Here is a 52,787-nt window from a genome sequence, read left to right on the forward strand (position 1 = left end):
AAAGCCTCATGCGAAAGCATGGGGCTTTTTTGCTATTGGAGATCTGACAAAAAGAAAATTTAAAAAGAATCGCCGCTGACGCGGCGCTGTCTGTTTCATGACTTCTGTTGTTTTAGCCACTGCTCGATAAAATCTGCAATTTGCTCGGTCTTATTAATATCTAATTGCGGAATATCACAATCAACATCCCCATCACTTGCTAACACCAGAACATGCTTATCAATGATGCCTGCAAATGGTTTTCCTACCGATGCTCGGTAGAGTGCAATCTTAGAGATTGCTTCATGCTTGAAGCCCTCAACTAAAATCAAATCACAGCGTTTAGGATCGATCTTTGATGCAAGAAATTGCAGGTCTAGAGGCTCTTGCTCAGGCGTTTCAGTCATTAGCGCCCAACGCTTATCGCTTGCTACTAGCGTTTGTTCTGCTCCGGCCTTACGCAATTCGTAGCTGTCTTTTCCTGGTGTATCAACATCCATATCATGGTGGGTATGCTTAATTAGCGCGATTCTAATCCCTCTAGCATTCAGCTGCGGTATCAACTTCTTTAAAAGCGTGGTCTTTCCCGTTCCGCTATAGGCAGCGATTCCAAGTAAAGGTATCTGCGTTTTCATTCTTGTTCCTTTAGCTTCTGCTCACAACGCTGACATTCTTCATGAGTATTAAAATTAATAAAGCAATCTTGAGCAAGGTAAGTGACCTGCTGTGCGTTACATTGTTCTAAAAATATCATTAATTTGCGTTCACCTTGCTCAAGATATTTCATCAATGGCGAAATAAGTGCACGATTTAATAATGCGATAGTTGGATGAGCCCTATTGCCATCATGTATATATGCGGCCTTATGACCGGCTCTGTGTATCCAAAGATATTGCACTATATCTGATGGGATAAAGGGGACATCACAGGGCGCAAACATAACCCATTCATGCTTGCTTTGCTGCAAACCACTTAGCATCCCTGCTAATGGGCCAGGATAGTCTCTGAGCGTATCAGAGAAAACCTTTAGCCCCGATTGCTGATAGATGGGTAAATTACGGTTTGCGCTGATTGAGAGTGTTTTGACTTGGGGCTTAAGTGTTTCTAAGACATATTGGTAAAGGGGCTTCCCGTTAAGCATGACTAGCCCTTTATCATCTCCCCCCATTCGAGAGGCTCTTCCTCCTGCCAGTATTACGCCTTCAATATCATGCATGTGGGCCTCCTTTTGTTACTTATATACTGTATTGTAACGCGGGGATGCTGCACTTTCCCATGCGTGTAATAGTTTGTAAAAAGTGAATGTTATACGAGCTAGGACTATCTTTGGTAAATTAAGCCTGATAATTTGTCAGCCCATTAAGCATCAGGGAGAAATAAAATGAAATGCCATCGCGTTAATGAACTAATTGAATTAATCCATCCAGCTTGGCAGCAAGAGCCTGATTTGAATTTGGTGCAGTTTTTACAGAAGTTGGCCGATGAGGCCGGATTTAAAGGTAATTTAGGTGAGTTGACCGACGATATCCTTATTTATCACCTTAAGATGCGTAATAGCTCAAGTACAGAGGCTATTCCCGGTTTGAAGAAAGACTATGAAGAAGACTTCAAAACCGCGATCCTGCGTGCTAGAGGCGTAATTAAAGATTAATTTCAGACACGATAGTGCACAAACAGCGCAATAGGTCGATTTGATAGTGCTATTATCTCGGTTTATTGCGTGAGTCTTGGCCTGACTATGACTAATCCAGCTTTCAGTTTTCAAACACTTACTCCCGATCTCATTCTTGATGCTATCGAGAGTACAGGAATTCGCATTGATTCAGGTTTAACAGAGCTTAACAGCTATGAGAACCGCGTCTTCCAGTTAATGGACGAAGATCGACAACGTTATGTTGTGAAATTTTATCGTCCTGAGAGATGGACTGATGGCCAAATTGATGAAGAGCATGTTTTTGCTCGCGAATTGACCAACGCTGAAATTCCTGTTGTGGCACCGTTGTCTCTGCATGGACAAACCCTCCATCACTTTGCTGGATATGCGTTTACTCTGTTTCCCAGTGTTGGGGGGCGGCAATACGAAATAGACAACGACGACCAGCTTGAATGGGTCGGGCGCTATATGGCCCGAATCCACCAAGTGGGTAAACAACAGCTTTTCTCTGAGCGGCCAACGATTAGCTTGGATGAATATCTTTATCAGCCAAGAGACGTTTTAGAAAGAACACCATTACTGCCAGCGAAACTAAGGCCTGCCTTTCTGGCTGCGTTAGACTCGTTGATTGTAGAGGTTGAGCAATATTGGACGACAGATTGGGCTCCCGTGCGCTTGCATGGTGACTGTCATCCAGGGAATATCCTATGGCGGGATGGCCCATTATTTGTCGATCTGGATGATGCGCGCAATGGTCCGGTTGTTCAGGATCTTTGGATGTTGTTGCACGGTGAACGCCAAGAACAGCTGATCCAGCTGGATATTCTGCTTGAGGCATATGGCGAATTTGCTGATTTCGATACTCAACAGCTAAAGCTTATTGAGCCGCTACGTGCGATGCGTATGGTGCATTATTTGGCATGGGTTGCTCGTCGCTGGCAAGACCCTGCCTTTCCAAAGAGTTTTCCGTGGATGGTTGATGAAAGTTTCTGGTTGAGACAAACATCAGCTTTCATGGAGCAGGTTAAGCTGTTACAAGCACCACCGTTGCAGCTAATGCCGATGTATTAAATCAAAAACTTAAGACGATGGAGAAGTTCGCATGAAAAAGATTTTGTTGGCGTTAGTTGGGATCGCAATGGCATTTGGTGCCTCTGCGGCTCAATTCTCTGAAGGCGATCAGTACGTTAAGCTTGATAAAAGCATAACTGGAGAACCACAGGTATTAGAGTTTTTCTCTTTCTACTGCCCACACTGCTATGAGTTCGAAGAGGTTTACCACGTTTCTGATGCAGTGCGTAAAGGTCTGCCTGAAGGCGTCAAGATGACCAAATACCATGTTGAGTTCTTGGGACCGTTGGGTAAACAACTGACTCAGGCTTGGGCTGTTGCGATGGCGTTAGGTGTTGAGGATAAAATTACTCAGCCAATGTTTGAGGCCGTGCAGAAAACTCAGAGCGTTCAGAGCCCAGAAGATATCCGCAACGTCTTTATTAAAGCGGGTGTTAGTGCAGCAGACTATGATGGTGCCTTGAACAGCTTTGTCGTGAAATCTCTGGTTGTTCAGCAAGAGAAAGCTGCTGAAGATCTTCAATTGCGTGGTGTTCCAGCAATCTTCGTTAACGGCAAATATATGGTCAAAAATGATGGTTTGGATACCAGCTCAATGGACTCCTACGTTCAGCAGTTCTCTAACGTAGTCAACTTCCTGCTGAAACAGAAATAATCCATTTCCGTCTCATAAAAAAACCGGGTTTTAGCCCGGTTTTTTATTTATTTGGCGAAACATAAACCTTTTTCAAATGATCGATAAGCTGATCTTTTTGCTGCCACAGATTGTTCAGCCATAGCTGAAACTTTCTTTTGAAAGCCTTATCGTTAAAGTAGTCCCCACGCATTTCGGAGCTCACTGCTAGGGTTTCCACGTGTACAACAATTCGTTTCATTCTTCCACAAAGTAAATCGAGAAAAGGACTACGGCTATTGTCTGGATACACTAGCGTGACATTTAATACGCGATCAAATTGCTGACCTAGTGCGCTCAACGTGAATGCAATTCCAGCGGCTTTGGGAGGAAGTAAATTGCGATAAGGAGAGTGTGATTTTATGCGTTTTTCTTTAGTGCTCCGAGTACCTTCAACGAAGTTAACAATGGTCGTAGGGCGTATGCGGAATTTCTCACAGGAACGACGAGTGGTTTCAATATCTTTACCGCGCAGTTCAGGGTGCTTAAGCAAATGACTTCGAGAATAGCGTTTCATAAATGGCATATCTAATGCCCAACATGCCAAGCCAACGAACGGAACCCAAGCGAGCTGTTGCTTTAGAAAATACTTATTCATTGGAATATGATTACGTAACAAAACGCAAAGAACGACGATATCTGTCCAGCTTTTGTGGTTACTGATAACTAAATACCAATTCTCTTTGCTTAGGTCTTCTAGGCCGTAAACTTCCCACTTCAAGCTGTAATTAAGCTTCATCAGAATAGATAATCCTTCACACCAGCACCACATCATGAAGTCGGCGAAGCTTGCGATATAGCGCCAAACGATAGGGATGGGGAGCAGTAGCTTAAGGACCCCGGCAAGCGTAATCGGCACAGAACATAAAATCGTTACCATTACCGTTAACACCGTGGTTAACACAAATATGATAGGGGATAGGACCAAGGCAATTAAGGTAGGCATTAGCTTGTTCGCGCAATCGCAACCGAATTGTTAAAGTGCGATTTTATCAGAAGGTTCATTGAACGACAGCATTTCCAAAAATATATGAAAGATAAGCGGCAAAGCAGTGGCGTTGTTGATAATTTAGGCTAATCTGTATGAGGTTGCCTGCAGGTATACAAAATTTTTGGTAAGTGATTGAAATATTATCCACATCATTAGCTGCTTGATGTTTTTATGCACACATATGTGTTTTTCTATATAACTCATTTAAATTACTAACAAAATTACTAATAAGTTCTCAGCGAGAACCCTTGTTATTAAATTTATGATCTTTTGTTCACAAACTTATCCACAATTTGATCAACAAGATCTGAATACTTGATCGCATTCCTCATCAAATCTCCCGCTAAAATTCGTCTCTTGTCTCGAGGTATGGCATCCTTACCTCTAAGTCCACCATCACGATAAAGACATACTATGGCCGAAATACCTGAAAACCCTCTGATCCTAGTTGATGGATCTTCATACCTGTATCGCGCATACCACGCTTTTCCTCCACTAACTAACCGTGCGGGTGAGCCTACAGGGGCAATGTATGGCGTGTTGAACATGCTGCGCAGCTTGATGCTGCAATATCAACCTAGCCACGTAGCCGTGGTATTTGACGCCAAAGGAAAGACTTTCCGTGATGAGCTGTTTGCTGAGTATAAATCTCATCGCCCGCCAATGCCTGACGATTTACGCGAGCAAATAGAACCGTTACATAAGATGGTGCAAGCGGTAGGATTGCCGCTGCTGGCTGTATCGGGCGTTGAAGCCGATGACGTCATCGGAACGCTGGCGCAGGCTGCTGAAAAAGCAGGTCGCCATGTGCTGATCAGTACCGGCGATAAAGATATGGCTCAGTTGGTTACGCCGAATATTACGCTGATCAATACCATGAATAATACGATTCTGGGGCCTCAGGAAGTATGTGATAAATATGGTGTACCGCCAGAGTTGATCATTGATTTCCTTGCGCTGATGGGCGACTCCTCGGATAACATTCCAGGTGTGCCTGGAGTCGGTGAAAAAACGGCTCAGGCATTATTGCAGGGAATTGGTAGCCTAAAGCAGATCTACAGCGATCTGGATAAAGTCGCGACGCTGAGTTTCCGTGGTGCTAAAACCATGGGTGCCAAGCTTGAATTGAATAAAGATCAGGCCGATCTCTCATACCTATTGGCGACGATTAAAACTGACGTTGAGCTGGACGTTACCTGTGATGATCTCAAGCTTAAACCCATGGATACAGCTCAGTTGCATGAGTTGTTTAGTCGGTATGAATTTAAACGTTGGCTCGAAGATGCTGAAACTGGCTCTTGGTTAAGCGGTGAGAAAAAAGCGCCGGCGGCGCGAAAATCGGCAAAAGATGATACTGACACTGCGGTTGTCGCCGTTGAAGAAACTACGGCGATTCTGTCGCAAGAAAACTACCTCACTGTCCTGGATGATGCAGCGCTTGATAGCCTCATCGCCAGTTTGAAAGCGGCCAAGATTTTTGCCTTCGATACAGAGACAGACTCTCTGGATGTATTGACTACCAATCTGGTTGGTCTGTCATTTGCCACTGCGCCAGGCGTAGCGGCATATATTCCGGTTGGCCATGATTATCTGGATGCACCCGATCAACTGGATCGTGACGATGTATTAGCTAAGCTAAAACCCGTGCTGGAAGATGCTAATTTGCTGAAGGTGGGGCAGAATCTTAAGTACGATCAGGGGGTGATGGCTCGCTATGGTATTGAGCTTCAGGGGATTGCCTTTGACACTATGCTTGAATCCTACGATCTCGATAGCGTCGCTGGCCGCCATGATATGGATAGCTTAGCAGAACGTCATCTGAATCATAAAACGATCACATTTGAAGAAATTGCGGGTAAGGGGAAATCTCAGCTCACGTTTAATCAAATCGCTTTAGAACAGGCCGCACCTTACGCAGCCGAAGATGCTGATGTTACATTGCAGCTGCATCTCAAACTTTGGCCACTGTTGGAAAAAGAAGCCGGTCTGAAGAAAGTTTTCACCGATATTGATATGCCGTTGGTTCCTGTGCTTTCTCGTATGGAACGTACCGGGGTGCTGATCGATAGCAATATTCTGGGTAAACACTCGCAAGAGTTAGCTATTCGTTTAGATGAGCTTGAGAAAAAGGCGCATGAAGCTGCGGGTGAGCCGTTTAATCTCTCTTCTCCAAAACAGCTACAAGCCATTCTGTTTGAAAAACAGAAACTGCCAGTTGTGAAGAAAACGCCGGGCGGCGCACCTTCTACTAACGAAGAGGTGTTAGCTGAGCTGGCGGAACAAGGTTTTGAACTGCCAACCATCATTTTGGAACATCGTGGCTTAGCGAAGCTAAAGAGCACCTATACCGATAAACTTCCGCAGATGATTAACCCTGCTACTGGTCGTGTGCATACCTCCTATCATCAGGCGGTTACTGCGACAGGACGCCTCTCATCTAGCGATCCAAACCTGCAAAATATCCCAGTGCGTAACGACGAAGGTCGAAGGATCCGTCAGGCTTTTATCGCACCGAAAGGCTATAAGATTGTCGCCGCCGACTATTCGCAGATTGAACTCCGCATCATGGCACATTTGTCTGGTGATAAAGGTTTACTGACTGCGTTTGCTGCAGGTAAAGATATTCACCGCGCAACGGCGGCTGAGGTGTTTGGGCTGAAATTAGAAGATGTGACGAGTGAACAGCGCCGTAGCGCAAAAGCTATCAACTTTGGTCTGATTTACGGTATGAGCGCATTTGGTTTAGCTCGCCAGTTGAATATCGCTCGTGGCGAAGCACAACGCTATATGGACCTCTATTTTGAGCGCTACCCTGGTGTGCTTGAGTATATGGAGCGTACCCGTCAGCAGGCCGCTGAGCAGGGCTATGTTGAGACGCTAGACGGTCGCCGCCTGTATCTACCAGAGATCCATTCTCGTAACGGTATGCGTCGTAAGGGGGCTGAGCGTGCGGCAATCAATGCTCCTATGCAGGGAACTGCGGCCGATATCATCAAGCGCGCCATGATTTCTGTTGATGCATGGCTGCTGCAGCAAAAAGAACCATTGGTCCGCATGATTATGCAGGTGCACGATGAATTGGTGTTTGAAGTGCATGAATCAGTGATTGAGCAAACCGTAGAAAAAGTCCGCGAATTGATGGAGCAAAGCCTAGAATTGGCGGTTCCGCTGAAAGTGGATGTCGGTACGGGTGAAAATTGGGATCAAGCTCACTAGATGATGGTTAATTAAGCTATTTATGTAATTTAACTACATAAAACAGCGCTTAAAACCAAGAATATGCCGCTAAATTGAACGCATTTGTGTAAGTAAGCTACAAAAAAGGTTTTACCCTGCCTTAAAATGTTGTAGAGTTACAGACGTAGGGTACAGAGGTAAGATGTTCTATCTTTCAGACCTTTTACTTCACGTAATCGGATTTGGCTGAATATTAGCCGCCCCAGTCTTTTATGACTGGGGCGTTTTTTTTGTCTAAACAAAAAAAAACGCCGCCAGAGCGACCCTATTTATCTGGAATCCAGCAGTTATTCCCCGCTTTCTTCCTCTTCTTCAGACAGAGTTTCTGGTTCGATCTCGCTAAACCATGTATTCAGTTTTTCACTCAGTTTATCTACCCCAAATTTTTTCAGGGAAGAGAATGTTTCAACCTGAATATCGCCCATAAATGGTAGTACGGCTTCACGCACCATATTCAATTGAGCTTTACGTGCGCCAGACGCCAATTTATCGGCCTTGGTTAGCAGCAACATGACTGGCAGGTTAACGTCAACGGCCCATTGAATCATCTGCTGATCGAGATCTTTCAGCGGATGGCGGATATCCATCAACACCACTAATCCTTTCAGGCAATTACGTTTTTGCAGGTATTCACCCAACGCTTTCTGCCATTTACGCTTCATCTCTTCCGGCACTTCGGCATAACCATAACCCGGCAAGTCAACGAGGCGTACACCGTCGGTGACTTCAAACAAGTTGATCAACTGAGTACGACCAGGTGTTTTACTGGTACGTGCCAAGCCTTTTTGGTTCGTCAGAGTATTCAGAGCACTGGATTTGCCTGCGTTAGAGCGGCCAGCAAATGCTACTTCGATGCCAATATCAGCAGGTAATGCGCGAATATCAGGGGCACTGGTGACGAAGTGAGTCACATGATAATTATAAGTTTTACGGTTCAAAACGTTCGTCTCCATTAAAACATGGCGGTATCTGGTGGGGATTATAACTGCAACAGCCGCAAAGAGCGCATAAAACCGCTGTTTATCTGATGTAAGCTCGCGGCTTACAGCCTTGTGAGACATTGGCTATTGATCTTTCGGGCAATGACGTTTTCAGTTATGAGCCTGAATTTATTAAATTAATAGAATCATACGATTACAAAATTACGTGATCTTGCTCACGCTGTAACTTGGGCTGTAGTCCCTTGTTTAGATCAGCCATTTCTTTAAAGTGTCTATCAACGCAAAGGATGGCGGTACGGGAAACTTCGTCAGGAAGACGAATCTCAGGGAGCGCAGGATTGCGTAGTGAGCGAAAGGATTCACGCTAAAGGATTTAGCGAAGATATATAGGATATATATCAGAATGGATCACACCAACTCAGGAAGAGTTTAGCGCTAGGATTGGCGCAATAAGGACAAGAGCCTCAGGAAGAGGGTGCAAGGAGCAAAACGGCAAAGGGAAAAACCGGGACGTTGAGTGCATTCAGGGATTGAGATGCGTGAATATCCTTCATTTGAAGGCTAGAATTAAGGCGACAGTTTAGGCTGTCGCCTTTTTTCTTTGCGTTCTTTCTGGTAGGGTGTGCGCACTGTCCGCCCCCCAGTTTAAACGCCTGTTTTTCGGGTGTCGGAGACCGGCGTTTCAGGAGTTAACCTGAGCTCGCTAATATTTCTCTACTCGATTTATCTCTCTGTGAGTACACGCTAATGAGTCCTGCCAATAAAACGCCGAAAGCTAAAACTTCAGCGCCAAAACAAAAAAGAAAAACCCGTGTTGAGCTTGATCTGGAAGCCCGCGCGCGCAAGCGCCAGAAGAAGCACCGCGGTAACAAATCTGGTGGTCGTGCAAATCCTGAAGCTGCAAACAAGAAGACCACTGATTCTGCAAAGGCTATCGATCCGCGTATTGGTAGCAAAGTACCAGTGCCGCTGGTGGCAACTGAAGTGAAAAAGCCAAAGGCAAAAGCACCTAAGCCTGAAGTGAAAAAACAGCTTTCACCAGAAGAAGAGCTGACCCAGTTAGAAAACGATCCGCGTTTGGACGCGCTTCTGATCCGCTTGGATGATGGCGAAGAGCTGAATAAAGAAGAGCAGACCTACGTCGATAACATGCTGGATCGCATTGATGCCTTGATGGAAGAATTAGGCATCGAGCTTGGCGACGAAGATGACGAAGTCGATGAAGAAGAGCCGAAAGAAGACATCGTCAAACTGCTCAAACGCGGTAACCCGAAAGACGTATTTTAATCGCCAATGTGGCTAATACTGATAATAGCCTTACTGCTTACGTGTTATCTGTTGTGGTTATTAGGTAAACTATGGTGGCTGTCGCGGCGTAAACAACGCTGGCGGCAAGCTGCCATGACCCGCCAGTTTTCACGACTTCCTCGTCACCGGTCTGGCAGGCGAAATCATCGGAAGGAGTAAGCATGTCGGAACAGGCGATAGTCTGGGATCTGGCCCTGATTCAAAAATATAACTATTCTGGGCCGCGTTACACCTCATATCCTACAGCATTAGAATTCAGCGAAAGCTTTACTGAGGCTGAGTTTGCTCATGCTGTAGCTCGTTATCCTGAACGTGCGCTCTCGCTTTACGTTCATATCCCTTTTTGCCACAAGCTGTGTTACTTCTGTGGCTGTAATAAAATCGTTACCCGCCAAACACACAAAGCAGATGAATATCTCGATAAACTGGCATTAGAAATCAGCCAGCGTGCGCCGATGTTTGCTGGTCGTAAAGTTTCTCAACTGCATTGGGGCGGTGGCACTCCAACCTATTTAGATAAAACTCAGATTACTCGCCTCATGCGCATGTTGCGCGATGCTTTCGATTTTCAACCGGATGCTGAGATTTCCATTGAGGTTGATCCGCGAGAAATTGAGCTGGATGTCCTCGACCACCTACGCCAAGAGGGTTTTAATCGTCTGAGCATGGGGGTGCAGGACTTCAATAAAGAGGTTCAGAAGCTGGTTAACCGCGAGCAGGACGAGCAATTTATTTTCGATCTGATCAACCGAGCTAAAGCGATTGGTTTCACATCGACAAATATTGACCTCATATATGGCTTACCAAAACAGACGCCAGAAAGCTTTAGCTACACGCTACAAAAAGTAGCTGAGCTTAACCCCGATCGCCTAAGCGTATTTAACTATGCGCATATGCCGAAGCTGTTTGCAGCCCAGCGCAAAATCAAAGATGAAGACTTACCGTCAGCAGACAGTAAGCTGTCCATCCTACAAGAAACTATCGCGATGCTAACCGATTCCGGTTATCAGTTTATTGGTATGGATCACTTTGCTCATGCCAACGATGAGCTAGCCATTGCTCAGAGAGAGGGAAAATTGCATCGCAATTTCCAAGGCTACACTACGCAGGGTGATAGTGACCTGCTGGGGCTGGGCGTTTCCGCGATAAGCATGATCGGGGATAGTTATGCGCAGAACCGCAAAGTGCTAAAAGAGTATTACGCTGATGTGCAAGACCATGGTCATGCCCTATGGCGTGGTATCTCCATGACTGAAGACGATTGTTTGCGCCGTGATGTGATCAAAAATCTTATCTGTAATTTCCGTTTGGACTATTCCCTCGTAGAAAGGCAATACGGGATCGTCTTTGCTGATTACTTTGCTGATGATTTAAAACTGCTAGCGCCTCTGGTTGACGATGGGCTGGTGGATGTTACATCAACCCGCATTGACGTCACTCCGCGCGGTCGCCTGCTGATCCGTAATATCTGTATGTGTTTTGATATCTACTTACGTAAGCAAGCGAGAATGCAGCAGTTTTCACGAGTGATTTAAGTTCTGCGAACTATCAAGATCGCTTTCGTGAGATGACGTCTGCGCTCGATTTTGTATTGACCATCCATGGTCGCCCCAAGCACCACGCCAACGTTCTGTTGGCGTGGCTCACCCAGAGTTAAAGCGCTGCGTGATTACGCTAGTAAATGGGCATTAACGCTATTTTCCGTCACTTTTCCTGTTAACGCTGTAATCAAGTTATCTACTGCGCAGGCTGCCATGTTATAGCGAGTTTCTTCCGTTGCTGATCCAATGTGAGGCAGTGCGACAACGTTAGGTAACTGCAGCAACTCTGAATCAACAGGCAAAGGCTCTACTTCAAATACATCGAGGCCAGCAGCGCGGATCGTGCTGTTTTTCAACGCCTTAATTAAAGCGGTTTGATCGACAATTTTACCGCGTGCACCGTTGATCAGAATGGCACTTGGTTTCATCTTTGCTAAGCGCTCAGTATTGATAAGTTTGTGTGTTTGTTCGCTGTAGGGCAGCGTGATACACACGAAATCAGATTTCGCGAGCAGTTCATCCAGTTCACAGCGACGCGCGTTAAACTCCAGCTCGACCTGCGTATTGGGGCGATCGTTCCAGTACAGAACGTTCATGCCAAAACCGGCGTGCGCACGGCGCGCTAATGCTGATCCGATGCGCCCCATGCCAAGAATACCTATGGTTTTATGGTGAACGTCGACGCCATAGCTATCAACGCCGATGCTGCGTGTCCATTTACCTGCTTTCACCATTTCGGCCATTTCCAACGCACGGCGAGCGGTCATCAGAATTAGCGTAAATACTGTATCTGCCGTGGTTTCAGTCAGAACAGTAGGGGTATGCATTAATACGATTTTACGCCGCGTTAGATCTTCTACGTCAAACTGATCGTAACCTACCGAAATAGTAGAAATTGCTTTTAGCTTTGGCGCATGGTCTAACAAATCCGTGCATACCGGCACACTGGCTCCGATCATGCCATCGGCGCTTTCTAGCGCTCTTATCACCTCCGCGCGATTGGCATTGTTGATTCCATCAAAGAATCGGACATCAAAATGCTCCTCTAGACGTAGCTGTAGATCAGAGGGTATTTTTTTATACAGAACAACAGATTGCTTCATCATTTATTTCCCCTGAGAAACGGCTGGAGCTGATTTAACGGCAACTTTTTTTTGAGCGTCTGAAGGTTTCACGATGAGCGTTAGCCAAACAGCAACTAATAACGCACCAGCCATGAATACGTAAGATGCGGCTGGCGATCCGGTTGAGCCATTCAGATAACCGACGAACCATGATCCGAAGAAAGAGCCCAGCGCGCCCATGCTGTTAATTAATGCCATTGCACCACCTGAAACGTTGCGTGGTAGCATTTCTGGAATGATGGCGAAGAACGGGCCATAAGGCGCATACATCGCGGCTCCGGCAATGACCAGCAGCGTATAAGACCACCAGAAATGGTTAGCACCTACCAGGTAAGAACCGATAAATGCCAATGCGCCAATGAGCAGTAAAGGCCATACGAAGAGTTTGCGGTTTTGCATTTTGTCAGATGCCCAAGACACCACGATCATTGCAATCGTTGCCGCTAAATAAGGCACTGCAGAGAGCCATCCCGCTTCAACCATTCCCATGTCAGAACCGTGGCGCAGAATTGACGGTAACCACAGAACAAACCCGTACACGCCGATGCTCCAGGCAAAATATTGAGCACACAGGATAATGACGTTCCGCGAACGGAAAGCTTCGCCATAGTTACGTACGGCCTTAATGCCTTGCTGTTCTTCTAACAATTTAGCCTGCAGAGCGGCTTTTTCTGATTCACTCAGCCAGCCCACTTGCTCTGGTTTATCTTTAACCAATACCCACCAGCAGAATGCCCAAATTACCGCTGGGAATCCTTCAAATATGAACATTTCGCGCCAGCCATAGGCATGGATTAGATAGCCAGATACTACTGACATCCACAAAACGGTGACCGGATTGCCTAAAATGAGGAAGGTGTTTGCTCTTGAACGTTCGGCTTTGGTAAACCAGTTACTGATATAGATAAGCATGGCTGGCATGACCGCCGCCTCGACGACGCCGAGGGTAAAACGAATTGCGGCCAGTGCCGGAATATTACTGACCAGACCGGTTAAGGTGGCGCACATCCCCCACAGAATTAAGCACCAAAACACCAGTTTGCGCACGCTGCGGCGTTCGGCGTAGATTGCGCCAGGTATTTGAAAGAAAAAGTAGCCGAGGAAGAACAGCGCACCCAGCAGGGAGGCCATTCCTTTGGTGATACCGAGGTCTTCGTTAATTCCTGCGGCAGAGGCAAAGCTGAAGTTCGCGCGATCAAGATAAGCCATGCTGTAAGTGATAAAAATCACCGGCATGATGTACCACCAGCGCTTCGGGGCAATCGTTGATTTGCTCATGGTTATAATCCTTCAGTATAGTTCAGATACATCCTTGGGATGTAGGGCCCAGAGGTGGATGTGTTATTCGTTATTCGTTATTTGTTATTCGCCGAGCTGCGCTCGGGTTGGTAAACCTTCGCTATCACCAATGGCCTGTACGGCCAGTGCCCCAATTTTATTGCCGCGCATAACGGCCTCTGGTAGGGCTTTACCTTCTAACAGCGCACTGATCACTCCAACGGCAAAACCGTCACCTGCGCCGACGGTATCAATGACGTTCTCAACGCGAACAGCGGCTACGTGCTGCTGGTGGCCGTCGGCGGTTTTAAACCATGCGCCATCTGGCCCTAATTTGATGATGACGGCTTTGACGCCGCGGCTAAGATAGAAATCAGCAATGTCTTCTGGTGTCTGTTTCCCCGTCAGAATTTGCCCTTCTTTCAGCCCAGGCAAAACCCAATCTGCTTGAAATGCTAACGCGTTGAGCTTTTCACACATCACCTGCTGACTCGGCCATAGCACTGGACGTAAGTTTGGGTCAAAGGAGATAGTTTTGCCCATTGCGCGCATCTCTTTGGCGGCGTGATTCGCCAGTTCTAACGAGTCAGTTGAAAGCGCTGCCGCTACGCCGCTGAGGTGCAAATGGCGGGCTTGAGAAAAGTAAGTGCGATCGAAGTCATGAACCGAAAGATGGCTAGCCGCAGAGCCTTTGCGGAAGTATTCCACTTTGGGATCGGTTCCATTTTCTGCTTTAGATTTCAGTTGAAAACCGGTTGGGAAGCGCTGATCGACGGTAACGCACTGGTGGTTGATCCCCTCTTGTTCCAGCGTAGCTAGAGTAAAGCGACCAAAGGAGTCATCCCCCACGCGGCTCACCCAGCCGACATTCATGCCAAGACGAGATAAACCAATGGAGACATTTAGCTCCGCTCCTGCGATACGCTTAGTAAACTGCATCGCCTGATCAAGCTCACCGGTCTCATTGGCGACGAACATTGTCATTGCTTCGCCATAGGTGATCACGTCTAGCTGTGAAGTTTTCATATCAGTTCACTCTCAATAAATTAACGTAGTGGCGAGTGACTGCAGTCAAATCCTCGCCTTCTAATGGGAATTCAATACCGCGCATGACTTGATTAGGAAGCTGTGACAGCAGAGGTTTCCAGCGGCCATCGCTATTATCCAATTCGACCGCGCACCAGCCTTGGGCCCGTTTTTCAGCCGCTTTTACATGCACGTAGTGCACCATGTGCGCCAGTTTTTGCGCAGCGATATCGGCATCTTCATTCACCCAATCCCAGTTGGCCATATCAAAGGTCATGCGTATCGGTGAGTGGCTGTCTTGTACGGCGGCAAAGAAAGCATTCAGCGGTGAAAGAGTGCCGCAGTCTGCCGTTTGGTCATTTTCAACGACCAGCGGGACATCATATTTTTTGAGTAAGGCGTTTAGCGCGGTGAAGTCATAGCCGGGCTGATAGTGCCCAAGGGAGAATTTGACCAAACGGGCATTTAGCTCGATGGCTTCATGAAGTCGTTGCTCAAGAGCAGGATTCAGCGAACCGTCTGGAGCAAAAAGACCTTCAGGCACGGAGTACACTGCAAAGAGTTGCTGACGAGCAATTTGCTTCGCCAGCTCACCTAACGTTTGCAACTCTGCCTGCGATAATAGTTCACGACGGATTTCTACGCCGTCTGCGCCTGACTGCGCAATAATTGGCAATAGATTAGCCTGCCCGCCCAGCTCATTGACTTTGTCCCAGCCGTAAGCGGCAGTGACCACGACGATTTCTCTTTTCATATTCACTCCAATGACGATTAATTCATCATCAATTCAATAACGCCAAGATATTTGGAACCGGTTCCATAAAAAAGTGGAAAAATGAGGATGTATGACTGTGGTCACATATTGGTTCGGGGTGAGTTCAGAAGTGTGATCGATGTGGGATTGTCATTGCAAAATGTAAGGAGACTTCGTTTGTCAACGCAGAGGTGTCGCTGTTTTTACGCACTTTGGCTTTGGAAAGCGTTTTAAACACATAAAAAAGCCCACCGCAGAATGGGTAGGCTTCTTAATGGAAGGGGGGGAAATTATTCGCCAGGGAATAGGAAAGGATTGACGCTACTGCGTCCGAAACCTTCTTCTTCCATTTTTGCGTCGAGTACTAACGTTGCTAAGTCATCGGCAACGGGCTCTACTTTCGGATCTTTTTCCTGATAGACCATCTTCAGGTAAGTACCACAGTCACCGCAGCTTTCTGCTTTCACTGCCGCATTTTCACTGTCCAGCGACCAGTAATTTAAGTCACGGGTCTGTTCGCAGTTGGTGCACTTCACGCGAACCACGTGCCATTCGCTTTCGCACAGGTTGCAATGCAGATAGCGCAGTCCGTTAGTTGTACCCATGTGGATAACGCTGGCAACGGGCATACTGCCGCACACGGGGCAGAATTGACGATGTTCGCCATATTCTGCCTTGGCTTTGCCTGGCATTTGTGTCGCCATCTGTGCCCAATACAGCGACAGTGCCGCCCAGATAAACGGAGCTTTGTCGCTACCGACAACGCCGTAATTACCAGCAAACAGATCTTTTGCCATGATTTCTAATTCGGAATCAGACGTCTTGGCCAAGTTTTCTAGTACGGGCTGAATATGCTCCGGAGAATCAGGCATCAACTCGGCAATCAGCGCCTGTAGCAGCGTATGCCAGTGATGGGAACGCGGGAAAATCGTGGTATCCAGCGGTGGCTTGCCCAACGCGGCGGCATTGGTCAGCGTTTGGGTGAGATCGAGCGTTAGCGGATTGTCGTGTAGCGCTTTTTGCTGCGCTTCAGCAATCGCTGCCGCAAAATTAAGGTAATCGCCCAGAGGATTATTTTCCGCGAGCTGACGCAAACGTTCTGCGCGGCGGGAATAGAGGCTTTTCAGGTTAGCGAAAAGTACGGGTGGAATATTATCCAAACCACCTGTCTTTTCACGCTCTGCGCCTAGCTGTTCTTTTGGGACGATTTTAATGCTCATTGATGAAATCCAGTGTTGAGTTAGTCGCTCTAGTAACCGATGAGTCGTTTTTTTATTAGGGGTTAAGTAAGGCTTCGCTCGCCTGTCAGTCACGGCTTTCATATGCCGATTTAGCTGAAGGTGTTCGAAAAGGGGCTCCCGTGTGAGCCCTAAACTCCACGCAGACGTCCTGTCTGCGTGGCTTTCCTAACCGATAGTAAAAAACGTGAACGTCATGATGTCAGAAATAGAGGTTCATTTCCGCTCTTGTTCTTTAGCTCGTACTTCTCGATACCAGCGCGGATGGTGTTTTTTGGCCCACGCAGCAGGCACCCAGCCTTCGACCATCGCAGTGATCGTGCCTTTCACCCACAGCGCTGCATAGATGTGAACCATAATAACAATAATCAGCAGCACTGCGGCGAATGAATGCACCATCAGCGCCACGCGGATCACTGGAATGGAGAACGCATCGGCGAAATAAGGACGCCAAATCACTACGCCGCTGGCCAAAAGTAGAATCAGGCTGCCGATGGCGGCCCAAAACACGCACTTCTGTCCAAAGTTATAGCGACCGGTATCACCGACTTCTTCATTCATCGCAATCTTATGAATGTTTTTCGCCCACGTGATGTCTTCACGGTTGATGAGATTATGCTTCCAATAGCGGAAGAACATGATCAGGAACGAAGCAAACATCACTACACCAAAGAACGGATGTAGGATACGCGCGAGCTGCGGTGTGCCCATAATGTACATCAGCCAGTTAAACGACGGGAAAAAGAACCCGAGGCCGCTGATGGACACGACAATAAAGCAGAACGCCACAATCCAGTGGTTAATACGCTCTGGCGCTGAGTAACGCTGAATCGGCTTTTCCTTCCTCATTTGCGCTCCTCCTTCTCATGCTGGTCGACTTCTGGTTTGATATCATCCACCTTGCCGTCGATCTCTCCCTCTTCTTCGTCGTGTACGCGGTTTGGACCCACGCCGACGTAGTGGAAGATACTCGCCGCGAAAGTGGCAGCAAAACCGACGGCAGCCAATGGTTTCCAGATGCCTTTCCAGAACTGAACCGTTGGGCTGATGGTCGGGTCTTTCGGCAAGCCGTGATACAGTTCCGGTTTGTCAGCATGATGCAGAACGTACATGACGTGAGTACCACCGACGCCGGCAGGATCGTATAGACCAGCGTTGGCGAAGCCACGGGTATGCAGTTCGTTGATACGCCCTGCCGCCAGCTCTTTCATTGCTTCTTTGGTACCGAAATGAATCGCGCCTGTTGGACAGGTTTTCACGCAGGCGGGTTCTTGACCAACGGCAACGCGGTCAACGCATAGGGTACATTTGTATACCCGGTTGTCTTCCTTGTTCATGCGCGGTACGTCAAAGGGGCAGCCAGCGATACAGTAGCCACAGCCAATGCAGTGCTCTGACTGGAAATCGACGATGCCGTTAGCGTACTGGATAATGGCACCTTCAGACGGGCAGGCTTTCAGACAGCCCGGATCCGCGCAGTGCATACAGCCATCCTTACGAATGAGCCATTCCAGCTTGCCGTTTTCCTCAACTTCAGAAAAACGCATCACCGTCCACGATTTAGCGGTTAAATCGGCGGGGTTATCGTACACGCCGACGTTATGACCCACTTCATCGCGAATATCGTTCCACTCTGAGCAACCCACCTGACAGGCTTTACAGCCGATGCAGGTGGTAACGTCAATCAGCTTCGCCACTTCTTCCTGATGATTACGCGCCTCGGGAGGCGGCGTCAGGGAATTGGTGGCAGAGCGCCGGATTATGTCCTGAGATTGATAAGCCATAATGCGTCTCCGTTACACCTTTTCCACATTAACCAGGAACGCCTTGAATTCAGGCGTTTGCGTATTGGCATCACCGACAAACGGCGTCAAGGTGTTGGCGATAAAGCCCTTCTTCGCTACGCCTTGATAGCCCCAGTGGATTGGAATACCGATAGTATCGATGTCTTTGCCATCCACCTTCAGCGTGCGGATACGCTTCGTCACCACGGCCTTGGCCTTAATGTAGCCGCGGTTAGAGCTGACCTTCACCGTATCGCCATGCTTGATGCCTTTCTTCTCTGCCAGTTTTTCACCAATTTCAACGAACTGCTCTGGTTGAAGAATGGCATTCAGCAGAGCGTGTTTGGTCCAGTAGTGGAAATGCTCCGTCAGACGATAGGTTGTGCCCACGTATGGGAATTTATCAGCTTTCCCCATGGCGGCCAGATCGTCTTTAAACACGCGTGCAGCAGGGTTAGACACCACGTTTGGATGCAGTGGGTTAGTTCCCAACGGTGTTTCGAACGGCTCATAGTGTTCAGGGAATGGACCTTCAGCCATTTTATCAATGGCAAATAGGCGTCCCATCCCTTCAGGCTGCATGATGAATGGGCCAACGCCGCTGTTGGGGGCTGCGGTACTGTAGTCAGGAATATCAATACCAGACCACTTCGCACCATCCCACTCCAGCAACTGGCGTTTTGGATCCCACGGTTTACCCGATGGATCTGCCGACGCGCGGTTATACAGAATGCGGCGGTTAAGTGGCCATGCCCACGCCCAGCCTAAAGTATTACCTAAACCGGACGGATCGCTATTATCACGACGCGCCATCTGGTTACCCTCTGGCGTCCAGCTACCGGCAAAGATCCAGCAACCACTTGACGTGGTGCCGTCGTCGCGTAACTGAGCAAAGGAGCTAAGCTGCTGGCCTTTTTTCACCAGAACGGTGCCGGTGGTTGGGTCAACCAAATCGGCTAAGGCTTTACCGTTGCTTTCTCTCGCCACTTCTTCTGGTGCTGGATTTTCTGGCGTGAGGTAATCCCACGTCATATTCAGCACTTGCTCTGGTAAAGCACCGCCTTCTTTGGCGTACATTTCTCGCAGGCGTAGGAAGATACCCGCCAGAATTTCACCATCGTTCAGGGCTTCCCCTGGGGCATCCGCGCCTTTCCAGTGCCATTGCAGCCAACGACCGGAGTTAACGATAGAACCGTTTTCTTCAGCAAAGCAGGTCGATGGCAGGCGGAAGACTTCTGTTTGAATCTGCGACGGATCAACGTCGTTAAATTCGTCGTGGTTCTGCCAGAAGGTTGATGTTTCTGTATTCAGCGGATCGATCGTCACCAAGAATTTCAGCTTGGAAAGCGATTTCACCACTTTGTTTTTATTAGGGAACGAGGCAACGGGGTTAAAGCCCTGACATAGATAGCCATTTACTTTACCTTGCGACATCATTTCGAAGTACTGAAGTACGTCGTAGCCTTTATCCCACTTCGGTAACCAGTCAAAGCCCCAGTTATTTTCTTTCTGCGCTTTATCACCATAGAAAGATTTCATCAGGCTGACGAAGAACTTAGGCGTATTACCCCAGTAGTTCACCTGACCCGGTAGCGTTGGTTTTGGCGTGGTGGCAGCCAGATAGGTTTCCAGATCGGCCTGTTTTTCAGACGGCAGATTCAGATATCCCGGTAAGCTGGTGGACAGCAGACCTAAGTCGGTTAGACCCTGAATGTTGGAGTGTCCGCGTAGCGCGTTAACGCCACCGCCGGCCATACCCATGTTGCCGAGCAGGAGCTGGATCATCGCCATAGTACGGATGTTCTGTGCGCCTACAGAGTGTTGCGTCCAGCCCAAGGCATACAGGAACGACGCGGTTTTATCCACGGCGCTGGTTTCAGCAATATATTCACAGACTGTTAGGAAATCGGCTTTAGGCGTCCCACAGATATTCTCGACGACTTCCGGTGTGTAACGGCTGACGTGCTCGCGCAACATATTCCACACGCAGCGTGGATCTTGCAGAGTGTCATCACGTTTAGCGAAACCATTCTCGTCGAGCTGGTAGTTCCACGTTGTTTTATCGTAGGTACGTTTTTCTTCGTTATAGCCGCTGAATAAACCGTCGTCGAAGGCATAGTCTTCACGAACTAGCAGGCTAGCGTTGGTGTAGTTTTTAACGTACTCAGCGTTGATCTTGTTGTTGCTGATCAGATACAGCAAGACACCCGACAGGAATGCAATGTCGGTACCGGAGCGGATCGGCGTGTAGAAGTCAGCCACCGAAGCGGTTCGGGTAAAGCGTGGATCGATAACGATCAGCTTGGCTTTATTGTGGATCTTGGCTTCCATCGCCCAGCGGAATCCGACGGGATGCGCTTCGGCGGCGTTACCACCCATGACCACAATCAGGTTGGCATTTTTAATATCCACCCAATGGTTTGTCATCGCACCGCGACCAAATGTTGGAGCAAGACTTGCTACCGTTGGTCCGTGTCAGACACGCGCTTGGTTATCCACGGCAAGCATGCCGAGGGCGCGACTAAATTTTTGGGTTAAATAACCTGTTTCGTTGCTCGAAGCTGATGCACACAACATGCCGGTAGAGAGCCAACGGTTAACCGTCGTACCTTGCTCGTTGGTTGGAATGAAGTTGGCATCGCGGTCTTCTTTCATCAGCTTGGCGATGCGATCAAAAGCATCGTCCCAAGTGAGGCGCTGCCATTTATCTGAGCCAGGAGCGCGATATTCTGGGTATTTCAGACGCGATTCACTGTGGATGAAGTCCACCAGACCGGCGCCTTTAGGGCACAAGGCTCCACGGTTTACCGGATGATCAGGGTCACCTTCAATGTGGAAAATACTTTCTTTTGCGTTCTTTGCGCCGTCACCGAGGCTGTACATCAACAACCCACAGCCGACAGAACAGTATGTACAGGTATTACGGGTTTCGCGTGCGCGTAGCAGTTTATACTGCCGAGTTTCCGCGAGTGCTACCGCTGGAGCAAAGCCCAACGCAGCGGCCGTGGTGCCTGCCATACCGCCAGCGCAGATCTTAAAGAACTGTCTTCTGCTGACCTGCATGGAGATCTCCTTACGTATCTACCCTTTACCTTCCAAGCTACCGGCAAGATGGGTATGGCTTGAAAGCTATCGAGTATCACATTGCTTCAAAAAGTTTGTTTTCTTGGTTTGTTTACAAATAAATCGTTAAACCCGAGGCTCCATGGCTTGCGCAGAGGTTTCTCGGTATGACTTTTTAGGGTCGAACGTTGCTAACTTGCTCACTCTTGGCGGCGTGCGAAGTTACTTTGTGCTTAAATACTACCACATGAATCCTGTGGTTGTTACAGGTAGGTATCAAAGACGTGAATAAGATGAGTTTCTTAAATAATAATCCGGTTAATGGTGTTCGCCAGACAATGGTGCAACAACGTGGGCAACTGCACACTTCGCAGCCTGATTGGGTTGCAGAAGAGGTACCGGTAGCGCTGGTTTATAACGGTATATCCCACGTAGTGATGATGGCATCACCGAAGGATTTTGAGGCGTTCGCTCTAGGCTTTTCACTTTCTGAAGGGATTATCCGCACGCCACAGGATATTTACGGTATGGATGTTGTTCCAGCATGTAACGGCGTTGAAGTGCAGATCGAACTCTCTAGTCGCTGTTTTATGGCGCTAAAAGAGCGTCGGCGTTCGATGGCGGGGCGCACTGGCTGCGGAGTGTGCGGCGTGGAACAGATTACCGACGTGGTTCGTCCGCTAGAACCGTTGCCGTTTACCCAAACTTTTGACCTACAAAATTTGGATAACGCTTTACGCCAGTTGCGCAGCGTGCAGCAAATTGGTGATTTAACAGGCTGTACTCACGCCGCTGCGTGGATCGATCCGCTCGGTGAGTTACAGGGCGGTTGTGAAGATATTGGTCGTCATGTGGCGTTAGATAAACTGCTGGGCATCCGAGCCAAGCAGCCGTGGACGCAAGGGGCTGTATTGGTTTCGAGCCGTGCCAGCTATGAGATGGTGCAAAAAGCAGCGATGTGCGGTGTGGAGATTCTGTTTGCTGTCTCTGCGGCAACGACTCTGGCAATTGATGTCGCCGATAAATGCAATTTAACGCTGGTGGGATTCAGTAAACTGGGACGTGGAACGGTGTTCACGCATCCGCAAAGATTACGGTAGGTTTATTGCAGGGGAATATCCCCCCGCCATGCCTCAAGTTGACTTTTTGTTGGCTGCGTTCACTTACCTGAATCACTTGCCGCCTCAATGCCACTCGAACTATCTAGGGGATAAGTGATGATAGGGCGTCTTTAACCGTCGGCGGGTAAGTGATTATCTTACCCGCCAAGTTATTTTATTTTTTTTTGCCGGAAATTGCTTTCCATAATCCACCTACGGCGGCGAGGATTACAACAAAGAACTTCTTCAAAAATATTATAATTAAGCCAATTAGACCCGCTTTTTTCGCTGTGACCGCAGCGCCGCCTGCAACTAATGCAGCAAGAGAATAAGAGGATGTTGTGTCCCAAAAATGATGGTCTTCATAACGGTTTCCCTCAGTAAATGAGGCTACTTTTAATAAGTCTGGCGCTGACTTTTTCACTGTGGGTAAATCTTTTCCGTCGGCGATAATGTTAATATTAAATACGCCATTGCGACCAAGGTTTCTGATGAAGTAGTTTACAGACTCATCATGAGTAGTGGGATCGGGGCTATTACTTAAGCGTTTTGCCCAATAAATAATATGCGAACTTTGATCATAATGAGGTGTTTCTGCCCATCCTAATAGATATAGCGGATCATAGCCCTGATGTTGCCGCTCTATATTATTAGCAGAGATTTGCTGCTTCATATCTAGGAGTATTTTATTATAATCAATGGTCTTGGCATCGTCGTCGGAGATGTAGGCATCATCCTCAAATGAGAGTTCAGCGCCCCAGCCGCTATCTTCAAGTGGAGATAAATCGGCGGGAACTAGCATACCTAGTCCTAGTTCATCGCTAGGCGGGTTTCCCCAACCATCCACTAAAACTTTTTCACTATCTTGAGGTGATAGATAACGAAATTTATCACCTGTATTAATTACGACACTTCCATTTAGTAATTTTATGGTACCTTGCTGATAGTGTAATTGTCTTTCAAGATTTTTGAGATCAGGGGTTAGCTCTGCATGAGCACAAGTAGATAATAGCCCAATGATTAAGGCAATTTTAGTTAATGTCTTAGAATACTTCCTTGATAGTACATAGGCCATTTTTAGTCCGTTAATTTTGAGCTGTTGATAATAGATATGCTATAAATCTTATAGATTAAAATATATCACTCATACTATCTCGATAAAATTAAGCTGTGGCGCAATCATATTTTAATGACGCTTAATGGATTTTTTTATATTGATATTCATAAGCGCTATGAATTTTTTGAAAATGTTTATTATTTTCACGGCGGTAAGACGAATTTTTATCATGCTAGATATTAAATCAGCTCTTCTTGAAAATGGTTTTAAAGAAAACTAGATTCATTATTTTCAGTAGGATCACATTTTCGCTTTGTGTGCTTATGAGTCGCAGGAGTACGCACTGGATTTTTATGCGCTAGTGACAATTACAACAATTGGCAAAAACAATGAATAAAAAACCTGACCTCAAAATGAGGCTGAAAACCGCGCTACCACTGAAGTGACGCAAGCTTAAGACATCGATTTTTCAAAACCCACACCGCCAACAGGTAATTGATAATCATTTTCAATATCATTTAATCAACTATAATGACCAGACTGCTTAACCGGAGCGGATGTTTTGCTCCTTTGAAATCTGGAGAAGATGAATATGAGCTATACCCTGCCATCCCTACCGTACGCCTATGATGCACTAGAGCCTCACTTCGATAAGCAAACGATGGAAATCCATCACAGCAAACACCATCAGGCTTACGTTAATAACGCCAATGCTGCACTGGAATCGTTGCCTGAATTGGCAAAACTGACCGCCGAAGAGTTGATTGCTCAGCTTGACAAAGTGCCAACTGAAAAACGCACTGCGTTACGCAATAACGCGGGTGGCCACGCTAACCACAGTTTCTTCTGGAAAGGACTGAAACTTGGTACTGAGCTGAAAGGCGATTTGAAAGCGGCTATCGAACGCGATTTTGGCAGCGTGGATAAATTTAAAGAAGAATTTGAGAAAGCAGCAGCAACTCGTTTTGGCTCCGGCTGGGCGTGGCTGGTGTTAAAAGATGACGGTAAACTGGCTGTGGTTTCTACTGCGAATCAAGACAGTCCGCTGATGGGCGAAGCCGTTTCTGGTGCTTCTGGTTACCCAATTGCGGGTCTGGACGTATGGGAACATGCTTATTACCTGAAATATCAAAACCGCCGTCCTGATTACATCAAAGCTTTCTGGAGCGTAGTGAACTGGGATGAAGCGGCAAAACGCTTCGCTGAAGCGAAAAAATAAGAGCCAGTTAAAGACAGTCACTATCAGAGCGTGGGGAAACCCACGCTTTTTTGTTTTTAAACTTGAGTAGCACGGTATAGTAATGCCATAGCCATTTTCTCAATAGAATCTGCTTTGGGAGCTCTACATGCACTATCCAACTATTTATGTCGGCACCATCGTTCCTTATGAGGGCAGTAAGCCCAGCGCGATAGGCAAACGTCAGATCACAGGCGGCGTGATGCTTCACCGGCTGGGGTTAGAGGGCGATGAGCAGGCAGAGAAAAAAGTGCATGGCGGGCCCGATCGCGCGTTGTGCCACTATCCGCGCGAACATTATCATTTCTGGCGTCAGCAGTATCCGCAACAGGCAGAGCAGTTTTGCGCTCCAGCATTAGGGGAAAATATCTCCACTGAAGGCATGACTGAAGAAAACGTGTTTATCGGCGATATTTATCGCTGGGGCGATGCATTTATTCAGGTCACTCAGCCACGTTCTCCTTGCTACAAACTCAATTATCACATGGATATTGAGGAGTTTTCCGTGCAGATGCAGAAGACGGGGCGCTGTGGTTGGCTGTATCGCATTGTGGGCGAAGGGGTTGTAAGTGAAGATCAGCCGCTAGAGTTGGTATCGCGTAATAGTGGTATTAGCGTGGCAGAAGCGATTTCCATCTGCTTCCATATGCCTTTTGACGAGGAAGAGTACCGCCGCCTCATGTGTGCTGCGGGTATCTCCGCAAGCTGGAGCAAAACGCTACAAATGCGAGTGCTTAGCGGCAAGATTGAAGATATGAATCGGCGACTGCTAGGGGCTTAACCCTCGTTGGCTTCAGCCATGATTTTAAGCCACTGAATGAAAGCATTAATTTTTGGCCACTGGCGTTCTGAAAGCGTTGAAATGTAGTAGCGTTGCTCGCACTGCATTTCAAACTCAGGGAAGGGAGTGATGAGCTCTTTTGTCGCCAGTCTCTTATTGACCAGTTTTTTGCGTCCCATCGCAATCCCCACATGATTTATTGCGGCGATTACGGCCAAATCAGAGCGATCGAATCCCATACTGCGCTGATCTTCGGCGATATCAACCTTAAAATGCTGTGCCCAAGAGTGCCATTCACTTTGATCAGAATCGTAACTCCATGCCTGACGATCGTGTAATAGCGTGCACTGCCGCAGATTGAAAGGTTTACCGACCAGATCGTGGCGCTCAGCATATTCAGGGCTACAAACCGGAACCATCGACTCATTCATGAGGTGCTGGCATGCCAGCTTTTCGGGTGGTTTATCGTCGAAATAAATCGCGAGATCGATGCCTGCACCGCTGAAGTTCACCATTTCGTTGCCGGTCAATATATTTAAGCTAATCGCCGGATATTTCTTTGCAAAATCAGCCAGTTTGGGAACTAACCAGCACTGTGCAATTGAGGGGCGCGAATAGACTGTCAGCGTGCCTGATAATTCCTGACTTTTGATCTCTAAAATTTCTTGATTGAGATAGCTGAGTGACGATTTTAATGCCCAGAATACGCGTTCACCCTCAGGCGTAAGCGCAATTCGGCGATGAAACCGTTGAAACAGCTTGAACCCGAGCTCTTCTTCTAACTGATTGATCCGGTGGCTAACGGCACTCGGACTAATGGAAAGTTCTTCGGCCGCTAATGCAAAAGACTCGTGCCGTGCAGCGACTTCAAACGTGTAGAGTTTTGATAGTTGGTAGCCGTTTAGTAGTTTGTTACGTGTGATGTATTTTTGGCCGATATTCATAACTACCCCCTATTTTTAAGGGTTATAGCATATCTAATTTTAGGGACGAAAGAGCGTCTATGGATGATCTAATGTGACCCAAACCAAATATTAATAGCCTAACTTGAGCTATATCACTGCTTTGATTCAATCTGGTTCATGTGAATGATGATTTTCATCGTTTGTCAGGCGTGTTCACTTCTTATCCAATAGAGAGGAGATTTATTACAGGGTGAGGTTGGAAATGGACTCGCAAATTTGGGTTGTCGGAACGCTATTAACAAGCATCATTATAATAATATTAACCATCGTTAAGTTTAAAATTCACCCCTTCCTCGCATTATTACTGGCCAGTTTTTACGTTGGCGTATTAATGGGAATGAATCCGCTGGAAATGGTTAACGCCATTGAAGGTGGAATTGGAGGCACGTTAGGATTTCTGGCCGCCGTCATCGGTCTGGGGACAATTCTCGGCAAGATGATGGAGGTTTCAGGAGCCGCTGAGCGTATCGGTATTACGCTCCAGAAATGCCGCTGGCTATCACCTGACGTTATTATGGTTTTAGTGGGTCTGGTATGCGGTATTACGCTGTTTGTCGAAGTGGGCGTGGTGTTACTGATTCCTCTGGCATTTTCTATCGCGAAAAAGACGAATACTTCGCTGCTGAAATTGGCTATTCCGTTGTGTACCGCGTTGATGGCAGTACATTGCGTTGTGCCTCCGCATCCGGCAGCGCTATACGTCACTAATGCTTTAGGCGCAGATATAGGCACTGTCATTGTGTATGGCCTATTTGTTGGGTTGGTCGCATCACTGATTGGTGGGCCACTATTCCTGAAGTTTCTCGGCCATCGTCTGCCGTTTAAAGCAGTTCCTGCCGCGTTTTCCGAGTTGGAAGTGCGCAAAGAGGAAGATTTACCCTCACTCGGCGCAACGCTGTTTACTGTGCTGTTGCCCATTGTGTTGATGCTGATAAAAACGGCTGCTGAATTAAATATGGCGAAAGGTTCTGCGCTGTATAATTTCTTTGAGTTTATCGGTAATCCAATTACCGCGATGTTCATTGCCGCATTTGTTGCATATTACGTGTTGGGCATTCGCCAGCATATGAGCATGAGCAAGCTGCTGAGTAAGACCGAAGATGGTTTCTCCTCCATCGCCAATATTTTGCTCATTATCGGCGCGGGTGGTGCCTTTAACGGCATCCTCAAAGCGAGCGGGTTAGCGGATACGCTGGCAGTGCTGCTCTCCAATATGCATATGCATCCGATCCTTTTAGCTTGGCTGGTCGCCATCATTTTGCATGCGGCGGTGGGGTCGGCTACGGTTGCGATGATGGGAGCCACTGCAATTGTTGCTCCGGTGTTGCCGCTTTATCCCGACGTGAGTCCTGAGATCATCACTCTAGCGATTGGCTCTGGTGCCATTGGTTGCACGATTGTCACCGACTCACTGTTTTGGCTGGTTAAGCAATACTGTGGGGCTACGCTCAGTGAGACATTCAAATATTACACGGTGGCGACATTCATCGCGTCACTGATCGCATTAGCAACGACTTTCCTGCTCTCTTATATCGTTTAATCGAGAATATTTATGAATACGTTTGAAATTGAAAATTTGGTTGAACAATATCCATTGGTAAAACAGCTGATTAATTTAGATGAAGTGACATGGTTTAACCCAAAAACGATCACGCTAGCGGAGGGGCTCCCTTATGTTGGCTTAACGCAAGACGATGTGGCACAGGCCGAAGCCCGGCTTAAACGATTTGCGCCTTATCTGTGCCTAGCGTTTCCTGAAACGCAAAAAACGCAGGGTATTATTGAGTCTGATGTTGTGGCGATTCCTGCGATGCAACAAGCGTTAGAACAGCGTTACCAGCAGAAAATTGCGGGCCAACTCATGTTGAAAAAGGACAGCCATCTACCGATTTCTGGCTCGATAAAGGCTCGTGGTGGAATTTATGAGGTGCTTACTCATGCCGAAAAATTGGCAATTGAGGCAGGAATGCTCTCTGAAACGGATGACTACAGCGTGCTGTACTCCGATAAGTTCCGCCAATTCTTTAGCCAGTACAGCATTGCCGTTGGATCGACGGGTAATCTAGGTATGTCGATTGGCATCATGAGCGCTAAATTGGGCTTTAGCGTTAGTGTTCATATGTCTGCGGATGCACGGGCGTGGAAAAAGCAAAAGCTACGCGATCACGGTGTTAACGTTGTGGAATATGCGCAGGATTACGGTGTCGCGGTAGCTCAAGGTCGCAAAGAAGCTGAGTCAGATCCGCGCTGTTTCTTCATCGATGATGAAAATTCCCGCACGTTATTTTTAGGCTATGCCGTAGCGGGTGGACGCTTACGCCAGCAGTTTACCGAGATGGGCATTCGGGTTGATGCAGAGCATCCATTGTTTGTTTATCTTCCTTGTGGTGTCGGCGGTGGACCTGGCGGCGTTGCATTTGGCTTGAAACTAGCATTTGGTGACCATGTGCACTGTTTCTTCGCAGAGCCGACACATTCGCCGTGTATGTTGCTGGGTATCCATACCGGTTTACACGACGAAATTTCGGTACAGGATATCGGCATCGATAATATCACGGCCGCTGATGGTCTGGCCGTAGGCCGTGCATCTGGTTTTGTTGGCCGTGCGATGGAGCGCTTGCTCGACGGTTTCTACACCTTAAGCGATCAAGAAATGTATAACTTGCTGGGACTTCTGAATCAACAGCAAGGTATTCAGCTTGAGCCATCAGCGCTAGCGGGGATGCCGGGAGCGGTACGGGTTTGCGGTAGCGCTGAGTACCTGAACGCTCATGAATTGGATAAGCAAAAAATGCAAAATGCGACCCATCTCGTATGGGCCACCGGTGGTGGCATGGTGCCTGCCGAAGAAATGGCGAAGTACCTTGCGGCGGCAAAAATCTAGTTCTTAGTTCGATATAAAAACAACGGGGCATTCTTGCCCCGTTTTTGTGTTTTTAATGATTTTACAAATACAGCGAACGTACAATCAGGAAATGCCCGCCAAAATAGCTGGCAGCGATGATGGCGTCGGCAGCACGGAAGGAGAAACGGTAGCGGTTAATGAGCCACACCACGTTTGACAGCAACAGCAATGAAGCACCTACCAACAGTGAGAAGCCAAAGTCAGTACCGCGAGCAAAGTATTGATCTCCCGCCATCCAAACCATCAACAGCGTCATCGCGATATAAGTCACCACCGGCCAGCGCATATCTTCTAGGCGTGTCCAGATAGTTGCCGTTAGCGCTAGCCCGATAATGATGAGTACCGCCAGCATCGGTAGATAAAAAGATACGGTTAATGCGCTGGCAAAGCTGATGGTGTACAGCAGGTGGGACAGAAAAAAAGCGCCAATGGCGTAGAGCACGCGTTCCCGAGGCAGCAATAGCAAGGCATCAGCCGCCAGAGTCGCTAGCAAACCGAGCAGTATCAGATAGCCATTTGCCTGAATATTTGGGGCGCTCCAAGCTAGCAACAGCAGCAGAAGTAAGGTGACCGGTTTAAATACCCAGCGTTGCCAGCGGGGGCCACGGTAGCTGGCATCGACAAAAAGCCAACCAGAAAAGAAGACAGCGAGAAATGCCCAACTCATCATTTATCCTTTTTAATTAGCTAGTTAAATTATATGACGCTCTACGTGTTTAGTTGCATGAAGTATAAAATCAAATAAATCGTCACTTATCATCTGAGTGTATGGGATCACGACTGGCAGCGACAATCCCTTTAGTTGAAGGCTGTGCGGATGAAGTGTAAACAACTTCATGTTATTTTAAGCCGCTGTACTGATGACGTTATACACGGTATTGCGTCATCGGTTTTTACGTTGATGAAGTTTTAAAACGAGAATTGCCCACTGGCAGTGATGAGGAACGTCATGTCTGGTCAACAGCCCTTATACCGTATTCAATTTATGAATAACGGTAAAAATTATCAGCTTTATGTGCGTGAAATTGTACAAAGCAATCTTTTCGGATTTATCGAAATCGCTGATTTTGTTTTTGATACTCAAAGCGCCGTATTGGTCGATCCTTCAGAAGAAAAGCTGAAAAGCGAGTTTTCTGGCGTTTCACGCAGTTTTATCCCCGTTCAAGCGGTTATTCGTATTGATGCCGTCACAGAGCGTGGTAGCGCTCGGATCTCAGACCTTGGCGATAATGTAACGACTTTCCCTTATCTGCCAGGCAAAAAACCATGAGTAAGCCACCGCTGATATTTGTTGTTATCGTTGCCGTTATTGTGGTGTTTGCCGCTCAGCGCTTTATGCAACAACGCCGTCAGAACGCCATCAATGATGCCGCGCCGATCAATACTCAGCAGGTAGAAGTCAGCGCTAAGCGCGAATTCCCTGCGCCTAATCGTCGTTCACGCCAGCGTGAAGTGATCGCGGGTGAGGATATGCGCTATGAGGTTTACTTTAAGCCACTGATTGGCGGTAGCGAGCTGAAGTTTATTGTGCCGGAAACGACGTATCATCAGATAGATAAAGGTGCTGTGGGGAAACTCAGCACGCAGGGTACACGTTTTATTGGTTTTGAAGCCGATGTAAAATAGCGCCACCTCCCCGTGTTTGGGGAGGTGAATTTGAGCTGATTATTTTTTCGGTGGTGTATTTTTCTTTTGCCAGGCCAGCAGTTCAAAAACTCCAAACAGGAAGATTCGAACTTCCTGCCATTTACTGATTTTAGGCTGATCTTTGGTCAACGTTGTTTTCAGCATGGTGACCTGCAAGCCGTGCATCAAAACCATGAACACCAGCGCAACATTCATAAAAATATTAAGCGGACGCGTATACGGGTGAACGATGTTAACCAGCATAAATCCCCATACGCACAGCATCAGCAAGCGGCCAATATTAATTCCCATTGTTGTGTCCTCGAATTATGGCGCGCTGCGCGAATATAAACGATAGGCAACCTGACCGGCGACTTTCTCGCGGTGCAGAGTCCAGTTAGCGGGGACGTCCGCAGCGGCGCTTTCTACCTCAGCCTCTACGTAGATGGATGCATCTTCAGCCAGCCAGTCGTTGTTTTCTAACAGAGCGATGGTTTCAGCTAATAGCCCTTTACGAAAAGGCGGATCGAGAAAAACGACCTGATATGGCGTACCGGGCTGTGATAACCATTTTAGCGCATCGGTGTTTTGCACCGTGACTTTATCGGTATTAATCAACGCTACATTCTTTTTCAATTGAGCGGCAACCATACGATCGGCCTCCAGCAACGTTGCGTGTGCGGCGTATCGAGATACCGCCTCAAAGCCTAACGCGCCGCTGCCGGAAAAACAGTCGAGGCAACGCGCATCGTTTATCACCGGAGCCAGCCAGTTAAATAGGGTTTCACGTACGCGATCGGTTGTCGGGCGCAGGCCCGGGCTATCTGGAACTGGAAGCTTTCGGCCACGCCATAAGCCGCCAATAATGCGGATTTGTCCGCTGGATTGGGATGCTGGTTTCTTTGCCATGAATGCGGTGTTTTTTGTTTAGGTTGCGAGATGAGAAGACGTCATAACAGTCGGATCTTCATTATTGCACTGCAAGGTAACCGTTTATTGATGGAAATGCCACTTGAAACCCTTCGGCATGCATGTTGCGATAAGGGGTTAAGTGGTAAACTTAACCAATAGCATTTTATTAACGATTTTTGAATTTCAGGCGGGAGAGCAGTCGCACTATGGCAAAAGATAAAAAACGTGGTTTTTTCTCCTGGTTAGGGTTTGGTCGTCAGGAAGAGCAGCCAGAAAAGGCGCAAGAAGACGTACAGCAAACGCCACCAGAAGCAGAAGAAACCAAGCAACATCAAGCCGATGCGTCATCAGAGCATAAACCTGCGTCAGAACAGCTGGATGACAAACTGCCTGAGCGTGAATCTGACTATGCTGATTCTGTCGAAACGCCGGGTGAGTGGGACGCTTCCGTTGCGCCAGAGCACGCTGCTGAAAATCTACCTCATGCAGAGCCACATGTTCATCATGAAACTTCCTTCAAGGTTTTAGCTGACGAACTGGTGGAAACCACCGAGCATTTAGCCACTAGCCATGAACATCGCGCTGATGCGCAAGATGCGGAAGTTTTTGCAGAGCAGGTTGTTGAGCTCACTCGTGCGCATCATGAAGAGCCAGAAATAGTCGAAGAGGTCCCTGAGCCTCAGCGTACTCCAACTTCTGCGGAGGTCACGGCTGAAAATATCATTCATGCCAGTGAACCACTGGAAAGTTATCATGAAGCTCACCACGGAGGTGAGCATCTTGAGCATGATGCTGAAGTCTTTGCTGAACAGGTTATTACGCTGACTGAAGCGGCGCATCCACACGTCCATCAGGAACCCGTTATCGACGAGCCTTATATCGAAGAGCTGGTCGAGCAGGAAATTGCAGAAGACGATGCCATTAAGCCAGAACCAACAATCGTTGAGGCTGAACCTGAACCAATCGACGTGATTGCCGAAATTGCCCGCTCGGAAGAAGTGGTCGATCTGGATAGCGATGACGTTGAAGAGGCTGACGCCGAGGAAACGCAAGCCGATGCACAGCCTGTCGTTCAGCACGAACAAGAACGCCCGACCAAAGAGGGCTTCTTCGCTCGCCTAAAGCGTAGCTTGCTGAAAACCAAACAGAATCTGGGTTCCGGATTTTTCGGCTTGTTCCGTGGCAAGAAAATCGACGACGATCTGTTTGAAGAGTTGGAAGAACAACTGCTGATTGCCGATGTGGGTGTGGAAACGACCAGCAAAATCATTAAATCGCTGACAGAACACGCTAGCCGTAAAGAATTGAAAGACGCCGAGTCGCTCTACGGTAAGCTGAAAGAAGAGATGGGCGAGATCTTAAGCACGGTCGATAAGCCGCTCGACGTTAGTGGCCGTACACCATTCGTTATTTTAATGGTGGGTGTGAACGGCGTCGGCAAAACGACTACCATTGGTAAGTTGGCACGTCAGTTCCAGGCCGAAGGTAAATCGGTCATGTTGGCTGCGGGCGATACCTTCCGTGCGGCAGCGGTTGAGCAGCTACAGGTATGGGGTGAGCGTAATAATATTCCCGTGATTGCCCAGCATACCGGTGCGGATTCTGCTTCAGTCATTTTTGATGCTATTCAGGCAGCTAAAGCTCGTAATGTTGATGTGTTGCTGGCCGATACCGCAGGGCGTTTGCAGAATAAAGCGCATCTGATGGAAGAGTTGAAGAAAATCGTTCGTGTAATGAAAAAGTTGGACGAAGATGCGCCACATGAGGTTATGCTGACGATTGATGCGAGCACCGGACAAAATGCCGTTAGCCAAGCGAAGTTGTTTAACGAAGCTGTCGGCCTGACCGGTATTACGTTAACCAAGCTGGATGGAACGGCGAAAGGTGGGGTGATCTTTGCCGTGGCCGATCAGTTTGGCATTCCAATCCGCTACATTGGGGTTGGTGAAGGTATCGAAGATTTGCGGCCATTCAAGGCCGACGATTTTATTGAGGCACTTTTTGCCCGTGAGGATTAATACGGATGATTCGCTTCGAACAGGTCAGTAAAGCGTATCTGGGTGGGCGTCAGGCTCTGCAGGGCGTAGATTTTCATCTGCGTCAGGGCGAGATGGCGTTTCTCACCGGCCACTCAGGCGCAGGGAAAAGTACCCTGCTGAAGTTGATATGTGGCATTGAGCGCCCAAGCGCAGGACACATTCTTTTTGGTGGTCATGACATTAGCCGCTTGCGTAACAGCGAAGTGCCGTTTTTGCGTCGCCAGATTGGCATGATTTTCCAAGATCACCATCTACTGATGGATCGCACGGTATATGACAATGTGTCGATGCCGTTGATTATTTCTGGTGCCAGCAGTGAAGACATTCGTCGCCGTGTTTCGGCGGCGTTGGATAAGGTCGGATTGTTGGATAAAGCGAAAAACTTCCCGATTCAGCTCTCTGGTGGTGAACAGCAGCGCGTAGGTATTGCGCGTGCGGTGGTGAATAAACCCGCTGTTCTACTCGCTGACGAGCCAACGGGGAACTTGGATGAGGCGCTGTCGGAAGGCATTCTGCGCCTGTTTGAAGAGTTCAACCGTGTTGGCGTGACAGTGCTGATGGCTACCCATGATATGGGACTGATTGCACGTCGTCGCTATCGCATGCTGACTCTCAGTCAGGGACGCATGGACGGAGGTATTTCGCATGGCTAAGGCTCCAAATCGCTCGGCCACGCGAGCAAAAACGCCAGATAAAGCCAAGGCTCTGCGCGGTGGTTGGCGTGAACAATGGCGCTATGCGTGGATTAACACGCTGGCGGATATGATGCGCCAACCGCTAGCAACTCTGCTCACGGTGATGGTTATTGCCATCTCTCTGACGCTGCCAAGCGTATGCTATCTGGTATACAAAAACGTCAGTGAGGCTGCTGCCCAGTGGTATCCAACGCCGCAGTTAACGGTTTATCTGGATAAAGCGCTGGATGACAATGCCGCTGAGCAGGTCATGACGGTGCTGAAAGGCGAAGAGGGCGTAGATAAGGTTAACTATCTCTCCCGTGAAGAAGCGCTGGGCGAGTTCCGTAACTGGTCCGGCTTCGGCGGCGCGCTGGATATGCTGGAAGAAAACCCACTGCCCGCGGTTGCTATCATTACACCTAAGATGAACTTTGAAAGTAGTGAAACCCTGAATACGCTGCGCGATCGCGTTGCGGCGGTGAAAGGTGTTGATGAAGTTCGCATGGACGATAGCTGGTTTGCGCGCTTAGCGGCGTTAACCGGACTGGTTGGTCAAGTGGCGGCAATGATCGGGATCCTGATGATCGTTGCGGTGTTCTTGGTGATTGGTAACAGTGTGCGCCTGAGCATCTTCAGTCGCCGCGATACCATTAATGTGATGAAACTGATTGGTGCAACCGACGGTTTCATTCTCAGGCCATTCCTCAACGGTGGTGCGTTGCTAGGTTTTAGCGGCGCGATTCTTTCACTGATTCTGTCGCAGGCGATGGTGTGGCAACTTGGCTCCGCAGTAGCCAAAGTCGCCTCGGTGTTTGGTACGACTTTCGTGCTACACGGCTTAGGCTGGGACGAATGTCTGCTGCTGGTGCTGGTTTCCGCCATGATTGGTTGGATTGCCGCATGGTTGGCAACCGTACAACATTTACGCCGATTTACACCACAGTAGTGAAATAGTGCTATACTCTTCCCTCGTTGAGTTGCTGACGGGGGAAGAGCCATTCTGGTTAAACCCGATACCGGTTCTCCATCCTATACTCCCCCCATCGCTTTCCCACCGTGTTCATATTCGTTGTAGAATTGTGCTATTTTTATGCACGCAACATTGAACTTGTGGGATGATTCACGGTCAAAATTTGCAGAATCGTGTTAGTGTTTACGCCGATGTTTTTTTAGAATGGTTTCGGCGTTGCTGGTACGACTGGATAGAATATTGAGAGGGTTTGAATGACCAAAGAGATGCAAACTTTAACCTTAGTTCCTCAAGGTAGCTTGGAAGCTTACGTACGTGCGGCCAACACCTATCCGATGCTGACGGCAGAGGAAGAGAAAGAACTGGGTGAACGACTGCATTACGAGGGTGACTTGGATGCAGCAAAACAGCTGATTCTGTCGCACCTGCGCTTTGTTGTTCATGTTGCCCGTAACTATGCCGGCTACGGGCTGCCGCAGGCAGACCTGATTCAGGAAGGTAACATCGGCCTGATGAAAGCTGTGCGCCGCTTTAACCCAGAAATGGGTGTGCGTCTGGTGTCCTTTGCGGTTCACTGGATTAAAGCCGAGATCCATGAGTACGTGCTGCGTAACTGGCGTATCGTGAAAGTCGCAACAACCAAAGCACAGCGTAAGCTGTTCTTCAACCTGCGTAAAACCAAGCAGCGTTTAGGCTGGTTCAATCAGGACGAAGTCGAACTGGTTGCGCGTGAGCTGGGTGTGTCTGAAAAAGACGTGCTGGAAATGGAATCTCGTATGGCTGCTCAGGACATGGCTTTTGACATGTCTAACGACGATGATGAGAGTTCACCAGCAGCACCAGTGCTGTTCTTGCAGGATAAATCTTCTGATTTCGCCAACGATATCGAAGATGACAACTGGGACAGCCACGCCGCTGATAAACTGACTTTGGCGATGGAAGGTCTGGACGAACGTAGTCAGCACATCATCCGTGCTCGCTGGTTAGACGACGACAACAAAGCAACGTTGCAAGAATTAGCCGATCAATACGGTGTTTCTGCAGAGCGTGTGCGTCAGCTTGAAAAGAACGCAATGAAAAAACTACGTGCGGCGATTGAAGCTTAAGCTTCATCCATAACGAGTTTCCGATTAAAGGCGATGCTTAGCATCGCCTTTTTTGTTTATGATGATCTCCGCCTCAGCGGCCAGTAGCGTTTTCCGTTACATTTGGCTATCTCCATTTTTGATCGTGAATCCCCATGCCAAACAGTTACCTTAAGGAAGATACCGCACGTCAGATCGTTTCTCGTGCGATGAGCATCATTGACTATTCTGTGAACGTGATGAATGAGCACGGAGTCATCATTGCTTCAGGTGACCCGAGCCGCTTGCATCAGCGCCATGAGGGGGCGGTTTTGGCGCTCACTGAGAATCGGATGGTGATCATTGATGACGCAGTGGCCAGCAGGCTTAAAGGTGTGAAGCCGGGAATTAATTTGCCCATTATATTTCGGCAGCGAATGGTGGGTGTGATCGGGATTTCCGGCGAGCCAGAAAAAGTGCAGGCGTATGCTGAACTTGTTCGCATGGCTGCGGAGTTGATCCTTGAGCAGGCAGAAATGCTGGAGCAAAACCAGTGGGAGAAACGCTATCGTGAGCAACTCGCTTCTCAGCTGATTATAGAGCGCGGTAGCGTTGCATCGATGGCGTCAATGGCGGCATATCTTGGGTTAGATCTATCCTTACCGCGGATTGCATTGATTGTTAGCCTTCATGAGCAGGAACATATTCGCCAGCGAGAGTTATTAGAAACGCTCAGCAATCATAGCCATGAGACGTTGGTGATGATGCATGGTTTTGATCGCATCGTTGTTTTGCTGCCGCTCAATATAAGCCGTAGTGACGATAATGATGCGGCAATCAAGAAAGGTCTGCGTAAACTGCATGTGCAACTACAGTCGCGTTTTCATGTAAATATCTATGTTGGCGGCCTATTTACAGGAGATGATGGTGTACGCCGTTCTTATCTGAGTGCTCAGGCTTTGCAGGAAATGGCGCAGCGTCAAAAGTTAAATCAGGCAGTTTTATATTATCGCGACCATTTTTTGCCGGTGTTGCTAAATGGATTTGCAGACAGCTGGCAGGCCGAGGAACTGGGACAGGCGTGGCAGGCATTACGTCAGGCTGATACTAAGGGTGTTCTATGTCACACTCTGCGCTGCTATTTTGTACAGAATTGTGATCTGTCTCAAACGTCAAAACAGCTACATATCCATGTCAACACCCTCCGCTACCGCCTACAGAAGATTGAAGATATAACATCTTTAAAAATCAATGAATTAAACTCTATTCTTCAATTATATATTGGCATGCAGATTTATCGCTGATTTGTAGCATCCTACAAAAAAAGCAGGTTCTAACCGTCGATTTTCTGGTGGTTCGACTCAAGCTATTTTTCTTTGTCTCCTCATAATGCCTCCTTGTACCTACATTCGTCTTAGACGATCTCACAATAATAATGAATCAAGGCAGGAGTGAATAATGACAACGGTTTCTGCTCTAGGCGCAATAGTGGCGCTGGTTGTGTCCATCGTGCTTATTTTACGCAAGGTTCCACCGGCTTACGGCATGATTGCCGGTGCTTTGGCGGGTGGTTTGGTTGGCGGCGCTGACCTCATTCAAACAATCAATCTTATGATCACCGGCGCTCAGGGCATCACCAACGCCGTATTACGTATTTTGGGGGCAGGTATTCTCGCGGGCGTGCTGATTGAGTCTGGCGCAGCGAATACCATCGCCGAAACTATTGTACGTAAAGTGGGCGAGAAGCGTGCGCTGTTGGCGCTGGCCGTCGCGACGATGCTGCTGACCGCCGTCGGCGTGTTTATTGATGTGGCGGTTATCACCGTTTCTCCAATCGCTTTAGCGATTGCCCATCGCGCTGATATTTCCAAAATGGCGATTTTGCTGGCGATGATTGGCGGCGGTAAAGCGGGCAACGTGATGTCGCCAAACCCTAACACTATCGCGGCGGCAGATAGCTTCCACGTGCCTTTAACCTCATTGATGGTGGCGGGTATTGTCCCAGGTCTGTTTGGTTTGGTACTGGCTTATTTTCTGGCTAAACGTCTGAAGCATCGTGGCTCAAAAGTTGAAGCTCATGAGCTGGTTGTCGGTAAACATGACGCTGCGCTGCCGGCCTTTGGCGCGGCGATCGCCGCTCCTTTAGTCGCTATTATCCTGCTGGCACTACGTCCAATTGCTGGCATTGCCATTGACCCATTAGTTGCATTACCTGTGGGGGGCTTAATTGGTGCGGTGGTTATGGGGCAATGGAAACATACTAACCAGTATATGGTTTCCGGTTTGTCGCGTATGGCTCCGGTGGCAATTATGCTGCTCGGCACCGGTACGCTGGCGGGGATTATTGCTAATTCAGGTCTGAAAGATGTGCTGATTACAGGCTTGACGGCTTCTGGTATGCCTTCGTATCTGCTGGCGCCAATTTCAGGTGCCTTGATGTCGATGGCGACGGCATCCACGACGGCAGGTACCGCAGTGGCTTCCGCAGTATTTAGCTCCACGCTGATTGGTATGGGGATTTCGGCTCTGGCGGGTGCGGCGATGATTCACGCAGGCGCAACGGTACTCGACCACATGCCACACGGCAGCTTCTTCCACGCGACCGGCGGTAGCGTCAACATGCAGGTGCATGAGCGTTTGAAACTGCTGCCTTATGAAACCGCCGTGGGTCTGATGATCGCCTTTGTTTCTACCATGATGTTTGGCGTGTTTAATTTAGCGGGTTAACGAGGTACGCATGAAAATTGTGATTGCTCCTGATTCATTTAAAGAAAGCCTTAGCGCGATGCAGGTTGCCGAGGCTATTGAGCAGGGTTTTAGCGAAATATTCCCGCAGGCTGAATACATCAAGCTGCCGATGGCTGATGGTGGTGAAGGCACCGTGGAATCAATGGTTGCAGCGACCGGTGGAGAGCGAGTGCATGTAAATGTAACTGGTCCTTTAGGGCAGCCGGTTAATGGCTTCTTTGGCTGGATGGGCGATGATGAAACCGCAGTGATTGAAATGGCCGCCGCGTCGGGGTTGCATTTGGTCGCTCACGAGCAGCGTAATCCGCTGATCACCACCAGTTTTGGTACCGGAGAACTGATTCTGGCGGCGCTTAATCACGGGGCGCGCAAAATTATTCTCGGTATTGGCGGTAGCGCCACCAATGACGGCGGCGCGGGCATGATGCAGGCGTTGGGCGCACATTTTCATGATATCGATGGCAAAGAGCTGCATGTTGGTGGCGCGGCGCTTGCTCAGTTAGCCAGCGTTGACCTCAGCCAATTGGATGCCCGTTTAGCACAGACCGATATTTTGGTGGCCTGTGATGTTGATAACCCTCTGTGCGGAGCGAAAGGTGCGTCGGCGGTATTTGGCCCACAAAAAGGCGCAACGCCAGAGCGGGTTAAACAGCTAGATGCCGCTTTGCAGCATTATGGTGAGAAGATCGAGCTGGCAACCGGAAAATCGGTGCTAAATGTGGCTGGAGCAGGTGCGGCAGGTGGGATGGGGGCGGCGCTGTTTGGTTTGCTTAACGCACGTTTACAGCCGGGCATTGAAATCGTCACCGAAGCGTTAAAGCTGGCCGATGCGGTACAAGGGGCAGACTTGGTGATCACCGGAGAGGGACGCATCGATAGCCAAACTATCCATGGAAAAACGCCTGTTGGAGTGGCGCGAGTCGCTAAGCGTTACGATATTCCGGTTATCGCTATCGCTGGAGGCATGACGCCAGATTATAGCGTTGTACATCAGCATGGCTTGGACGCGGTGTTTTCAGTACTAAACCGCATCCAAACGTTGCCTGAAGCACTAGAAGACGCCCGCGGAAACGTGCGTGTTACGGCACGCAATGTCGCAGCGGTTTGGAAGATGGGGCGTGGCTGATTTTTAATTCTGCCAGCCTTGTTCGCCGCTATTGAGTTCACAAAAATTAAAACCACAGGCGGCCATAAACGCATTCATTTCATCAAGTCCAACACCAGGGACTTCACTCGCCGCCAACTGCCAGACATTAATTTCTGGCAGTTGGCGCATCGTATCTTCCACTAAGTACAATCCGACTCCTCGACGGCGCGTGACTTCTCGCACGCACAGGTCATGTAGCGTGGCGAATCCTTTTTGTCGATCGGCACACACCTTGACTGCGCCTAGAAGCCGATCGTTAAAACGAGCGGCAAACAGGGCATGACCCTCATCTAACCAAGCCTGCCATGTTTCTGGCTGCTGTTCAGGCCACACTTTTCCCAAGTCACGAATATCGTCTGGATTTAAAGCCATCAAGCGCTCAATAGTCAGTTTCATGTTTTATCTTCTGCCGAGAATAATTGATAAGCATTGTAAGTGATCTGCATTCATTGGCGGTGTAACTTTTAGTGTACAAAGATTGAGCTGATTATTTTTATCGATCTGTGATTTTCAGAGTAAAAAATTAGTAAATGAATTGTTTAACAGATGAACGTGCTTGCCTAGTGACAAACACTGTCGCTTTACTCCGATTTTTGTGCTGTTTACACCGCTTGTTTCTAGCTATCTGATTTGATTTGCAGAATAAATCTCCTGTTTAATGATATGAAAAATAAAGTCTTATTAGAAAATATTGCTGTGCAATCACATAATTCATTATTTCTTATGCGTAAATGCATTGATTGTTAATAATATGTTATTCAATTGCGCGCTAAAGCAAACACAACAAACACAACGACAGGCGGGGATGAGCAGATGAGTATCAATAAGGGTAAGGTTTTTCTGGCTGGCTGTATTGCGTTAGCCATGAGCAGCAGTGTGATGGCGAAGGACATTAAAGTGGCGATTGTTGGCGCTATGTCTGGCCCAGTTGCACAGTATGGCGATATGGAGTTTACCGGAGCTAAGCAGGCCATTGCGGATATCAACGCCAAAGGCGGCGTGAACGGCGACAAGCTGGTTGGTGTGGAATATGACGATGCCTGTGATCCAAAACAGGCTGTCGCGGTTGCCAACAAAGTGATTAACGACGGTATCCGTTATGTTATCGGACACCTGTGTTCCTCTTCGACTCAGCCTGCTTCCGATATCTATGAAGATGAAGGCGTCTTGATGATTACGCCTGCGGCGACCAATGCCGATCTGACCACGCGTGGTTATAAACTGATCATGCGTACGACGGGGCTGGATTCCGATCAAGGGCCAACCGCGGCGAAATATATCCTGAATACCATTAAGCCACAGCGCATCGCCGTGGTGCACGATAAACAGCAGTATGGCGAAGGTCTGGCACGTTCGGTTAAAGATGCACTGGAGAAATCCAATGTAAAACCAGTGCTGTTTGAGGGGATTACCGCTGGCGACAAAGACTTCTCTACGCTGGTTGCGAAGCTGAAAAAAGATAACGTGGATTTTGTCTACTTCGGCGGCTACTACCCAGAAATGGGACAGATTTTGCGTCAGGCCAAACAAGCGGGTTTGAAAGCGAAATTTATGGGGCCAGAAGGAGTGGGTAACTCATCATTATCTAACATCGCGGGCGATGCGTCTGAAGGCATGCTGGTGACGCTGCCACAGCGTTACGATCAGGTTCCTGCTAACAAAGCTATCGTAGACTCGCTGAAAGCCAAAAAACTGGATCCGACAGGGCCATTTGTCTGGACCACCTATGCAGCGCTGCAATCTCTGACCACGGGTATGGAACGCAGCAAAAGCGAAGAGCCTGCTGACATCATCAAAAACCTGAAGTCTCAGCCGGTTGATACTGTTATGGGGCCATTGAGCTGGGATGATAAAGGCGACCTGAAAGGCTTCGAGTTCGGTATTTTCGAATGGCATGCTGACGGCTCATCTACGTCGGTTAAATAGTTCTGACGGTTCTTATTTTCGTGGATGCCTTAGTTGAATGCGCTACGCCGACACCGTGTCGGCGTGAGGGTCGAAAGTGCCAAACATGGCGCATGCTGACCCAGAGCGAAAATGGCATCTCGAATAAAGCGAGCGAGTGCAGAGACCACTCGCTCGCGGTCTTTGCCCATACACCTAGGTTATCGATGAATGCGCGATAAATAGGGGGGTGAAACCTTACTCCGAGGTTTTGGCGGGCGGGATTAGAACAACGTTGTAACACCATCACTAAGCCCTTATGTGGTATGAGGATAGGGTATGTCAGAACAGTTTCTCTATTTCATTCAGCAGATGTTCAACGGCGTTACGCTGGGGAGCACATACGCGCTGATCGCCATTGGTTACACCATGGTTTACGGCATTATTGGCATGATCAACTTCGCCCACGGCGAGGTATATATGATCGGCAGCTATGTCTCCTTTATCGTTATTGCGGCGCTGATGATGCTGGGCATTGATGCTAGCTGGCTACTGATTGGCGCGGCTTTCATCGTCGCTATTGTGATTACGAGCGCCTACGGCTGGAGTATTGAGCGCGTTGCTTATAAGCCCGTGCGTTCTTCAAAGCGTCTGATTGCGCTAATCTCTGCCATCGGAATGTCCATTTTTTTGCAAAACTACGTCAGCCTGACGCAGGGCTCGCGCGATCTGGCATTGCCGCGTCTGGTGACTGGACAATGGACCTTGGGTGAAAGTAATGGTTTCTCCGCCAGTATTTCCACCATGCAGATCATCATCTGGGTCGTAACGTTTCTTGCGATGTTGGCGCTAACGCTGTTTATCCGCTATTCGCGGATGGGACGCGCCTGCCGTGCCTGTGCGGAAGATCTGAAAATGGCGAGTCTGCTCGGCATTAGCACCGATCGCGTCATCTCTCTTACTTTTGTTATTGGTGCAGCAATGGCGGCAGTGGCGGGTGTGCTGCTCGGCCAGTTCTACGGCGTTATCAATCCGTACATCGGTTTTATGGCGGGGATGAAAGCCTTTACTGCGGCGGTATTAGGCGGGATCGGCAGTATTCCTGGGGCGATGATCGGTGGATTGATCCTCGGCGTAGCAGAAGCGCTGACTTCCGCTTACCTCAGCACCGAATATAAAGATGTCGTGTCATTTGCGTTACTGATTGTGGTGCTACTGGTGATGCCTACCGGTATCTTGGGGCGGCCGGAGGTTGAGAAAGTATGAAACAGCTCAATCTGGTTAATGCGATTATTTCGACCATCACCATGTTCGTGTTGGCATCGTTTATCATGGGCGTTCAGCTCGGGCTAGATGGCACCCATCTGGTCGTCAATATGGCAGATTCTGTACGTTGGGAATGGATTGCTGCGGGCTGTGTGGTGGTCTTTTTCTTCCAATTGATGCGTCCGCTGATTCAGCAGGGACTGAAAAAAGTGTCAGGCCCCACTCTGGTGCTGCCAAGCTTAGATGGTTCAACGCCAAAACAAAAACTGGTGCTGATGCTTATTCTTATTGCGGCAGTGGTGTGGCCGTTTGTGGTATCGCGTGGAACCGTGGATATTGCCACGCTGACGCTTATCTACGTGATGCTTGGACTGGGGCTAAACGTCGTTGTCGGTCTGTCAGGCTTGTTAGTTCTGGGATACGGTGGTTTCTACGCTATCGGTGCTTATACCTACGCGTTGCTTAACCATTATTACGGAATTGGTTTTTGGGAAAGTTTGCCAATTGCGGGGATTGTGGCCGCCGCCTTTGGGCTACTGTTAGGTTTTCCGGTATTGCGTTTGCGCGGTGACTATCTGGCCATTGTGACGCTCGGCTTTGGTGAAATTGTACGTATCCTGCTGCTGAATAATACGGAAATTACCGGCGGACCCAACGGCATTAGCCAAATTCCAAAACCTACTTTCTTTGGCCTGGAATTCAACCGTAGTGTACGTGACGGCGGATGGGGCTCATTCCACGAATTCTTTGGCCTCAAATACGACCCAAGCGATCGCATCATCTTCTTATATCTGGTGGCGCTGTTGCTGGTGGTTATCACGCTATTTGTGATTAATCGATTACTGCGCATGCCGCTTGGGCGGGCGTGGGAAGCGTTACGAGAGGACGAAATTGCCTGCCGTTCATTAGGCCTAAGCCCAACGCGTATTAAGCTGACGGCGTTCACCATCAGCGCGGCGTTTGCCGGTTTTGCTGGAACGTTGTTTGCGGCACGACAAGGGTTTGTTAGTCCAGAATCTTTCACCTTTGTTGAATCTGCTTTTGTACTGGCGATCGTGGTGCTTGGTGGTATGGGGTCACAGTTTGCGGTGATTCTTGCTGCGGTGATTTTGGTGGTTTCTCGCGAACTGATGCGCGATCTGAATGAATACAGCATGTTATTACTTGGCGCATTAATGGTGCTGATGATGATTTGGCGTCCGCAAGGATTACTGCCGATGAAACGCCCTCAGCTGAAATTTGCCACACGCAAAGGAGGGCAAGCATGAGTACACAACCTCTGTTGCTGGTGAACAATCTCTGTATGCGGTTTGGCGGCCTCCTCGCCGTGAATAATGTGGCTCTGATACTCAATCAGGGGGAAATCGTCTCTCTTATCGGGCCTAACGGGGCAGGGAAAACGACGGTATTTAACTGTCTGACCGGTTTCTATCGCCCAACAAGTGGCTCGATAAAACTGCGCGATCGCGAATTAGCTGGGCTTGCAGGGCAGCAAATCGCGCGTATGGGGATGGTGCGCACTTTCCAACATGTACGCCTTTTCAAAGAGATGACGGTGGTGGAAAACTTGTTGGTGGCGCAGCATCAGCATCTCAAAAGCGGTGTGTTTGCCGGTTTACTGAAAACGCCTAAATTCCGCCGTGCGGAAGCTGATGCATTGGAACATGCCGCGGTATGGTTAGAGCGTGTTGGATTGCTAGAGTTTGCCAACCGTCAGGCGGGTAATTTGGCTTATGGTCAGCAGCGGCGCTTGGAGATTGCACGCTGCATGGTGACACGGCCTGAGCTGCTGATGCTAGACGAGCCAGCGGCCGGTCTTAATCCAAAAGAAACCGATGAACTCAACGAACTCATCGCTGATTTACGCCGTCATCATCAGGTTTCAGTGCTGTTGATTGAACATGACATGAAGCTGGTGATGGATATTTCAGATCGGATTTACGTGGTTAATCAGGGGACGCCGTTGGCGCAAGGCTCGCCGGAAGAGGTACGTAATAATCCTGATGTTATCCGTGCTTATCTAGGAGAGGCGTAAACCTATGCTATTTAACTACACCCGTTGTCATTTTGAACGAGGGCCATGTTCATGCTGACATTAGAAAACGTCTCAGCCCACTACGGGAAAATTCAGGCGCTGCACAACGTTAGCATCCATATTCAGCAGGGGGAAATCGTGACGCTGATTGGTGCTAACGGCGCTGGAAAAACCACGCTGCTGGGAACGCTATGCGGCGAGCCTCGAGCTACCGCAGGCCGTATCAACTTTCTCGGGCAGGATATTACCGATTGGCAAACCGCACGCATCATGCGTGAGGCGATTGCTATTGTGCCGGAAGGCCGCCGCGTATTTTCGCGTATGACCGTGGAAGAGAATTTGGCGATGGGGGGATTTTTTGCCGATCGTCATCAGTATCAAGAACGTATCGCTCGAGTTTACGATTTATTTCCCCGCTTGCATGAGCGTCGTGTTCAGCGCGCAGGAACCATGTCCGGTGGAGAACAGCAGATGCTAGCGATAGGTCGCGCTCTGATGAGTCAGCCTAAGTTATTACTGCTGGATGAGCCGTCTCTGGGGCTGGCACCTATCATCATTCTGCAAATATTCGATACTATCCAACAGCTGCGCGAAGAGGGCATGACGATCTTTCTCGTAGAGCAAAACGCCAATCAGGCGCTTAAGTTGGCGGATCGAGGCTATGTGTTGGAGAACGGTCATGTTGTGCTGGAAGATAGCGGGGCGGCGCTTCTGGCTAATAGCGCAGTGCGTAGTGCCTATTTGGGTGGTTAAGCAATTTAAATAATGAGGTCACTATTACCACTGTGTGAATTAATACAGCGGTAATAGTGAAAGACAATATGACACATTACATTGTGGGTGAGTTTTAATAACTAAATGTCCGTATTTGGACTGATATTTTTATTGTGCTTTAGCTGATATTATATTAACGCTTTAGGTCGCTAAGTAATCGTGCGTGTATTTCAGCTTCGGCATAAACCATGGTATTGTTTTTACCTATTCCTCTCGGGATGTTTATTTTTCCATCCGCGCGCCAACTTAACCCTTTTTCTAAGTCTAGTAGTTCCCAACCTATATCCTTTCCTACACCAACACAGCTATTTTTATTGCCAGCGGCTAAGCCTCTACCCGTGGAGATCATGGCATGAATAATCGTGTCTTTTTCAAAGAAACCTATTGCATATCCCGCCGGTAAGGCGCTCATCTGCTGTGGTGTACTGATGATTTTATCAGACCGATTAACTAAACAGGTTTTGGCAGAAAGAACTCTGGATTCTTCTTCACTAATAATATTGGCTTTTACCGCACAGTATTTTACTGCGTCCCAGCACATTTGGGCGGAGAGTTTAGGGTGCTCAGTACCGTTACTATGGATTTTATTTGCCGCCAGACGAGCGTAATTACTTGCATAGGTGTTTTTGGGATTCATATTGATTTCCTTATTACCAAATAGAACCTAGCATTATTAACCACTGACTGAATGTGGGAAAGTTTTAATTTTATTATTATGTAATATTTCTGTCATGATGCGTTTATATTTCTGTCATACGCGCATGTCATGGTACATCCCGAAAATAAGACGTTCTTTATCACTTAACTTTTACGGTGATAACACTCATTTGACGGGGATTTGGCATGATGAATATGACAATAAAGCGCAGCATGTGCAGTTTAGCAGTGATATTTTGCTTCAGTGCACCCGCATTAGCGGTGACTGAAATTCCATTTTGGCATTCGATGGAAGCAGAGCTAGGAACGGAAGTTGATAGTCTCGCGCAGCGTTTTAACCAATCACAAGATGAGTACAAAATTGTACCCGTCTATAAAGGTGATTATGAACAAAGTCTCGCTGCCGGTATTGCCGCTTTCCGTGCGGGTAAGGCACCCGCTATTTTGCAGGTGTATGAGGTCGGCACTGCAACCATGATGCAAGCTAAACAGGCCGTGAAGCCTGTGTATCAGGTATTTAAAGAGGCCGGTATCCCTTTTGGTGAATCCCAGTTTGTGCCCACTGTGGCGGGCTACTACGCCGACAACGCCACGGGGCAGCTCCTTTCCCAGCCGTTCAACAGCTCTACGCCCGTTCTGTATTACAACAAAGATGCCTTTAAGAAAGCAGGTTTGAATCCTGATGAGCCACCAAAAACTTGGCAGGAGCTGGCTACCGATGCGGCTAAGCTACGCGCAAGCGGTATGAGTTGTGGCTACGCGTCAGGTTGGCAAGGTTGGGTGCAGTTGGAAAACTTTAGTGCGTGGAATGGAGTTCCTTTTGCTACCGAAAACAACGGATTTGGTGGGCCGTCAGCGCGTTTAGAGTTCAACCAGCCTTCACAGGTTAAGCATATTCAGCTGCTGTCAGACATGCTCAAAAAAGGCGATTTTAGCTACTTTGGCCGTAAAGATGAGCCAACCGCTAAATTCTATAACGGTGACTGCGGCATGATGACGGGCTCTTCTGGCTCGCTGGCCAATATCAAACAGTATGCAAAATTCAACTATGGCGTGGCTTTCATGCCGTATGACGCCGATGCTAAAAATGCCCCGCAAAATGCAATTATTGGTGGAGCTAGCCTGTGGGTGATGAACGGCAAAAAACCTGAAACCTACAAGGGCGTAGCTGAATTCTTCCAGTTCTTGGCTAAGCCAGAGATTGCCGCCGAGTGGCACCAGAAAACGGGCTACCTGCCGATTACGACCGCAGCCTATGAGTTGACTAAACAGCAGGGCTTCTACGACAAAAATCCGGGCGCTGACGTTGCGACTCGCCAAATGCTAAACAAGCCGCCATTAGCCTTCACTAAAGGTGTACGTCTGGGCAATATGCCGCAAATTCGTACTGTGGTGGATGAAGAGTTGGAAGGCGTGTGGACAGGTAAGAAAACGCCACAGCAAGCGCTGGATGAAGCGGTATCGCGAGGCAATCAACTGCTGGAGCGTTTTGAAAAATCAGCTAAGTAATATCGGTTCTACCTCTCCAGCCGTTCAATCCAAAGGGCGGTTGGTGAGGTATCTGTACTCTGCAGCAAATTTGAGGTGTTATGAGTTCCCGAACTCCCGCATTTAAACGCAGCTGGTTGCCCTATGCGCTGGTTGCTCCACAGCTTTTGATCACCGCCATTTTCTTCTTGTGGCCCGCAGGCGAAGCCCTGTGGTATTCGGTGCAGAGCCTCGATCCTTTTGGTCTTTCCAGCGAGTTTGTTGGTTGGCAGAATTTTATCACTCTATGGCACGATCCCTACTACTTAAGCGCGTTTCGCACCACGTTGTGGTTTAGCGGTTTGGTGACATTTTTTGGCCTAGTGTTGTCGCTATTTTTCGCGGCGCTGGTAAATCATATTTTACGTGGCCGCCGTTTCTATCAAACATTGTTCATTCTGCCCTATGCTGTGGCTCCCACAATCGCTGCTGTGCTGTGGATGTTTCTCTTTAACCCTGGGCTGGGTTTGGTTTCGCACTTTCTCGGTGTGATGGGCTATAGCTGGAACCATGCCCAAAATAGCGGACAGGCGATGTTTTTGGTGGTTCTGGCTTCAGTGTGGAAACAGGTGAGCTACAATTTCCTGTTTTTCCTCGCGGCGTTACAGTCAGTCCCCAAGTCGCTGCTTGAGGCCGCTGCCATTGATGGCGCAGGGCCGATTCGGCGTTTCTTTCATATTGTCCTTCCCCTGATTTCTCCAGTGAGTTTCTTCCTGCTGGTGGTCAATTTGGTCTATGCATTTTTCGATACGTTTCCGGTTATCGATGCGGCAACCGGCGGTGGGCCGGGACAATCGACCACGACGCTGATTTACAAAATCTATCGTGAAGGCTTTGCGGGGCTAGATCTTTCCAGTTCGGCGGCACAGTCGGTGGTATTGATGCTGATTGTGGTTGCATTAACCATGATTCAGTTCCGCTATGTTGAGCGTAAGGTACGTTATCAATGATTGAGAACCGTAAAGGCTTGGATATATTCTGCCATATCATGCTGATTTTGGGTGTAATCGTGATTTTGTTTCCGCTGTATGTGGCGTTTGTGGCTGCAACGCTGGATAAGCAACAGGTCTTCGATGTGCCGATGACGCTCATTCCAGGCTCCCAGCTATGGCACAACATAACGCAGGTTTGGCAGCAAGGGGTAGGTAGCGCAGGTGCGCCATTTGGTATTCAGTTAATGAATAGCTTTATTATGGCGTTGGTGATTACTGTTGGGAAAATTGCGGTGTCGATGCTATCGGCGTTTGCGATTGTCTACTTTCGCTTTCCATTGCGTAACTTATTCTTTTGGCTGATATTCATTACCCTGATGCTGCCCGTTGAGGTCCGTATATTTCCTACCGTTGAGGTGATGGCAAATTTAAACCTGATGGATAGTTATACCGGGCTCACTCTGCCGCTCATGGCTTCGGCTACGGCAACGTTCCTATTCCGTCAGTTCTTTATGACGCTGCCGCATGAACTGTTGGAGGCCGCTCGCATTGACGGTGCTGGTCCAATGCGTTTTTTCCGCGATGTGGTATTCCCACTGTCTAAAACGAATTTAGCGGCGTTGTTTGTGATTACGTTTATTTATGGTTGGAATCAATATTTATGGCCATTGCTGATCACGAGCGATCCGGCGATGGGAACGGCGGTCGCCGGGATTAAAAGCGCTATCTCTAGCGGAGAAAGCGCAACGCAGTGGCAACTGGTGATGGCCGCGCTGCTGATGACTCTATTACCGCCATTGCTGGTGGTCTTAGGGATGCAGCGTTGGTTCGTCCGTGGTCTGGTTGATAGCGAGAAATAACACAATGGCACGTTTAAAATTACAGACCGTCAGCAAAAGCTATGACGGCAAAAACGCAATTATTAAAGGTATCGATCTGGATGTTGCCGACGGCGAGTTTATCGTCATGGTGGGGCCGTCCGGCTGTGGTAAATCGACCTTACTCCGCATGGTTGCTGGTCTAGAAGAAACGACAAGTGGTGATATTTATATTGGTGATGACCGGGTAACTCACAAGGAACCCAAAGATCGTGGCGTAGCCATGGTGTTTCAAAACTATGCACTTTATCCGCACATGAGCGTGTTCGACAATATGGCTTATGGGCTGAAGATTCGCGGGCTGGGCAAAGAACTCATCCGTGCCAAAGTGGAGGAGGTCGCAGCCATTTTGGAGCTACAGTCGTTGCTTAATCGCAAGCCGAGTGAGTTGTCCGGCGGGCAGCGTCAGCGGGTGGCGATGGGGCGTGCTATCGTGCGTGAGCCTGCGGTGTTTTTGTTTGATGAACCTTTGTCCAACCTTGATGCAAAACTGCGCGTTCAGATGCGACTTGAGTTACAGCAGTTGCACCGTCGCCTAAAAACGACCAGCCTGTATGTGACTCACGATCAGGTAGAGGCGATGACCTTAGCGCAGCGTGTCATTGTGCTAAATAAGGGCGTAGCTGAGCAGATTGGAACACCAACGGAGATTTACCATCGTCCTGCTAGCCGTTTTGTGGCGGGCTTTATGGGCGCGCCTGCGATGAATTTGCTGGATGGTTGTATCAGCACAGATGGCCTGTTTTTTCAGGTTAACGATGGCCCACAGCTACGCTTCGAACAGCCGAACGCTGCACTAGCGGGTCAAACGCTCACCCTAGGCATTCGCCCCGAGCACCTGCGCCGAGCGGCAGAGCATGAGTCTGGAAGCGATTTTACGGTTAATCAACTTGAGCTATTGGGCGCTGATAACTTGGCACATAGCCGCTGGGGGGCTCATGGTGTGATTCTGCGATTACCGCATCAGGATTTACCTGAGTTAGGTGGTTCTCTACAGGTCGTGCTACCTCATGAAAATCTACACTTTTTTGATATAACGACGGGCTTACGTATTGAACCATAAGTGAGCAGTGAAGCCCTCGGTAGCGGAGTAAAACATGACAATAACGTGGCCTTATCCAAAAATCGTCGCCCACCGTGGCGGTGGTAAATTAGCACCAGAAAATACGTTGGCGGCTATCGATATTGGCGCTGAGTATGGCCATAAAATGATTGAGTTTGATGCTAAGTTGAGCGCTGATGGCGAGATTTTTCTATTACATGATGACAACCTAGAGCGCACCACCAATGGTTGGGGCGTTGCTGGCGATTTGCCGTGGGAAAAACTGGTCAGCCTAGATGCGGGGGGATGGTATGGGCGAGAGTTTCGTGATGAACCATTGCCTCTGCTTTCTCAGGTGGCCGATCGTTGCCTTGAGCTGGGCTTATCAGCGAATATCGAGATTAAGCCTACCACTGGCGTAGAAAGTGAAACTGGGCGGGTGATAGCGCTTGCCGCTAAGAATTTATGGTCAACGCATCCTATTGCACCGTTACTGTCGTCGTTTTCGGTCGAATCTCTAGAGGCTGCGCAGCAAGCTGTGCCAGAACTACCGAGGGGATTGCTGCTAGAAAAATGGGATGAAGAATGGCTGGCGCTGACCACGCGATTGGGCTGCGTGTCATTGCATATTGACCACAATGAACTGACCGCTGAGCGAGTGTCCGACATTAAAGCCGCAGGTTTACGGATTCTGGTTTATACCGTGAATAGCCCAAAACGAGCGCGGGAACTATTAGATTGGGGTGTGGATTGCATCTGTACGGATAGGATTGATGTGATTGGGGCGGATTTTGGGTGATTGTTGGTTGAGGGGAGGCGTACGCCAGAATATGTATCCTAGGTGGAAGGTTTCGTCCGCCTAATACACCGGCTTTCTACATAATTATTTGTGTAGGCGTCCG

49 protein-coding genes are annotated in these 52,787 nt (G+C 48.5%); 30 read left to right on the forward strand and 19 right to left on the reverse strand.

What is annotated here, in order from left to right; all coding sequences use genetic code 11:
* Positions 1-95: 95 nt before the first annotated feature.
* Positions 96-614 carry a molybdopterin-guanine dinucleotide biosynthesis protein MobB gene (gene mobB / locus HMPREF3091_RS09520; RefSeq protein WP_070715505.1) on the reverse strand — a complete coding sequence of 173 codons (519 nt, stop codon included), beginning with the start codon at positions 612-614 and terminating at the stop codon, positions 96-98.
* Positions 611-1,195 (reverse strand): molybdenum cofactor guanylyltransferase MobA, encoded by a 585-nt coding sequence (mobA, locus tag HMPREF3091_RS09525; protein WP_070715506.1) that lies wholly within the window; start codon positions 1,193-1,195, stop codon positions 611-613. Before mobA ends, mobB begins: the two co-directional genes overlap by 4 nt.
* Positions 1,196-1,360: 165 nt before the next feature.
* Between mobA and HMPREF3091_RS09530 the strand changes: the two genes are divergently transcribed.
* The 3 genes from HMPREF3091_RS09530 (at position 1,361) to dsbA (ending at position 3,359) form a co-directional block, all read left to right on the forward strand.
* Positions 1,361-1,630, forward strand: a complete 270-nt coding sequence (locus tag HMPREF3091_RS09530) for a YihD family protein (RefSeq protein ID WP_004090751.1) — start codon at positions 1,361-1,363, stop codon at positions 1,628-1,630.
* Between the two features lie 87 nt (positions 1,631-1,717).
* Positions 1,718-2,704 carry a serine/threonine protein kinase gene (locus HMPREF3091_RS09535; RefSeq protein ID WP_070715508.1) on the forward strand — a complete coding sequence of 329 codons (987 nt, stop codon included), beginning with the start codon at positions 1,718-1,720 and terminating at the stop codon, positions 2,702-2,704.
* Between the two features lie 31 nt (positions 2,705-2,735).
* Positions 2,736-3,359 carry a thiol:disulfide interchange protein DsbA gene (gene dsbA, locus HMPREF3091_RS09540; protein ID WP_004090749.1) on the forward strand — a complete coding sequence of 208 codons (624 nt, stop codon included), beginning with the start codon at positions 2,736-2,738 and terminating at the stop codon, positions 3,357-3,359.
* Between the two features lie 43 nt (positions 3,360-3,402).
* On the opposite strand, the gene HMPREF3091_RS09545 is transcribed toward dsbA, so the two are convergent.
* A complete protein-coding gene (locus HMPREF3091_RS09545; protein WP_070715510.1) occupies positions 3,403-4,323 on the reverse strand; it encodes an acyltransferase in 921 nt (306 codons plus the stop codon).
* 459 nt (positions 4,324-4,782) lie between these two features.
* On the opposite strand from HMPREF3091_RS09545, the gene polA reads away from it, so the two are divergent.
* Positions 4,783-7,584, forward strand: coding sequence for a DNA polymerase I (gene polA / locus HMPREF3091_RS09550; RefSeq protein WP_070715512.1), 2,802 nt, complete (start codon positions 4,783-4,785; stop codon positions 7,582-7,584).
* Positions 7,585-7,892: 308 nt separating this feature from the next.
* On the opposite strand, the gene yihA is transcribed toward polA, so the two are convergent.
* Positions 7,893-8,543 carry a ribosome biogenesis GTP-binding protein YihA/YsxC gene (yihA, locus tag HMPREF3091_RS09555; RefSeq protein ID WP_008815689.1) on the reverse strand — a complete coding sequence of 217 codons (651 nt, stop codon included), beginning with the start codon at positions 8,541-8,543 and terminating at the stop codon, positions 7,893-7,895.
* A 750-nt stretch (positions 8,544-9,293) separates the two neighbouring features.
* On the opposite strand from yihA, the gene yihI reads away from it, so the two are divergent.
* Both yihI and hemN read left to right on the forward strand, forming a co-directional pair.
* Positions 9,294-9,833, forward strand: coding sequence for a Der GTPase-activating protein YihI (gene yihI, locus HMPREF3091_RS09560; RefSeq protein WP_070715514.1), 540 nt, complete (start codon positions 9,294-9,296; stop codon positions 9,831-9,833).
* Positions 9,834-10,015: 182 nt separating this feature from the next.
* Complete coding sequence (gene hemN / locus HMPREF3091_RS09565) at positions 10,016-11,389, forward strand: oxygen-independent coproporphyrinogen III oxidase (protein WP_070715517.1); 1,374 nt, start codon at positions 10,016-10,018, stop codon at positions 11,387-11,389.
* A 134-nt stretch (positions 11,390-11,523) separates the two neighbouring features.
* Here hemN and ghrB read toward each other — a convergent pair whose 3' ends face one another.
* The 8 genes from ghrB to fdnG all read right to left on the reverse strand — a co-directional run bounded on the left by ghrB (position 11,524) and on the right by fdnG (position 21,662).
* Entirely contained in the window at positions 11,524-12,498 is a 975-nt protein-coding gene (ghrB, locus tag HMPREF3091_RS09570) for a glyoxylate/hydroxypyruvate reductase GhrB (RefSeq protein WP_070715553.1), read from the reverse strand.
* Positions 12,499-12,501: 3 nt separating this feature from the next.
* Complete coding sequence (locus tag HMPREF3091_RS09575; protein WP_070715518.1) at positions 12,502-13,797, reverse strand: MFS transporter; 1,296 nt, start codon at positions 13,795-13,797, stop codon at positions 12,502-12,504.
* 84 nt (positions 13,798-13,881) lie between these two features.
* Positions 13,882-14,823, reverse strand: a complete 942-nt coding sequence (locus HMPREF3091_RS09580; RefSeq protein WP_070715520.1) for a sugar kinase — start codon at positions 14,821-14,823, stop codon at positions 13,882-13,884.
* Position 14,824: 1 nt separating this feature from the next.
* Complete coding sequence (locus HMPREF3091_RS09585) at positions 14,825-15,577, reverse strand: sugar phosphate isomerase/epimerase family protein (protein ID WP_070715522.1); 753 nt, start codon at positions 15,575-15,577, stop codon at positions 14,825-14,827.
* A gap of 290 nt (positions 15,578-15,867) precedes the next feature.
* On the reverse strand, positions 15,868-16,797 hold the full coding sequence (fdhE, locus tag HMPREF3091_RS09590; RefSeq protein ID WP_070715525.1) for a formate dehydrogenase accessory protein FdhE: 930 nt from the start codon (positions 16,795-16,797) through the stop codon (positions 15,868-15,870).
* 234 nt (positions 16,798-17,031) lie between these two features.
* Positions 17,032-17,664 (reverse strand): formate dehydrogenase cytochrome b556 subunit, encoded by a 633-nt coding sequence (gene fdoI, locus HMPREF3091_RS09595; protein WP_004090735.1) that lies wholly within the window; start codon positions 17,662-17,664, stop codon positions 17,032-17,034.
* Positions 17,661-18,599 carry a formate dehydrogenase subunit beta gene (gene fdxH, locus HMPREF3091_RS09600; RefSeq protein WP_004090733.1) on the reverse strand — a complete coding sequence of 313 codons (939 nt, stop codon included), beginning with the start codon at positions 18,597-18,599 and terminating at the stop codon, positions 17,661-17,663. The genes fdoI and fdxH overlap by 4 nt, the downstream gene beginning before the upstream one ends.
* A gap of 12 nt (positions 18,600-18,611) precedes the next feature.
* Positions 18,612-21,662 (reverse strand): formate dehydrogenase-N subunit alpha, encoded by a 3,051-nt coding sequence (fdnG, locus tag HMPREF3091_RS09605; protein WP_139146208.1) that lies wholly within the window; start codon positions 21,660-21,662, stop codon positions 18,612-18,614.
* A 293-nt stretch (positions 21,663-21,955) separates the two neighbouring features.
* Here fdnG and fdhD point away from each other — a divergent pair, with 293 nt between their 5' ends.
* Positions 21,956-22,762, forward strand: a complete 807-nt coding sequence (gene fdhD / locus HMPREF3091_RS09615) for a formate dehydrogenase accessory sulfurtransferase FdhD (protein WP_070715554.1) — start codon at positions 21,956-21,958, stop codon at positions 22,760-22,762.
* Positions 22,763-22,937: 175 nt separating this feature from the next.
* On the opposite strand, the gene HMPREF3091_RS09620 is transcribed toward fdhD, so the two are convergent.
* Positions 22,938-23,837 carry a DUF2167 domain-containing protein gene (locus HMPREF3091_RS09620; RefSeq protein ID WP_070715528.1) on the reverse strand — a complete coding sequence of 300 codons (900 nt, stop codon included), beginning with the start codon at positions 23,835-23,837 and terminating at the stop codon, positions 22,938-22,940.
* Between the two features lie 574 nt (positions 23,838-24,411).
* On the opposite strand from HMPREF3091_RS09620, the gene sodA reads away from it, so the two are divergent.
* Together sodA and yiiM are read left to right on the forward strand one after the other, a co-directional pair.
* A complete protein-coding gene (gene sodA, locus HMPREF3091_RS09625) occupies positions 24,412-25,038 on the forward strand; it encodes a superoxide dismutase [Mn] (RefSeq protein WP_020303540.1) in 627 nt (208 codons plus the stop codon).
* 127 nt (positions 25,039-25,165) lie between these two features.
* Complete coding sequence (gene yiiM / locus HMPREF3091_RS09630; protein WP_004090718.1) at positions 25,166-25,837, forward strand: 6-hydroxyaminopurine reductase; 672 nt, start codon at positions 25,166-25,168, stop codon at positions 25,835-25,837.
* Here yiiM and dsdC read toward each other — a convergent pair.
* Positions 25,834-26,781 carry a DNA-binding transcriptional regulator DsdC gene (gene dsdC, locus HMPREF3091_RS09635; protein WP_070715531.1) on the reverse strand — a complete coding sequence of 316 codons (948 nt, stop codon included), beginning with the start codon at positions 26,779-26,781 and terminating at the stop codon, positions 25,834-25,836. The genes yiiM and dsdC overlap by 4 nt on opposite strands.
* Positions 26,782-27,004: 223 nt before the next feature.
* On the opposite strand from dsdC, the gene dsdX reads away from it, so the two are divergent.
* Complete coding sequence (dsdX, locus tag HMPREF3091_RS09640; protein WP_004090716.1) at positions 27,005-28,342, forward strand: D-serine transporter DsdX; 1,338 nt, start codon at positions 27,005-27,007, stop codon at positions 28,340-28,342.
* 12 nt (positions 28,343-28,354) lie between these two features.
* A complete protein-coding gene (locus HMPREF3091_RS09645) occupies positions 28,355-29,686 on the forward strand; it encodes a D-serine ammonia-lyase (protein WP_070715534.1) in 1,332 nt (443 codons plus the stop codon).
* Between the two features lie 61 nt (positions 29,687-29,747).
* Here HMPREF3091_RS09645 and HMPREF3091_RS09650 read toward each other — a convergent pair whose 3' ends face one another.
* On the reverse strand, positions 29,748-30,374 hold the full coding sequence (locus HMPREF3091_RS09650) for a lysoplasmalogenase (protein WP_035502535.1): 627 nt from the start codon (positions 30,372-30,374) through the stop codon (positions 29,748-29,750).
* A 282-nt stretch (positions 30,375-30,656) separates the two neighbouring features.
* On the opposite strand from HMPREF3091_RS09650, the gene HMPREF3091_RS09655 reads away from it, so the two are divergent.
* Entirely contained in the window at positions 30,657-30,977 is a 321-nt protein-coding gene (locus HMPREF3091_RS09655) for a DUF1820 family protein (protein WP_070715536.1), read from the forward strand.
* Complete coding sequence (locus HMPREF3091_RS09660) at positions 30,974-31,333, forward strand: DUF2500 domain-containing protein (RefSeq protein WP_004090708.1); 360 nt, start codon at positions 30,974-30,976, stop codon at positions 31,331-31,333. Before HMPREF3091_RS09655 ends, HMPREF3091_RS09660 begins: the two co-directional genes overlap by 4 nt.
* Before the next feature lie 39 nt (positions 31,334-31,372).
* Here the strand turns inward: HMPREF3091_RS09660 and HMPREF3091_RS09665 are convergent, their stop codons facing one another.
* Complete coding sequence (locus HMPREF3091_RS09665) at positions 31,373-31,645, reverse strand: DUF1145 family protein (RefSeq protein ID WP_004090705.1); 273 nt, start codon at positions 31,643-31,645, stop codon at positions 31,373-31,375.
* A gap of 15 nt (positions 31,646-31,660) precedes the next feature.
* Complete coding sequence (gene rsmD / locus HMPREF3091_RS09670) at positions 31,661-32,242, reverse strand: 16S rRNA (guanine(966)-N(2))-methyltransferase (protein WP_070715538.1); 582 nt, start codon at positions 32,240-32,242, stop codon at positions 31,661-31,663.
* Positions 32,243-32,451: 209 nt separating this feature from the next.
* Between rsmD and ftsY the strand changes: the two genes are divergently transcribed.
* From ftsY to HMPREF3091_RS09705, 7 genes are all read left to right on the forward strand, one after another.
* Positions 32,452-34,263, forward strand: a complete 1,812-nt coding sequence (gene ftsY / locus HMPREF3091_RS09675) for a signal recognition particle-docking protein FtsY (protein WP_070715540.1) — start codon at positions 32,452-32,454, stop codon at positions 34,261-34,263.
* Positions 34,264-34,268: 5 nt separating this feature from the next.
* Positions 34,269-34,937 carry a cell division ATP-binding protein FtsE gene (ftsE, locus tag HMPREF3091_RS09680; RefSeq protein ID WP_004090701.1) on the forward strand — a complete coding sequence of 223 codons (669 nt, stop codon included), beginning with the start codon at positions 34,269-34,271 and terminating at the stop codon, positions 34,935-34,937.
* Entirely contained in the window at positions 34,930-35,907 is a 978-nt protein-coding gene (ftsX, locus tag HMPREF3091_RS09685) for a permease-like cell division protein FtsX (protein ID WP_070715541.1), read from the forward strand. Before ftsE ends, ftsX begins: the two co-directional genes overlap by 8 nt.
* A 278-nt stretch (positions 35,908-36,185) precedes the next feature.
* Positions 36,186-37,037: an RNA polymerase sigma factor RpoH gene (gene rpoH / locus HMPREF3091_RS09690; protein WP_004090699.1), complete on the forward strand. Its 852-nt coding sequence runs from the start codon at positions 36,186-36,188 to the stop codon at positions 37,035-37,037.
* 134 nt (positions 37,038-37,171) lie between these two features.
* Positions 37,172-38,299 (forward strand): PucR family transcriptional regulator, encoded by a 1,128-nt coding sequence (locus tag HMPREF3091_RS09695; protein ID WP_070715543.1) that lies wholly within the window; start codon positions 37,172-37,174, stop codon positions 38,297-38,299.
* Between the two features lie 154 nt (positions 38,300-38,453).
* On the forward strand, positions 38,454-39,722 hold the full coding sequence (locus tag HMPREF3091_RS09700) for a GntP family permease (RefSeq protein ID WP_004090684.1): 1,269 nt from the start codon (positions 38,454-38,456) through the stop codon (positions 39,720-39,722).
* 10 nt (positions 39,723-39,732) lie between these two features.
* Positions 39,733-40,869, forward strand: a complete 1,137-nt coding sequence (locus HMPREF3091_RS09705) for a glycerate kinase (protein ID WP_070715545.1) — start codon at positions 39,733-39,735, stop codon at positions 40,867-40,869.
* Between the two features lie 3 nt (positions 40,870-40,872).
* On the opposite strand, the gene panM is transcribed toward HMPREF3091_RS09705, so the two are convergent.
* On the reverse strand, positions 40,873-41,286 hold the full coding sequence (panM, locus tag HMPREF3091_RS09710; RefSeq protein WP_004090679.1) for an aspartate 1-decarboxylase autocleavage activator PanM: 414 nt from the start codon (positions 41,284-41,286) through the stop codon (positions 40,873-40,875).
* Positions 41,287-41,703: 417 nt separating this feature from the next.
* On the opposite strand from panM, the gene HMPREF3091_RS09715 reads away from it, so the two are divergent.
* The 5 genes from HMPREF3091_RS09715 (at position 41,704) to livF (ending at position 46,828) form a co-directional block, all read left to right on the forward strand.
* On the forward strand, positions 41,704-42,816 hold the full coding sequence (locus HMPREF3091_RS09715; protein ID WP_004090676.1) for a branched-chain amino acid ABC transporter substrate-binding protein: 1,113 nt from the start codon (positions 41,704-41,706) through the stop codon (positions 42,814-42,816).
* 297 nt (positions 42,817-43,113) lie between these two features.
* Positions 43,114-44,040, forward strand: coding sequence for a high-affinity branched-chain amino acid ABC transporter permease LivH (gene livH, locus HMPREF3091_RS09720; RefSeq protein ID WP_004090669.1), 927 nt, complete (start codon positions 43,114-43,116; stop codon positions 44,038-44,040).
* Complete coding sequence (locus HMPREF3091_RS09725) at positions 44,037-45,308, forward strand: high-affinity branched-chain amino acid ABC transporter permease LivM (RefSeq protein ID WP_004090668.1); 1,272 nt, start codon at positions 44,037-44,039, stop codon at positions 45,306-45,308. The genes livH and HMPREF3091_RS09725 overlap by 4 nt, the downstream gene beginning before the upstream one ends.
* The gene (gene livG / locus HMPREF3091_RS09730) at positions 45,305-46,075 is read left to right on the forward strand and encodes a high-affinity branched-chain amino acid ABC transporter ATP-binding protein LivG (RefSeq protein WP_070715546.1); all 771 of its coding nucleotides are present in this window, start codon (positions 45,305-45,307) and stop codon (positions 46,073-46,075) included. The genes HMPREF3091_RS09725 and livG overlap by 4 nt, the downstream gene beginning before the upstream one ends.
* 45 nt (positions 46,076-46,120) lie before the next feature.
* A complete protein-coding gene (gene livF, locus HMPREF3091_RS09735) occupies positions 46,121-46,828 on the forward strand; it encodes a high-affinity branched-chain amino acid ABC transporter ATP-binding protein LivF (RefSeq protein WP_004090664.1) in 708 nt (235 codons plus the stop codon).
* Positions 46,829-46,982: 154 nt separating this feature from the next.
* On the opposite strand, the gene HMPREF3091_RS09740 is transcribed toward livF, so the two are convergent.
* Positions 46,983-47,486 (reverse strand): hypothetical protein, encoded by a 504-nt coding sequence (locus HMPREF3091_RS09740; protein ID WP_070715548.1) that lies wholly within the window; start codon positions 47,484-47,486, stop codon positions 46,983-46,985.
* 206 nt (positions 47,487-47,692) lie between these two features.
* Between HMPREF3091_RS09740 and ugpB the strand changes: the two genes are divergently transcribed.
* From ugpB to ugpQ, 5 genes are all read left to right on the forward strand, one after another.
* Positions 47,693-49,015 (forward strand): sn-glycerol-3-phosphate ABC transporter substrate-binding protein UgpB, encoded by a 1,323-nt coding sequence (ugpB, locus tag HMPREF3091_RS09745; protein WP_070715550.1) that lies wholly within the window; start codon positions 47,693-47,695, stop codon positions 49,013-49,015.
* 80 nt (positions 49,016-49,095) lie between these two features.
* Positions 49,096-49,983 (forward strand): sn-glycerol-3-phosphate ABC transporter permease UgpA, encoded by an 888-nt coding sequence (ugpA, locus tag HMPREF3091_RS09750; RefSeq protein WP_008815659.1) that lies wholly within the window; start codon positions 49,096-49,098, stop codon positions 49,981-49,983.
* Positions 49,980-50,825, forward strand: a complete 846-nt coding sequence (ugpE, locus tag HMPREF3091_RS09755) for a sn-glycerol-3-phosphate ABC transporter permease UgpE (protein ID WP_004090656.1) — start codon at positions 49,980-49,982, stop codon at positions 50,823-50,825. Before ugpA ends, ugpE begins: the two co-directional genes overlap by 4 nt.
* Before the next feature lie 4 nt (positions 50,826-50,829).
* Entirely contained in the window at positions 50,830-51,906 is a 1,077-nt protein-coding gene (locus HMPREF3091_RS09760) for a sn-glycerol-3-phosphate import ATP-binding protein UgpC (protein WP_070715551.1), read from the forward strand.
* Between the two features lie 34 nt (positions 51,907-51,940).
* Positions 51,941-52,684, forward strand: coding sequence for a glycerophosphodiester phosphodiesterase (gene ugpQ, locus HMPREF3091_RS09765; protein ID WP_004090652.1), 744 nt, complete (start codon positions 51,941-51,943; stop codon positions 52,682-52,684).
* The last annotated feature ends 103 nt before the right edge of the window (positions 52,685-52,787 follow it).

The organism is Hafnia sp. HMSC23F03 (assembly GCF_001816025.1).
Lineage (GTDB): Bacteria > Pseudomonadota > Gammaproteobacteria > Enterobacterales > Enterobacteriaceae > Hafnia > Hafnia paralvei.

Coding starts and splice junctions, on each gene's coding strand:
- mobB (WP_070715505.1), bottom strand. CDS start 614: ATGAAAACGCAGATACCTTTACTTGGAATCGCTGCCTATAGCGGAACG.
- mobA (WP_070715506.1), bottom strand. CDS start 1,195: ATGCATGATATTGAAGGCGTAATACTGGCAGGAGGAAGAGCCTCTCGA.
- HMPREF3091_RS09530 (WP_004090751.1), top strand. CDS start 1,361: ATGAAATGCCATCGCGTTAATGAACTAATTGAATTAATCCATCCAGCT.
- HMPREF3091_RS09535 (WP_070715508.1), top strand. CDS start 1,718: ATGACTAATCCAGCTTTCAGTTTTCAAACACTTACTCCCGATCTCATT.
- dsbA (WP_004090749.1), top strand. CDS start 2,736: ATGAAAAAGATTTTGTTGGCGTTAGTTGGGATCGCAATGGCATTTGGT.
- HMPREF3091_RS09545 (WP_070715510.1), bottom strand. CDS start 4,323: ATGCCTACCTTAATTGCCTTGGTCCTATCCCCTATCATATTTGTGTTA.
- polA (WP_070715512.1), top strand. CDS start 4,783: ATGGCCGAAATACCTGAAAACCCTCTGATCCTAGTTGATGGATCTTCA.
- yihI (WP_070715514.1), top strand. CDS start 9,294: ATGAGTCCTGCCAATAAAACGCCGAAAGCTAAAACTTCAGCGCCAAAA.
- hemN (WP_070715517.1), top strand. CDS start 10,016: ATGTCGGAACAGGCGATAGTCTGGGATCTGGCCCTGATTCAAAAATAT.
- ghrB (WP_070715553.1), bottom strand. CDS start 12,498: ATGAAGCAATCTGTTGTTCTGTATAAAAAAATACCCTCTGATCTACAG.
- HMPREF3091_RS09575 (WP_070715518.1), bottom strand. CDS start 13,797: ATGAGCAAATCAACGATTGCCCCGAAGCGCTGGTGGTACATCATGCCG.
- HMPREF3091_RS09580 (WP_070715520.1), bottom strand. CDS start 14,823: ATGAAAACTTCACAGCTAGACGTGATCACCTATGGCGAAGCAATGACA.
- HMPREF3091_RS09585 (WP_070715522.1), bottom strand. CDS start 15,577: ATGAAAAGAGAAATCGTCGTGGTCACTGCCGCTTACGGCTGGGACAAA.
- fdhE (WP_070715525.1), bottom strand. CDS start 16,797: ATGAGCATTAAAATCGTCCCAAAAGAACAGCTAGGCGCAGAGCGTGAA.
- fdoI (WP_004090735.1), bottom strand. CDS start 17,664: ATGAGGAAGGAAAAGCCGATTCAGCGTTACTCAGCGCCAGAGCGTATT.
- fdxH (WP_004090733.1), bottom strand. CDS start 18,599: ATGGCTTATCAATCTCAGGACATAATCCGGCGCTCTGCCACCAATTCC.
- fdhD (WP_070715554.1), top strand. CDS start 21,956: ATGAGTTTCTTAAATAATAATCCGGTTAATGGTGTTCGCCAGACAATG.
- HMPREF3091_RS09620 (WP_070715528.1), bottom strand. CDS start 23,837: ATGGCCTATGTACTATCAAGGAAGTATTCTAAGACATTAACTAAAATT.
- sodA (WP_020303540.1), top strand. CDS start 24,412: ATGAGCTATACCCTGCCATCCCTACCGTACGCCTATGATGCACTAGAG.
- yiiM (WP_004090718.1), top strand. CDS start 25,166: ATGCACTATCCAACTATTTATGTCGGCACCATCGTTCCTTATGAGGGC.
- dsdC (WP_070715531.1), bottom strand. CDS start 26,781: ATGAATATCGGCCAAAAATACATCACACGTAACAAACTACTAAACGGC.
- dsdX (WP_004090716.1), top strand. CDS start 27,005: ATGGACTCGCAAATTTGGGTTGTCGGAACGCTATTAACAAGCATCATT.
- HMPREF3091_RS09645 (WP_070715534.1), top strand. CDS start 28,355: ATGAATACGTTTGAAATTGAAAATTTGGTTGAACAATATCCATTGGTA.
- HMPREF3091_RS09650 (WP_035502535.1), bottom strand. CDS start 30,374: ATGAGTTGGGCATTTCTCGCTGTCTTCTTTTCTGGTTGGCTTTTTGTC.
- HMPREF3091_RS09655 (WP_070715536.1), top strand. CDS start 30,657: ATGTCTGGTCAACAGCCCTTATACCGTATTCAATTTATGAATAACGGT.
- HMPREF3091_RS09660 (WP_004090708.1), top strand. CDS start 30,974: ATGAGTAAGCCACCGCTGATATTTGTTGTTATCGTTGCCGTTATTGTG.
- HMPREF3091_RS09665 (WP_004090705.1), bottom strand. CDS start 31,645: ATGGGAATTAATATTGGCCGCTTGCTGATGCTGTGCGTATGGGGATTT.
- rsmD (WP_070715538.1), bottom strand. CDS start 32,242: ATGGCAAAGAAACCAGCATCCCAATCCAGCGGACAAATCCGCATTATT.
- ftsY (WP_070715540.1), top strand. CDS start 32,452: ATGGCAAAAGATAAAAAACGTGGTTTTTTCTCCTGGTTAGGGTTTGGT.
- ftsE (WP_004090701.1), top strand. CDS start 34,269: ATGATTCGCTTCGAACAGGTCAGTAAAGCGTATCTGGGTGGGCGTCAG.
- ftsX (WP_070715541.1), top strand. CDS start 34,930: ATGGCTAAGGCTCCAAATCGCTCGGCCACGCGAGCAAAAACGCCAGAT.
- rpoH (WP_004090699.1), top strand. CDS start 36,186: ATGACCAAAGAGATGCAAACTTTAACCTTAGTTCCTCAAGGTAGCTTG.
- HMPREF3091_RS09695 (WP_070715543.1), top strand. CDS start 37,172: ATGCCAAACAGTTACCTTAAGGAAGATACCGCACGTCAGATCGTTTCT.
- HMPREF3091_RS09700 (WP_004090684.1), top strand. CDS start 38,454: ATGACAACGGTTTCTGCTCTAGGCGCAATAGTGGCGCTGGTTGTGTCC.
- HMPREF3091_RS09705 (WP_070715545.1), top strand. CDS start 39,733: ATGAAAATTGTGATTGCTCCTGATTCATTTAAAGAAAGCCTTAGCGCG.
- panM (WP_004090679.1), bottom strand. CDS start 41,286: ATGAAACTGACTATTGAGCGCTTGATGGCTTTAAATCCAGACGATATT.
- HMPREF3091_RS09715 (WP_004090676.1), top strand. CDS start 41,704: ATGAGTATCAATAAGGGTAAGGTTTTTCTGGCTGGCTGTATTGCGTTA.
- livH (WP_004090669.1), top strand. CDS start 43,114: ATGTCAGAACAGTTTCTCTATTTCATTCAGCAGATGTTCAACGGCGTT.
- HMPREF3091_RS09725 (WP_004090668.1), top strand. CDS start 44,037: ATGAAACAGCTCAATCTGGTTAATGCGATTATTTCGACCATCACCATG.
- livG (WP_070715546.1), top strand. CDS start 45,305: ATGAGTACACAACCTCTGTTGCTGGTGAACAATCTCTGTATGCGGTTT.
- livF (WP_004090664.1), top strand. CDS start 46,121: ATGTTCATGCTGACATTAGAAAACGTCTCAGCCCACTACGGGAAAATT.
- HMPREF3091_RS09740 (WP_070715548.1), bottom strand. CDS start 47,486: ATGAATCCCAAAAACACCTATGCAAGTAATTACGCTCGTCTGGCGGCA.
- ugpB (WP_070715550.1), top strand. CDS start 47,693: ATGATGAATATGACAATAAAGCGCAGCATGTGCAGTTTAGCAGTGATA.
- ugpA (WP_008815659.1), top strand. CDS start 49,096: ATGAGTTCCCGAACTCCCGCATTTAAACGCAGCTGGTTGCCCTATGCG.
- ugpE (WP_004090656.1), top strand. CDS start 49,980: ATGATTGAGAACCGTAAAGGCTTGGATATATTCTGCCATATCATGCTG.
- HMPREF3091_RS09760 (WP_070715551.1), top strand. CDS start 50,830: ATGGCACGTTTAAAATTACAGACCGTCAGCAAAAGCTATGACGGCAAA.
- ugpQ (WP_004090652.1), top strand. CDS start 51,941: ATGACAATAACGTGGCCTTATCCAAAAATCGTCGCCCACCGTGGCGGT.